Origin of the sequence: Streptomyces sp. HPF1205, from assembly GCF_020400825.1 — a bacterium.
Taxonomy (GTDB): domain Bacteria; phylum Actinomycetota; class Actinomycetes; order Streptomycetales; family Streptomycetaceae; genus Actinacidiphila.
In genome coordinates this window covers 1-51,169 of record NZ_JAINVH010000045.1, presented here as the reverse complement: position 1 = coordinate 51,169, position 51,169 = coordinate 1, and the positions used below count along the sequence as shown (strand labels likewise).

Sequence of the window (51,169 nt, the reverse complement as noted above, 5' to 3'; positions counted from 1 at the left end):
CCGGTGGGAAGTCCGACCCGCTCCGGGGCGAGCTTGGCGCGTCGGCTGATGAGGAAGTCACGGATTTCCGAGCGGTTGCCGGCGGGACCACCGGTGTGGTTTTCGGACGGAGGTTCCATTCCTTCACGGTACTCGTGGTCCGGCCGACAGGGAGGTCGTGTTTGTACCCCCCATAAACGCGGCCTTGTCCGCCTTCGACGGCGCCGGTTTCGTGGGGTCGGCGGATTTGAACGGCACTCCTTCACCGCGGATCGCTGTCCGCCGTCCGCCGTCCCTCGTCCATACGTCAGGAGCATGACCATGACCGGCAAGACCGTACTGATCACCGGCGGGACCAGCGGTATCGGCGCCCACACCGCGCGACTGCTCCTCGACCGCGGTCACCGTGTGGCGGTCACCGGCCGCAACGAGGGCAAACTGAAGACTTTCCTCGACGAGGTCGGCCACCCCGACCGGATGCTGGGTCTTGTCGCGGACGCGGCGGACTGGCAGGCCACCGAGTCGGTCGTGACCCGGACCGTGGAGCGTTTCGGTGCCCTTGACGCGGCGGTGGCCAACGCCGGATTCATGTCCGGTGACTCCATCGGGGCCGGTGACCCGACGTCGTGGGCGCCGATGGTTCTCACCAACGTCCTCGGTCCCGCCTTGCTGGCCCATGCCGCCCTGCCCCACCTGGAGGCCACCGGCGGACGACTGGTGCTCATCGGCAGCGTGGCCGGGCTGAAGAACTCTCCCGCCAATCTCTACTCGGCCACCAAATGGGCCACCACCGGGCTCGCCGAGAACCTGCGTCTGCACGCCACGGCCCGCGGCATCGGTGTCACTCTTGTCAACCCCGGCATGATCGACACACCATTCTGGCAAGGCACCGGCGTTCCCCCCTTCGCTCTGCCTCCCCAGCCCATCGCCGAGGCCGTCTGCTTCGCACTCGACCAGCCGGCGGGCGTCGACCTCAACACCCTGACCATCCGGCCCATGGGCCAGCCCGTCTGACCACGCCCGGTTGCCACACCACACCGCTCACCGAGCTTCTTCGAGTGGCCGCCGATCATGTGACGGTCGGCGAGGCCGCGCCGAGCGAGGCCCCCGGGCTGTTGATCGAGATGTCTGACGTCTCGATCACGCTGCTCGGGGGCCTCGTTGGTGATCCAACGCCGCACTCGACCTGCCGCATGCGCTCGTGGACTCGTGGCGTGGGTCACCTGGCGAAGATCGCTGCCGGGTTCGGGATAAGCGAGTCCACCGCCCACGCCTACGCCACCGCGGTCATCGGTCCGCTCGCCGAACGATCACGGGCCCGCTGAAGGTCCTGGCTGACGACGGGCATCAAGCGCAGGCCCCGGCAGGGTCAGTTCAGCGGAATGTCGAAGTTCTTCGACGGGATGGACGTGCCGTTGGACGTCTTCGCGGCGAGGCGCTTGTGCCGGAGTACAAGCTTCTTCGTGCCCTTGTCCGGAGTGAACACGACCCAGCCGGTCGTGGTCTTGCCTGTTTCGGCATCGGGGAGCGGCGGGTATCCGGCGGCCTTGATCTCGTCGTCGAGGATCGTGGTGCTGGCGTCGTCTATCCCGTTGGCCATGCCCGTGAGAGAGAACGAGTCGGCGCCGAAGACGTCGTAATACTTGCTGCTTGCCGTCACCTTCACCTCGACGAGGACGACCTCCTCATCCGCCAGCGCGGAGAATTTGCTCTTCGCCGCGGCCGAAGGCTGGTACCCGCTCACGTACTTGAGAACGGTCGCCTTTTCGCCCATCACGTTGTCGGTGAACGCCTTGTTCACTGCCACCGGCTTGCCGGACGACCCGCTGTCCGCACCGGCCGGCGACGCCGCTGCCGACGACGTCGACGCCGACGCGCTGGGCGTACTCGCGGCGCCGGTGTCACTCGGCGTGGGTGCCGACGACGCCTGTGATGGCGAGGCAGCGTTGTCGGAAGAGCTGCCCGAGTCGCCATTGCATGCGGTGAGCAGCGCGCTTCCGGCGATCATCGCCGCCACGGCAGGCAGGCAGGTGCGAATTCGAACGTGCATAGTGCAAACTCCTAGGATTCGAATGCGAGCCCCGGAAACAGCTGTCAGCCGTTTCCGCAGTCGCCCGTTCACTTGAATAACTCACAACGGCCCGCAATTGTGCAGGGCCTTCTGAGTCGCGGCAGTGCGTCCAATCGGATTCCTGGATGCTCCGTCGTGATGATTGCCGACCCTTACCGAGTAACCGGTGAGTGATGATCTTCAGTCGCGTGGGAGGACATCCGGTGACGGGTGGTCAGCGGCTCCCGGAGGAGGGGTGGTCGGGCTGGTGCGTCGGCTGCGGGTGGCAGCCGTACGCGTCCGCAGCGCATGTCGCGTAGGGCGCTGATGGCGATGGCGCTGTGGCCGTCATCGGTGCCGGTGAGAGCACGCCGCGGCTGGTGTACGACTCAGGGCCGTGTGTGATGCCGATCAGCCAACGGCGGTATCCGCTCCGCCACCTGTGATCGCGCGGGCGCTCTTTCGAAGCGCTTGGTGCCCAACCGCGGCCACGTCGCCATGGGACATCGACCGGCACCACCGGTGACGTCGGGCTGATCGGGCCAGGACGGCGCCGCCACCGAGCGGGTGTGCCCGCACCGCCTCCGTACCGACCGAGCCCTCAGAGACTGTTCGGCCAGGTCGACGGTCGACCGCGCGAGGCGGTCCATCTGGTGCGCGAACTCCGCTCACCGGATTCCAGGCGCCGGCGGACGTCGCCGACCGTCGCCGGGGAGACTCTTGCGCTTCGGGCCGCCCCGCGGGGCGAAGCGCCGGACGAGAGCGACGAGATCGGCAGCGCCACGATCCCCGGGCGCTCCGGAAGGGCGGGACCGGGCAGGTACGCCGGATCGCTGGAGCACGTTCGGTGGGCCGAAGAATACAGAGAAACGGCCGACAAGTGGTGCAAAATGAAATCCCCGTGTGTAGTGCCGTATTCGAAGGGCTCGAATACTTCAAGCGGGTCGTTTGTGAATTCCGTGGATGTTCAAGGACCTGCCGCCCGGGCTGGGCGCGGCCGCTTGGCACGCTGAGAAGCCGCGGTCCTGTCGACCCATCGGCCGGCGACGGGCCCGGGCCAGGCGGGTCCGGGTGACAGCGGCGCCCATTGTCGTGGCCGCCACTGATGCGTTGCACAAGCGTCTCATCGCTGTTCCTTCGTTGCGCGGGAACGACTGAACACCCGCGCGGTGACGTTATGGACATGGATCCTTCGGCCGTCCTAGATTCGTCCTAATAGCAGGTCAGCCAGGGTCTCGGCGCTGATCGTGAGGTGCCGGGGGGGAACATGCGTGGCGGCGCCGGTGTCGCGGGGCCGGTGGTCCTCCTCCGGCGTTCCCCGCGGCGCCGTTGGCGGTCGCGTGCGGACGCGGTGCTCACATGTCCTGCCGCGTTACCGTGGTCGCGGTCACGACCAGGCCGGCCAGCGGCCATGTGACGATGAGTATCCAGGCCGCGGCCGAGGCGGGAAGTGGGCTCTGCTGGGCGCCGGTGGATCCGGTGTGGGCGAGCGTCATCCATGCTGAGAGCGGCATCGCTTCGGTCGCGGCGCCGAGTCCGATGGTCCCGCTTGCCAGCATCGTCGGCAGCAGCAGCAGGAGCCCCCAGGTCGTGCCGACGGCGCCGAGGGGATGCCGGATCAGTGCGCCGATCGCGATGCCCACCTGGGAGCCGATCACGGGAAGCGCCGCGGACAGGACCGCGGCCCGCAAGGCCGCGTCCTGGCCGAGTGAGAGCCCGGACAACTGGCCGGTGAGGGCGTACCCGGCGACGTACATGGAGGCGATCGAGGCGATCAGGCCGACAACCGCCATGAGCAGGGCCACCACGAGGCTTTTCGCGAGGATCAGCCGCCGCCGGGCAGGCACCGCGGCGAAGGTGGCGCGGATCAGCCCGCTGGCGCTGGTCCGGCTTGTAGGCATGGGCATGCAAGTCGGCGCGTACCTCCTGTACGCCTCCCTTCTGTTCTGGACGGCGCCCACGGTCCAAGGCCCCCAGTACGAAGGGCCCCACCGGTTCCCCTCCCTGGGGCCGCCGGAACTGGCGGCCCTCGTCCTGGTCCTGGCGGTTCCGGTACTCCTGGCACGACGGTGGCCGACGCCGTCCTACGGCGCGCTTGCGGCTGGGGCGCGGGCTACGGGTTGCGCAAACGCCGCGAATACGGCGTCTCCCTGCGCGAGCAGAGTGCCGCGGGCGCCGTCATGGCCGAACGACTGCGCATCGCGCGCGAACTGCACGACATGGTCGCCCACAGCATCGGCACCATCGCCGTGCTCGCGGGAGCCGCGGGCCGGGTGATCCAGGCCCGGCCGAAGCAGGCGGGAGAGGCGCTGGCGAGCATCGAGGCGACCAGGCGGGAGACCCTGATCGGCCTTCAGCGCATGGTCAGCGCCCTGCGTCACGCCGAGCCGGAGGCCGGCGAGGCCGCCCCGCTCGCCCCGGCCCAGGGCCTGGCCGGCGTCGGCCACCTGGTGACCCGGGCGGCCGACGCCGGGCTGAGGGTCGATGTGGCCTGGCGCGGCGACCGGCGGACGCTGCCGCCGGAGATCGACCTGTCCGCCTTCCGGGTCATCCAGGAGGCACTGACGAACGTCGTACGCCATTCGGGAACGCACGCCTGCCGCGTCCTCATCGCGTACGAGGAGGACGGGGTGTCGATCGAGATCCTGGACAACGGCCGCGGCGCCACGCACCCGCATTCCGGCGGCGGGGGTTTCGGACTGCTGGGCATGCGGGAACGGGTTGCCATGCTCGACGGCCCATTCAGCACCGGCCCGAGAGCCGAGGGCGGTTTCCGGGTCGCAGCGAGGCTTCCGGCATGACGATCAGGGTGCTCCTCGTCGACGACCAGCCGTTGATGGTCTTCGGACTGCGCATGATCATCGACGACGCACCGGATCTGGAGTGCGCCGGCTCCGCGGGTAACGGCCGGGAGGCGGTCCGGCTCGCCCGGGAGTCGAGACCCGATGTCGTCGTCATGGACGTCCGCATGCCCGAGCTGGACGGTATCCGCGCGACGCGCCTCATCGCCGCCGAGCCCGCGGCCCCCAGGGTTCTGGTACTGACCACGTTCGACGAGGACGAATACATCTACGGCGCGCTGCGCGCCGGAGCCAGCGGGTTCCTGGTCAAGAGCATGGCGCTGGAAGACATTCTCGGCGCCATCCGCGTCGTCGCCGGACGGGACGCACTCATCGCGCCGAGTGTCACCAAACGGCTCATCGGCACCTTCGTCGAGAAGTCGGTTCCCGCCGCCGCCCGACCGGCCCGGACCCTCGACGGTGTCACCGAGCGCGAGCGGGAGGTGCTGGCCCTTGTCGGGCGCGGGATGTGGATGCGCCGCGGTTCATCGGTGCCATTGGGGATGATACGTCGTCACTACCCCAGGCTGCCCCCGAAGTAGCCGAGTCGAGGGTCCTCGGGGGTACCGATGAGCAGGGCGCGGTCGAGCAGGATGTTGTTGTGCTCGCAACTCGTCTCCGGGAGCATCACGCAGGCGTGACAGGCCGCCAGGTTGATGCCACCGGCGCCGGACGCCTCGGTCTCCATGCAGAGCGGATCCAAGGAACACCATTCGGCACGGCGGATCGCCGAACGGACCGCGCGATCCAGAACCTCCGGTTCACCCTGAGCCACCAGACCACCCAGGCTGCCCGCGGAGTCGCTCGTCGCCGTGTAGACGAGTATCCCGGCCATGTCGTCGGCGGCGTAAAGGCGTTCACGCAGGGCTGCGGCCGGGTAACCCGCCTCCAAGCTCCACTCGTTGATGAGGATGTGGGCCAGCGTGTGCAGCAGCACCATGCGGGGGGTGGCTGGGGAGGGGACGACCCGGGCGGCGTCGTCGGCCCGCTGCTCCAACACCCGCTGGTGGGCGGCACGCATCCGATCGACCCGGGCCGCCACCGCCAAGGTCGTCTCCCACACGCCGAGTCGCTCCTCGTCCAGGCGGAGGAAGACTCCTTCGCCGTGCACCTCCATGGCCGGAAGCCAGGGCAAGGGTCGCTCGGACAGCGGCATTTCCCGGGAATCGGTTGACGACTCGGCGTCGACGAGCCGGGTGAACGCCTTGAGCGCGCGGACCTCGCGAAGCTTCTTGACCAGCATCGGGCCGGTGACGCCGAGTGGATCGAGCACGCTCTGGTCGCCCAGCGGGGTCTCGCAGACGAATTGCTCGTCGTGGGAGTGCTCGCTCTCGTCGTTGCCCGCGCGGAGACGCTCGTACTCCTTGTTGCGCAGGGCACGGTAGCGGTGGTCGAAGGTAGGGGCGGACTCGCTGTGGGGGTCCTCCTCGCGTTCCGCGTCGAGGAGTTTCATCACTTCGTCCAGCGGTACCGGGCACTTCCCCTTGAAAACGCCGTCGAGATAGATCTCGATGTGCTCGCGATTGTCGTACCTGCGGAGCACGTCCCAGTGCTCCGCGAGGGGATCCGCGCGGCCGTCGCTCCAAGGCGGAATGGAAAGCGCCGACTTCAGCACCGGCTGCCACACCGCCGACGAACCACGCTGCAACGTGCGTAGCGGCAGTCCGCACTCCTGGGCAAGGGCGGACGCGCCGAGCCACGGGCGGGTGCCTCGGCACTTGAGACCCAGGTCCTTGAGCGCGCTTCTGCGGAAGGAGCCCTCCATGGAGACCTCGGGAGCCTGCCCACAGGTGCAGGAGACCAGGATGGAGCGGAGCGAGGAAGTGCGCCCGGTCGTACGCATCTTCAGCTTCCCTCCGCACTGTCCCGCCGTCGTGGCACCGCGGTCCGCGGAACGATGCACCCATTGCCAGTACGGGAACTCGCCGAGGTGTCCGGCTTCGCAGCCGACGACGAAACGGGAGGGGACCAGGTCGAGGCCGCACGTACCGCAGATGTTTCGCCCGGCGGGCGGGTTGAAGTCGCGGTGGCGTTGCAGGTCCTTGCACTCGGGGCAGGAGTGCATCAAGGGGAATCGTCGGACGCGGAGACCGTCCCTGCTGGTGTCGTCGGAAGCGGGTGGCAGCCGGAAGTAGTCGACCTCGAGCACGCGGGCCAGGCGCCGTTCGTGGATCCGCGGGGACTCGTCACGGTTCCAGCTCCGCTCGGCCTCGTCGAGGCCCGAGACGATGAAGGATTCGTGGTCGACGGCGATGAGGGAGCCGACGCCATAGGTGGTGATCGCCTGGGCGCGGCGGACCGCACCCCGCCGCGGCAGGTTGTGGGCGGGGGCAGTGCCGCTCGCGCCGGTCCGACGCCGGCGGGCGGGGGGCGGTGTCATCGGGTTCCCTCCATGAACAGGGCGGTCTCGGCGTCGACGTCGCGCAGGCTCCACAAGGTGGACCATGCCTCGGCGTCCTGGGACTCGTCGTCGTACGCCTTCAGGAGCGAAGGCGTACGGCTGCCCCTCTGAGGTTCGAACAGCAGGACGTTGTGGATCTCGGCCTCGGTACACCACCACTGGACGAACTCGTCGAAGGCCCGGGACACGGCGTCGATCTCCTCCCGGGCGACCGCCTCCACACGCTCCAGGAGGATCGACTTGATGCGCCCCCGGAGCACGTCTTCGTACGACTCGACCCGACCGGCCCCGTCGTTGGGGCGGGCGGCGGGGATCATGACGCGGGCGAGGGCGACGATCACCGCGTGCAGGCCCCGGTCGCGGGCGCGGGCGGAGAACGGGGTGACGGACGTGGACTCGACCTCGCGGTACAGGGCCGAGTGGAAATGCTGGAAGGTCTCGTAGTGGGAACGGTCGCGGGACCGGGTGGAGTTGAGCATGACCGCGACGAGGCCGGGGTGCGCGCGCCCGACGCGGCTCGTGGCCTGGATGTACTCGGCTGTCGTCTGCGGCTGGCCCATCACGGCCATGAGACCGAGGCGGTCCACGTCCACGCCGACCGCGATCATGTTGGTGGCCAGGAGGACGTCCACGGTGTCGTCGTCGGGCAGCCGCTTCTCGATGCCCTTGAGTCGAGTGGGGATCTCGCTGGCGTCGATACGGCTCGTCAGCTCGGAGTAGTTGGCGACCGACCGGGTGTCCACCATCTCGCGGTCGGCCAGCACTCCCAGATAGGCCACCACGTCGTCGTGGACTTGGAGTTCGGCCGCCGACAACACCCGAAGGCTGTTGAAGTAGCCGACGAGACTCCAGTACGCGTCGCGGACATCGTCGTTGGTCTTCGCCTGCTTGACCCGGTGCAGCAGGGTGGCGTAGGTGCGGATCAGAAGGGTGGACTGACTGGTGCCGGGAGCCAGGAGGCCGACGTAACGCCGGCTCGCCTTCTCCTCGCGCGGTGTCTCCACGGCGAACCAGGAGTCGCGGGCGTCCAGCCCGGCGGGAGGGAACTGTCGCACGTCGCGGGCGAAAAGATGACGTCCCTGGTCGGCGGCGCGACGGATGGTCGCCGTGGAGGCGATCACCTTGGGCCGGTCGGCGAGTGCGTCGACCGCGGTCTCGTAGAGGCCGGTGAGTGTTCCCAACGGGCCGGAGATCAGGTGGAGTTCGTCCTGGACGATCAGCTCGGGGGGAGGGGTGCCGCCGTCCGGGTCGTCGTCGCGGTTGAAGAGAGCGGAGGTCGCGGGACGCCACGGCATCGACGCGAACTTGTCCACGGTGGCGATCACCAGGGTCGGCCGCGCGTCGTACACCGCCTCGTCGATCAGGTGGACGGGCAGACCGTCGGCGAAGTCGCAGTCCGCGCCGGGGCATCGGACGCGCATCCGCTTGGCGTCCTCGTCGACCTGGTAGTTCCGTGCGTCGAGGCGGGTTCCGCACCAGGGACAGGCGTGCAGTTGGACGGGATTCTCCGTGGCGAGGCGCTTGTCGAGGTTCCTCCGCAACTCTTCGAGCTTCAGAGCTGCTACGGCCAGCGTATTGGGGGTGGCCGACCGCCCCACCCACATGCCGACGGAGAACTCCTCATGGCCCAGATCGGAGGTGGTTCGCCGCATGCGCTCCATGGCGCAGAGCAGGATCGCCGCCCGCTCGAACTGCTGGAGGGTGAGCAACCGCAGCGTGTACCGCATGAGTACGGTGACTCCGCCGCCCTCCGCGCTCTTGCGGATGCGGCGCAGGAACGACGTGAGGGCGATCAGCCCGAGGTAGGCCTCCGTCTTGCCACCACCGGTCGGGAACCACAGAAGGTCGGAGATCTGTCGGTCGCGATGTTCACGGTCGTCGATGCCGGCCAGGCACAGGAGAACGAACGCGATCTGGAAGGGGCGCCAGCGACCGGCGGCCGGGTCGGGGGCACCGGCGCGGCCGGCCTTCACCCAGGCGCTACGGGCGCGTTGGTCGGCCATGGCGTGATTGGCGAGTCGGAACGCCCTCATCAGATCGGGTTTGGTTCGCAGCAGCTCGATGCCCTCACGGATTCGGTCGAGCGCCTCGCGGCAGGCCGCCACCTGCTCCCGCGCGGGCTTCTCGTGAGGGCCACCCGCCAGAGCTCTGGCCTCGACCGACTTGCGGTCGATCCAGTGCTCGTACCCCGTGGCGAGCCCTTTTAGAGCCGCCAGGACCTCGGCGTCGGACCGCTCGGCCAGCCCAAGCATGGACAGCGACGAACTGTCGATCTCCGGGTTCGAGTCGGTGAGCAGCACCTCCACGGAGGGCACGAACTGGGTCCGCACCTCCGAAACGGCCGGGATTTCGGCTTCGGTCATACCGATCGGCTGCGGAGTCCAGTCCCACTCGGCGGCGCAGCCATGGCCGACTGCGAAGGTCGGGGCGTGGCGGTGCAGCAACCGACTCGTGGCGATCTCCGGGTCGTGATCGGCCGCCGGCGCGGGACGCTCGACGAACGCGCTGGAGCCGTCGGCGGCCCGGACCGTCAGACCGCACTGGAACAGGGAGAAGGCGTCCTGGAGATCCCACTGGCCGACCTTCTGCGTGTTGATCAACGTGACCGTGATCGTGACCGTGCCTTCGGCCTGGTCGAGACGCCGGACGTTGACGTGCAGCGCGGCTTCCGGGGCCAGCGTGATTCTCATCCTCGGATCAGGCCGCGTGACGTCGATGCTCTGAGCAGGGAGGACGAGTTCCTTGCGCCGCCACCGCTCCCGCTGGTCGGCGGTGGTACGAGCCTCGGCACGGCGGGCGGGGACACGATTGCCGGCGGCGTCGGTGGGCTCGTAGACGGCCGCACGGGCCGATACCACGATCGAACCGCTTATGGCAGGGCGGACCGCGAAGGTCAGACCCATCGAGGAGGGACGCCTGTCCCCCGACGCGCCGACCTCCTGTGCGGTGCCGGATTCCTCGGCGTCATCGCGGGCGATCAGGGGCGTGGCATCCAGGCCTTGCTGTCCGCCGGCGTCGGCGTCCTGCTGCTCCTTCGCGGCCCTGTCCGCGGCACGCGGATACAGCACACCGGTCAGATATCGGTCGATCGGTGCGTCCTGGGTGAGGATCTCGACCCGGTCCTCCGACTCGATGTCATCGGTGGGGCCCAGGAGTTCACGGCGGAGCCCCGCCAGGAGTTCCTCGTCCCGGACCCGGTAATGCTCGGAGTGCCGGCCTGCCACCTGCGTCATGCGCGCTGCTCCTCGTGGTTGTCGGCTCTCCGGTACCGGCCGATGCCGGTGATGCGTGGGACGATCCACACCCCTCGCTCCCCGAGACCGGCGTTGGCGCCGGCGGCAGTGCTTCCCGTCGCGGTTTCCAGGGTGTCGATCCGCGGGCCGTGGATCTCGTCGGGCCACCAAGGGTCCCAGGTGCGGTTCACCTTCTGCACCTGGAACAGCGCTTCCCGGAACCTCTGCGAGGCCTCGCCGATCTCCCGCCCTTCGTGCACCAGCGCGTACGGCGGGCTCTCCGCATCGCCCACAGGCAGGTTGTGGCGCCTGCGCAGCAGCACCTCGTGACCGGGACGGACCCGTTCCAGGAGATAAGCCTGAGTGGCGACGGCGTCCGTCTCCTGCCCGGGTGGGTCGTCCCGGCTCACGTCGCCGGGCTCGACGACTATTCCGTACCTGTCGTACGACCGCCACGATCCGAGGTAGCGACGACCGTGGTGCCGGCTTCCCGCCCTCCTGAAGATCGGCAGTTCGGGAGCGGCCACGTGGTACAGGTCCTGGCGGGCACGCGTCATCGCCACGTACAGCGCGCGGGCCTCGGCGGGCAGGTCCAGCTCGTCCTGGTACCGCTTGTGGAGTTCGGCGAGGGTCGGTGGCGTCAGGACGATCACGCGGTCGAACTCCAGGCCCTTGGCCCGGTGCACCGTCGAGACGACGACGTTGGCCGTCTCCGGGTCGGCCGCATCGTCGGGGAAGCCGCCTTGGGCGACCGCCCGGCGCAGCCGGTCCAGATCCAGCACACCGCGTCCCGCTCCACGCGCGGCCCGACGCAGCACCGTCCACAAGGTGCCGGCGTCGGGTTCGTAGGGGAGTGGGATGTCGGCGAGGAGCGTACGGAACCGGTCCTCGGTGAGGGTGTTCGCCTCCGTGCGGCGCAGCAACTCGGCCACCCAGTACGGCACGGGCCGCTCCTCCAGCGGGCGTCGCAGTCGGTGGTCGATGCCGTGCGCGTGCAGCAGGTCGGAGATCACGAGGGCCTGCTGGTTGTCGCGGGTGAGGACGGCGCATGTGTCGGACAGGTCCCGCAGGCCGTTCAGGGTGTATTCGTCGTCCAGGCCGACCATGCCGTTCGCCGGATCCAGGAGGAGGTCGCGCAGTTCGTCGTAGAGCGTTCCCGCCTCGTCCGGGCCGCTCAGCCGTTGGAGCCGGGGGCCGAGCGGTAGAGCGATCCGGGCCTCGGCCGTGGTGGCCCGGAAATTCCGGGTGAGCTGCAGCTCCACCAGGTCGTCGGGGTAGGAGCAGCGCAGCCAGTCGAAGAACCGGCCGGTCTCGTCGGCGCGTTCGCCGAGGTCCTCGATCTGGAAGCCGTACACGGACTGGGCGGCATCCCCCACGACGGTGAAACCGCAGCTGTCCTGGTACCGGTCCAGAAGCGTCTCCACCAGCTCGCGGCGCCCACCCAGCAGGTCCTGCACCTCGTCGATCACGACGTGTGCCGGCGGGACCGCGTCGCCGATCTCCAGCGCACCATGCGCGACAGCGCGGGTCGCCTCGGCGATCCGCTCGTCGAAGCCGACCGTTCCCCACTCGCCGTCCGGATGTGCCTGGAGGAGCAGCTCGTAGGCCCACGCGTCGAAGGTACGGGCGCGCACCCGGTGGGCTCGCTCTCCGTGCCGAGAGATCCGCTCGCGCAACTCCCGGGCAGCCGCCCGGGAGAAGGTGAGCACCAGGATCTCAGCCGCCTCCAACGCCTGTTCGGGATCCTCGTGACCGCACAGCGCGTCGAGCCGGCGTACCAGGGTGTGGGTCTTTCCGGCGCCGGCGCCCGCAGTGACCAGGACGCGAGCGTCCCAGGGCTGCTCGACCACGGCCAGTTGCTCGTCGGTGAGCGGGGGGCTGTCCTGGTAGGCGTCGGTCACTTCCGGCTCCAGAGGTGCTCGAACTCATTGAAGGCGAGGTGGGTGTCGAAGTTGGTGATGTTGTCGCTGATGTTGAGGATCAGGCAGCTCTCCTTGCCTCCGTTGAGCGGTCCGCGCAGTCCGCGACCGATCATCTGCTGGTACACATTGGTGCTGTAGACGGGCCGGGCAACGACCACGGCACGAGTGGCCGGAGCGTCGAATCCCTGGGTGAGAACGCCGTAATTGGTGAGAACACGGATATCACCGCTTCGAAAATTCTCGATGCGAGCACGACGGTCCTGCGCACTGGTCGTCGCGTCCACGGCGGCGGAGCGGACTCCCCGGTCGTTGAGCATGGCCGCCAGGTACTTGGCGTGGTCGACCGAGGTGGCGAAGAGCAACGTCGAGCAATCCTCGGGAAGTTCGGCCACCGAGTCGATGATGCGCCGACTGCGCGCATGGTCGTCGGCGAGCCGCTGCTCGGCGGAGCGGGAGAGTACGGCCATGCGCTCGGCGTGTGTCTTCTCGTCCCGGGTGAGTTCGATACTGCCGCCCTCCAGGGTGCGGTGCTCGACCTGCGCGAGCACTCCCCACTGCTGGAGGTCTCGATACGGGTCACCCGACGGGAAGACACCTTCGTCGAGGCGCCGATTGCCGAAGCGGCCGGCCAGACGGCGGGTCTCCTCCTCGTTGCGGTTCCGGAACGGGGTGGCGGTCAGGCCGAGCAGATGCCGGCCGGTCTCGTACTGCGTAAGTCCCAACTGGCCCAGAATCTGGGTGTATCGCTTGGAGACGGCGGTATGCGCCTCGTCCACGATCACCAGCACGGCCTGACGCAGCCAGGCGTACTGATCGGTGCCGAGGCACCGCTCCAGCTTGGCATCGGTGGCGACCACCAGGTGGGGGTGGCCGACGACATCGCCGACCTCATTGGTGCTCCACAGCCGGCTGACGGTCAGCGGACGCTCGGCTCCGACCTTGCTCCAGACGAACTTCCAGCTCTGAACGGCCTGTTCACACAATTCCTCGGTCTGCGCGATCCACAGCAGCGGGCCCTTGAGGTCGCCGACCCGCTTCACCCAGCGGATCACGGCCTCAGCGGTGACGCGGGTCTTGCCCGCGCCGGTCGGCAGCGACAGCATGCCGCGCTGGGGTGCCAGTCGCTCGAGCATGGTGGAGATGTTCCGGACCAGATCCTCCTGGTAGTCGTGGAGGCGCGGGAAGTCCCGGGGGCCTTCGACGGTCTCGAACGGAGGCGGGGACGGGGTCCTCGAACCGGCGAACGCGATCGGCAGCCTCAGCTCCGAGACGAACGCGATGGCCGCCGACGAGCCGCCGTACGAGACCGGCGCGTTGGGGAAGCGCGCCTGGATGTCCCGGGCGTGCTGTTGGAGCACTCCGTCGCCGTGCGCGTTGAACGCCATCTGCGCGATGCGGCGCCCGGACGGCAGGACCCCGTCGGACGCCTGCAGTTCGGCCTCCATCAATCCTTCAGGGAGGCCGGTCCGGAGCGCGTCCGCACCGATCAGCAGCTCGATCTTGGTCACCACGTCCTCGGCTTCACGCACCGCCTTCAGCGCCGCCTTGAGCTCGCTGTCCCGCGCCATGCGATCCTGGTGCTCCAGGACCGCACGACAACCGGCAGTCCCAAGGCGCAGCCCGAGTTCGCGGTCGATCAGGCGCAGCATCGGCTCGGGTTCGAGCGGAACGCGGACCTTGACGGTGTTGTCCTGGCGTACGGCGTCCAGGGGGGAGGCGTGTGTGCCGTTGGGTGTACGGGTGACCTCTTCCAACTCGCTGCACCGTTGCACCATACTGTTGCGGTTCCCGCTGTTCAGATGCTGCCGCAGGGCGGGGAACAACTCGACCAGCGGTACGGGGTCACCTTCCGGCACCTCGCGGGTCTCCCGGCTGATCACGTCGGCGTAGCGGAGCATGCCCCACTTCTCGACCATCAGCTCGGCGTCGCCGGCGGTCGCCACGAGCAACGCCGGAAGCTGCTCGGCGCGCAGTGCGCGGTACTGAGCGGACCCGACGGCGACCGTGATCTCGTCGTCGGGACGGGTCCCCCAGACGTCGCCGATCCGGCATCGGGTCAGGGAATCCTCGGGGAAGTCCGCGCCGAATCGGGTCAGCATCACGTAGGTGGCGCCAACGAAGGAGTCGTCCTCGCTGCGGATCACCTCGTCGAGGAGGGCGTTCCAGCGCTCGGCGGGGACCTCGTCGACGGTGGCCGGGAGCCGCAGCCTGCGTGCCTTCTCGGGGGAGATGTCGGCGACCGGCAGTACGTCTCGGTAACCGGCGAGCTGGGGGCCGACGGCCTCCCTCAGGGGCTTGATGCCCTGGGAGGTGGCGATCGTGCCGAACTTCTGCAGCATCCATCGGATCGGCGAAGCGACCGCCTGTCGGGTACTGGTCTGTGCACCGATCTGGCGCGTCCAGTTGTCCACCACGGCGTCGTCGGGCAGCGCCTTCAGGAAAGCGGCACGGGACTCCGCGGAGAGGGCGCGGAAGAGGTGGAGTGGGCCGCCGATCGGGGCACCCTCGACCTTCATCCGGTTCAGCGCGGGGCGCGGGGCGCTGCTGTCCAGGCGGCGCAGGTAGGCGGCGTGGAGGGCTTCGCGGTACTCCTCGAACCACGCCTCGCCCTCCTGGGGCCTGATGCCGCCGGACGGTCGTTCCCGAAGACCGACCTGGGAGAAGAAGGGGGTGTCGTCGGAGTGGAACGCCATGTCGACAGCGATGCTCGGGTCGCGCTTCGCGTCGACCACGACACCCGGCAGCATGCAGTCCTCGATCGGCCGGAACCGACCGTCGGCTGTCCTGACCCGGAGGGTCGAGCGTGCTGCGGGCACCCGTTCGAGGACCTTGTGCGTCAGGCGACGGACTCCCGCCTGGCGGAACAGCTCCCAGAACCGCTCCCAGTCCGATTGGCTGTAGTGGTCGAAGCCCTGATCGAGAACGCTGTCGAACCGGCCCTCGACGTCGGCCTCCCGAATGCCCAGGACATCGAGGGCGTGCGCGAGCGAGGGGTCCTGGGCGAGTTCGTCGACCACGTACACCAGGGACTCGCGCAGTCCGTCCTGGTCGGTGCGGCGGTAGACCTTGCCGTGCACGGGGGCGGCGAGTCCGTCCTCCTCGGTGAGGACGATGTGAGCTTTGCGGGCCTCCTCGGCGAACGGGGAGCCGACTTCGATCATGTCGGCGAGGATGCGGATGGCGGTCGCCGAGGCCCGCGCGGTTCCGCTCTCGACAAGCGCCTCCAACCAGTCACGAACGTCGGCTCGTTGATGCTTCGCCGCAGCAAGGATGTGCTCGACCTTGCCGGAGCGCAGAGTGTCCACTTCGACGCTCGAATGCAGCCAGTTCGCCGGACGGTCCGGGCACTCGTGCCACCACCGCAGCCAACGCAGGAGAGACTTCGACTCCCTCTTCGGGTCCCTGGGACGAGGGTGCACTCGAAGCTCGGTCGGCACGCGCAGCACGCCGTTCTGGTCGGGAAGCGACGCGTTCACCGCGGTACGCTTCCAGATCTCCTCGGTCAGGAACTCGTCCGCCCAACTGATCGCTTCCTTCGCACGGCCGGGCAGCAGGGGAAGGTAGGCAGCGGGGTCCTCGACGGGCGCCAAGGCCTGCAGCGACTCGACGACCAGTTGCGCCGCCGCTCGAATCATCTCCTGGTTGAAGGGGGAGGAGTCGAGGAGATTCTGACGGTCCTCGTTCGTCTTCCAGGCGCCGTTGAGGATGCCGCTCAGCGACATCTCGTACTTGGTCGGGAAGAAGGACCAGAACTTGCCTCGACCGCGCGCCCGGGGGCTGACGTACAGATCGCTCTCGGGATCCTTCTCCAGGGTGGGCACGGCCCAGGCGAGTTCGAGGGAGAGCCGGTCGTGCAGCTCTCCGGCATCCGCGCGGGCGCTCGGACCTGGCTGGTGGACGGTGGTGAACACACGCCACCGGTCGGTGGACACAGCCCTGCCTGTCCGCTCCTCGACCACGGTATGCAGGTCGCCGGTCTGCCGAGCGGTCAGTGTCCGACGGGCCATGGGCCGTGGCCGGCGGTCCTCCAGCACGACCTTCGCCACGTGCGGCGAGAAGAGCTGGAAGCCGACCGGGAATTCCTCGCGGGGCTCGCCATGGTCCTTGGCACGGCCGCCGTGCATGTCCCGACCCAGCCGGTCGTCGGCCTTCGGGAGGAGGGGCAGACGTACGACGGTGGTGGCCCATCCCAGCAGTTCGTTCAGGACGTGATCGGAGGCGCGCTCGGCCCGTACATCCAGGGGTCGGGCCATCCGCAGCACGGGAGCGTCGAACTCCGGGCCGTATCGCGCTGTCACGCCGGGCACGGCCTTGATCTGCTCGTACGACCAGGCTCGGTCGAATCCGAAACTTCCCGTGCTGCTGAAGAATTCCGGTGCGTCGGTCACCACCAGTACCGATTTGACGCCCACTCCGAAACGCCCGATCTGACCTCCACGTTTCTTCGACATGCTCATTCGAAGAATTGTCTCCGCGCCTTCAGGAGTTACCGGGTTGCCCTCGTTCGCGCAGTACAGGTGGGTCGCGGTGAGGACCACGTAAATTTGCCCGCCGCGTTCTTCGGTCATTTCGTCGGCCGCGTTCTGGACGAGCTCGAAAAGCTGGCGGTCGCCGTACCCACCCTGAGTGATACGGCGCTCTCCATTGGCATGTTCGGCCACGAGGCCGGGGTCCACGGCATACGTCTGCAGAACACGCGAGGACTGTTCGAGAACGGTTTGAATGACCGACGAGGACGAAGACGGCACTGCTTCTGCGCTCCTGGGTGTCAAGGATTCGGACGAACGGGTGAGCGAACGGGCCGGCCGGCACACCGACCCGTGTCTCGTCGTGGCGCTGGGCGTCTGGTTCCACAGTGCCCCTTGTGCGGTTGAGAGTTCGCGATGAAGTCGTCGGTTGTTGCCAGACCGAGACTTCGGGCCCGTGACGTGCTGAATCAGACCGGGGGAGCGGCCTCGTCCGGTGCGTCCGGCAACCCCTGGGCCACCTTCGCCAGGACGGGGAACCTGTTGGTGAAATCTTCCTCGGACAGGAAGTATCCCTTAATGATCCGCAGAACCTCGCCCTTGTCCTCCGCCGTCTTGATTGCCAGCTCTAACGCGCTGGACTCCCGAAAGGAGTCCAGCGATTCACTGTCCTGTTCATTCATCTGATACACCCCTGTTCCTGTGGTCGCACAGGGGTGTATTCGGGCACACGCCCCCCGTGTGAAAAGAAAGTGGACAAGTCGATGCTACGGGTCGGACTACCTTCCTCCGAATCAAGCTAGCGGATGAAGGTCTGGTGCGGCCAGTGCTTTTTGGGCGACCTTTTTCTGCAGGGTGCGGTGGAGGTGTCGGCCAGGCATGGGGTCCAGAATTGGGCACACCTCTCCCCCCGCCGCCCGGCCTTCCCGATTTCGGGTTCGGCGAGCGGGATGGGATCTCCATCACCAATGAGCATACCGCATTTACTTCACCTGGCAACCCGAACTCCGGTGCTGAACAGAGGAGTTGACGGCCTCACTTGTGAAAGCACCGCACAAGGGGTGGAGTTCGATCATTCGGGGCAAGTTGGACACGAGACTGAAGCAGTCCCGTCGATCCAGCTCGATCAACTGTTGGTTGACGTTGCAGTGCTCGTCAAATTAGCCTCGTGGCTCACACCGTGTGATCGGCACGGGACTCCCCGGAGAGAGCAGGCGGCGCGTGGAGACAGGTGAGGAGTTCGGGCCCTGGCTGGCCCGGCAACTCAAGCTCGCAGGGAAGACGCAGGCTGAACTGGCCGACGAGCTCAAGCTGACCCGGGCCGCCGTGTCCGCATGGATCACCGGCAGGTCGACCCCTCGCCCGACCGTCATGGGGGACATCGCCCGGGCGCTCGGCACGGATGTGGGCACGGTGCACACCCGCACCACCGATACCCAGGCCGGCCTCCCGGTCACCTGGTACCACCGCCCCGGCTACCCTGACGGTGGCCGTGACCTGGGCAATGCCGCCGCCTTCGCCTTCGACGCCGACGTGCAGGTCCTTGCGCGAGAGACGTGTCAGAACAGCCTGGACGAGCGGCTGACGGCGAACGGCCGCCCGGTCAAGGTCCGTTACACCCTGCACGAGCTCACCGGTGAAGCCCTGGACGCCTTCCGTGAGGCGATCCTCTGGAACGATCTTTTCCCCCACTACGCCGCCGTCTCCGAGACCGCAGGTCACCAGAAGGTCGGTCGGGTCGTGGACGCCGGGGTGCGCGACATGTACGAGAAGGGCCGCTTGGTCCTGCTCCGCGTCGACGACTACAACGCCTCCGGGCTCATCGGGGACGACTACGCGGACGGCAAGTTCGCCGCTGTGGTCAGACGTCAGTTGGAAAGTCTCAAATCCGGTCCGGGCGCGGGTGGTTCGTACGGTCTGGGCAAGGCGACCCTGTGGGCCACCAGCGCCCTCGGGCTCGTCCTCATCAACTCCACTCTCTCCGTGCCTCATGAGGGACGTACCGAGCGCCGGGTCATCGGCCGTCTCGAACTGCCCTGGCGTGAGGTCGACGGTGAGTCGTACGCGGGCCCCGCCTGGTTCGGGCGCCCTGATCCCGACTCGCCCGGCGCCATGGTCGCCCGTTCCTGGTGGGCGGACGAGGAGACCGTGGAGAGGCTGTACCTGACCCGGGAGAACGACGAACCCGGTACCTCCTTCCTCATTGTCGGTGCGCACGACGTGGCCGGTCTCGCGGGGAACTCCTCCGAGAACTCCTCGGATCCCGACGACGGGTTCATGGGCGACGAAGAGGGCGATGAGGACACGCGTGACATCAGCACGATGCACGCCCGACTGGTCGAGGCGCTGGGGCGTGACTTCTGGGCCGCGATGACCGGCGGCGGCAGCAAGCTACCCCTCCTGGAGGTCTCGGTCCGTGCCCTGCGGAACGGCGAGGTGGTCGTGGCGGAGCAGCAGGTGGACCCGTCTGTCGAACAGCCCGCTCGCACCCGTGCCCTGAGGGCACACTACGAGGGCACCACTGTGGATCGCCTCACCGAGGCCGGGCAGGTGGCGGCGCGGAGCGTCCCGCTGAAGCTGCCGTTGTCCGGAGGCGCCCGCGGAACGCTGGGTACGCACCAAGCGGTTCTGCTCGTCACCGAGGCCGAGGGGGACAGCGACGGGGCGAAGAACCGGCTGCATTCGTTGCGCGGTAATCGCATGACGGTCAAGAGGACCGTGGTCCCGAGGCTGCCGATCGGCACCAATCCCTTCCAGGCGGTTCTTCTGGTCGGGGAGGCGGCCGGAGAGACGGCGCCCTTCGCGAAGGAGGCGGAAGAATTCCTTCGTGCGGCGGAACCTCCCGAGCACGACCGCTGGGGGCAGACGGAAGAGCTGACACTGCGGTGGTCGCCGTCCGCCTACCGGCGGATCAACGCGCTGACGGCCGAGGCGAACAACGCCGTGAGAGAACTCGTCGCACGGCCGAAGCGCAGCAGCGGCGAAGGCGGCGAGGCCCTGCGCAAGGCGCTGACCGTGCGACCGAGGCCCAAGGCCAGGACACCCACCGGCCCGGTGGTTCCGGTCCTGGACGGGCTCGACGCGACGGTCGGCGACGGTGGGGAGTGGCGGATCACCGGCGAAGTGAGCATCCCGCGTGGCGACGAGATCGTCCCGATGGTGCCGGTGGCGCAGCTCGACGTGCGCTCGGGGGGCCGACCCGGGCTGGACTGGGCCGAGCTCGTGGGCGTCGAGGGCTGCGAAGCGGAGGACGGAGTGCTGCGCTTCACACCCGGCGCGCGGCGTGCGAGGTTCCGCGGAACCACGGACGTCACCAGCCACCCGGTCAGGACAACGCTCACCCGCCTTGTTGTCGAACTCCGTGCCGGCAAGGGGGAGTGACACGTGAAAATCTATCCGTACAAGCGGCTCAACCGGCCGGTCACGCTCAGAGTGACCTCGGTCTCCCTCAAACTCCCCGACGGAACCCGCGACCAGTTGGAGACCACCGCTTACTCGACCCAACAGCAGGCCGTCGCGCTCGGAATCGCGGGCCACGCGGACTGGGTGAGCGCCACTGTCGGTCTTTCGGCGACGCTGCCGCCCGGGGCGAACGCGCCGGATGCGCCCTGGTCGGATCTGCGTGTCCTCGCCGTGCTGACGGACGGCGAGACCAATGTCCGTACCTCCGCTGCTCTCACGCTCGACGCCGAGGACGGCCGTGACTGGTCGGGCACGTTGGAGGTGTTCCGCGACGATCACATGGGTCGGCCCTCCCTCGCCGTGTACGCGGTCGGGACGGTGGACGGAGTACGCGGACGGTCGATCGCCGAAACCGACCGGAGCTGGGTCATCGACACGGTTTCCGACGAGCCGGTCCGTGGGCTCCAACTCGAAGTCCAAAAGGCGTCGTTCAGGAGAAGCGCCCGGGAGTGGCTCCAGGCCTACGCCGACGCACCCTGGATCGTGGACACCTCGGCGAGAGTCCCCTCCGTGTTCGTGAACACCGATGTCGAAGGCGTCATCGACCTCTTGGACAGCAACGGTTCGGGTCTGGAGAGCAAGGTGCGTGACCTTCTGGTCGCCCAGATGGCCACCGACGTCTGGACCGCGGTGTTCCACGGTGCCATCGGCGATCTGGAGGTGGAACCCGGAGGCGCGCCGGTCTTCCCCACCGACTGGCAGGGCGAGGTGCTGCGGGAGATGCTCCCGGACGTGATTCCCGGCGTCCATGTCGAGGAGGCACTACGGCAGGTCCATCGCCGGCGCACCGGCGACTCGGGCTGGGTGGAACTGCAGACTCGTATCCATTACGCGGCTGTCCGCCGCGCCGATGCAACCAAGGCGCTTGCCCTTGTGATCCGCAGTCTGGAACAGATGAACCGCGAGAGTGAGACGTGATCACCCAACCGAACCACGTGCCGGACCGCCTGGGGCTGCTCGCCGGTTCCGTCGTCGATACGTTCCTCACCGAGGAACTGCTCAAGGGCGAGCAGGTACACGGCGGCGTCGATCTTGCCAAGGTCGTCGAGCCGCTCCCCGAGGACGACGCCAGGTGGTGGGTCGAACCGATCCGGAGTCTGGTGGAAGACGCCATGTTCGAGTTCCGGGAGGACCGTACCCGGGCCGACGCATGGCTCGCGCCACGGCTCCACGCCACGCTGCGCCTGACGCGACGAGAAGCGGCGGACAAGCGTCTGTGGAATCACCTCGCCCTGGCTGTGGCCCCGGATTACGTGGTCTGGCGGCACCTGTCGGAGCCGACGGCGAACAGGCCGGAGAGGCGCGTTACCGCCGAGCGCTTCCGTGGCCCCGCGGACCGTCAGTGTTTCTCCCGCTTGTGGTGGGCGGCCGAACTCTTCAGGAACGGGTCGGACTACGCGCCGGTCGAGGCCGCCTGCGGAAATCAGGACCTCATCCACACCGTTCTCCGGAGCGAGCTGATCGATCACCGCCCCACCGCTCAAGCCTTGGTTCGTCTTCTGCAGAATGGCCAGGTCACCGGTGGGCGGGAGATCAACGGCCTCAGCGTCGCGATCAACGCGGCCGGAGCCACCCTGATCTACGACATCCTCGCGCCGGACACGCCCCGCGATCCCGCCCCTTTGCGGGACTGGATCGCAGAAGCGGAATCGGCGCCACCGGTCGAGCGCTACGAGCTGCCGCACGGGCCCGATGAGGACCCTGTTCCGGAGGAATCCGTGGTCGCGCTCGCCGGCTATTTCGCGGAGTTGTTCGAGACCGCGCCGGTCAGGGGCAAGAAGAGCGGGGATTGACCTGGGCCGTGCTCCGACTACTTCGGTGTCGCCTTCTTGCCCTTACGAGGGCGCACGGAGGAAGGGGGCGGCACCTGGTCCTCGGGACGCGGGCACCTGTCGGTGCACGTGTCGGCGGCTCCACAGCCGTTGCTGCGCAGCTTGGCTCGCTGTTCCGTCGTGGCCGGCTGCCACGGCTTCCTCAACACCTCCGGGTCCGGCTTGCCGAGCCCCAGAGCGGCGCTCAGCAGGTGTGCACCGAACAGGGGCGGTACGGCGTTGCCCACCTGCTGGGCCTGCGCCCTACCGGACCACGGATAGTCCGGCGGGAAGCTCTGCAGCATGCCTGCCTCGTTCATGCTGAACCGCGGGCCCTCCTGGACGATGTTCTCGTCCTTCTCGTCGACGGGCTCGAAGACCACGAAGCGGGAGATACGACCGGTGACGGTGGTGGCCGGCTGTCGGTCGGTCCGCACTCCACGCCTCCCCGGGTTCCCGGAACTGCCGTAGTTCGAGCGGACCAGGAAGGGAGTGCGCCGCCCCGGATGCGAGCCCACCGGTTCTGCGAGGGCATACTCCATGGACCTCCAGAGCGGCAGGTGCGGGTCGCTCCCGGACTCGGTCGTGCCGTCGTGCAGAGTCGGCTGATGGACCCGGTCGGGTTCGCTCATACCGCTCATCCGGTTCCATTCCTTCGCATCATAGGAACGGTGGGTCGGGCCAGGGAGCGAAGGCTTGCCGAGCCCTTCACGCCGAGCGATCAGTACGGCGCGGGATCGCGTCTGGGGCACCCCGTAGGTCTCGGTGTCGAGGATGCCGACGACGACCTCGTACTTTGTCCCGTCGGGAAGCCCGGTCTCCTTCAACACCTTGGCGTAGTGCTCCCAGAGCGGTGCCACCGCGGGAACCTGTTCCAGGACGATGACGTCGTACGGGCGGTGCTCCCGCCGCGGGCTCCGGGTCGCCTGGATCGCGTATCGAAGAGGTTCGAGGACCAACGCGGTTCGCGGATCGGGGAGGGTCGCCAGTTTCTTGTCGACGTCCTGGTCGGAATCACCCGCCATCAACCTCTCGATGTATTTCTTGACCTTCTCCAAGGCCTGGCGTCCGGCGCCGTGCCCTGCCACCGAGTACGTCTGGCACGGAGGGCCACCGGCGAGCACGTTGATCTCCGGCGGTAGGGACTCGAAGTAATCCCTGCGCACCGCGCTCACGTCGGCGTGAAGGGTGTCCAGCCCGGCCGCGTATCGCGTGAGGCATGCGTTTTTGTCCCACTCGATGCCGAGACTCGGGATGTCGTGCGTGTGCCCGGCGACATCCAGCCCTCCGGGTCCTGCGAAGAGGTCCAGGACAAAGGGCTTGTCGAGAATGGACTGGTGGGGCTCCGAGCTGGTCATGTGGCGGAAGTCTAGCCGGCTGCGGGCGCTCCCGGATCCCCGTTCAACGCTTCGGCGACCGCTCGTCCCAGCGCCTCTCCGACGGGCGGCGGGGTCGCATGCCCGATCTGGCGGTACCGGGCGGTCTTGCGTCCGGAGATTCCCCACGCCTCGGGGAAGCCCTGAAGCAGGGCGGCCTGGTCCACCGTGATCCGTACCAGTCCGTCGTCCCCGAGTGACGGATCCCACGTGAAGTCGGGGCCGGGCAGCTCGTCACCGAACGACTTCGTGTAGACCCCCATGCGTCGCCACTTGGCTTTTGTGCCGCTCGGTCCGAAGTCAGCGCCTCCGTGTGTCTTGGATCCGCCCACCAAGGTCGGCGCCACACTCGTCGCCTGGGCCGCCCAACGGTCGGCGTCCGGCCAGCCGCAGGAACCCATCGACGGTGCCAACGCCTCACCGACCGACACGTGCTCGTGCACGCTGGGCCGGGGCGGCCGGAAGGCACTCGCCCACTGCTGTTTGACGGCCACGAGGATGCCCTCCATGCGGTCCTGGGGCACTCCGAAGTCGGAAGCGTTCAGTGTGAACCAGGTCAGTGCGTAGCCGAGGTGCTCCAGCTCTTCGCGGAGGAAGTCCCGCATCGGCGCCAGCGAGTCCTCGCTGACCAGGGTGGGCACGTTCTCGATGATCAGTGCACGTGGCTGGACGGCGTGCACCAGATAGGCGGTCGCCTCGATGAGGCGTAACTCGGAGTCCGACTGCCGCGTCATGGTCGCGCTCGACCTCACCCTGGGGAGACCGGCTGCCAGTAGATCGACGTCGTACACCTCGGGGTGGTCCACGGGGTCGAAGTCGAGAAGGTCCGCTTTCAGCACGTTCCAATGCGGCCGGTTGGCTTTGAGCGTGTCGCAGGCGGACGACTCGTTGTCCAGGAGGAGTCGAGGGGTGAAGCCCGCTCGTTCCAGCCCCAGAGCGAGTCCACCTGCCCCCGCGCACACGTCGACGAAACTCAGTCCGCTCAATGATTCCTCCCCAGTCCCCATTGGACCCTCCGCCGTTCCTTCGCCCCCCGCGATACGGAGAGCTGCGTCATCGGGTGCTTCAGGCTCCCCGAAGCGCAGTACCTCCCGACCGGCCGCTACGAGGTGCTCCGTGGTCTCCCTGTCACGCGCCATGTTTGCGGTCCGACTTCTGGCGCCACTGTCCGCGTTCGACTTCGGCCGCGCCGTGTGTTCCGGGCAGCCGCGCCGGAAGCATCCGTCGAGCAGGACAGCTGCTCCGACCGAGGTGAATGCCAGGTCGATCCGGTCCCGCCTCCGTGCCCGGCACCGGATACTTCGGACGGTGGCGCGAGCCGGCCGCGTGCAGGAAGCGTCGTACCAGCGGTTCGGCGGCCGTGTCCTGCGCGGCCTGCCTGCTCATGCATGCGGAGACGGAGGACGACGGCTTCATTGTGCTCAAGGCGGCTGTGCCTCACGATCGTGGCTCGGTCCCGACAACAGTCCAGTCCGTGGCGGTTGAGCCGCCGGACCACGACTGTCGTGTCGATTCCATCACGGGCCGAGTGCTGCCGCACCGTATTCGCGAGGAGTCCGAAGCTACGTACCCGATCTCGATCCCGTCATCAGTCCAGCCAAACGACCATGGCGTCCCCGGCTGCAGCTGCTGCTTGGAAGAACGGCACGAGAGCCTCGTAGTGGTGGGTCACGTAGGTGAGCCATTCCAGGCCCTCGTCTGCGATGCGGGGATACAGGTCGGCCCGGGCCAGCTCTTCCTCTGTCACACCGCGGACCAGGGCATCGGCCGGCAGCTCGCCCAGAGCCGCCGCAGCGGCATGGACCCGCTCCGGTAGGAGATACCGGGGCGGTCCGTACCCCCAGTCCTCGGCTCCGGGAATCTCCTCTTCACCGTGCACGATGTCGACCGGGAACTCGATCCGCCGCAGCAGAAAACCCAGGGTGTCCCATGCCTTGTCGATGTCGAGGCAGCGCGGCCGGCCGACCCCAGTGGTCTCGGCAGCACCGGCCTCGATCAGTTCGTCGACGTATTCCAGGGCCCAGGCCGGATCGCGGACCGCGCGTTCGAGTTCGGCGGGCGTCAGGCGTGCGTACTCTCCGATCATGCTCATGGGTCGGATGCTAGAACCCTGGACTGACACCGGTTCAGCGCACGCCATTGCGCGTTCGATCCGAGTAGTGCTTCCGTTGTCTCCGGGCGGTGCCGGCGCGGCGCGGTCGGCGCGGCAGGCTACCGCATTGAGGATCACGGCGGCATGGTGAGCCCCGAGGCCGGGCCGTGCCGGCGCTGTGGGCGTGCCTCTCGCCGTTCCGCGCGTACAGGCCTTCGGTGAGGGCGGGGTGGCCGGTGATCTGCTCTGGTGCGGATCGCCCCGCCGGCACCGGACCCGAAGGCCGGACCGCGGGCGCGCGGCGGTGGTCGCGTCGCTAAAATTCCTTCGCATGGCGCGGTGGGGGTGGCGGCGAGGTGCCGCGGCAGGGGTGGCGGTGGTCGCGGTGTTCTGCGTCTGCGGTTCCGAACGGCCGCAGGGGGTCCGGACGGTGGCGGACCTCGGCCCCCTTCCGGCGGACCGTTACGGCTTCACGTCGCGGGACTACCAGCGGTCCCAGCGGGCAACGGCGCTGCTGGTCCGCCAGTGCATGGCGCGGCGCGGCCACCCGGGATTTCCGCTCGACCCCCGCTACCCCACGGATCCGATCGCCGTCACCGCGGTCGGCACCGATTACGGGGTCGTCGACCCCGCCACCGCCCGCCGCTGGGGCTACGGCTGGGATCCCGCGAAGCACCCGGACCCGCGGCCGGAGGGCCGCCGGATGACCGGGGCCGAGTACGCGGACTGGCCCGGCTGCGAGGCCGAGGCGGACCGGCGGCTGATGCGCGGCATCGACGTGCGGCGGGACTGGCTCTACGCAAGCACGAGAGGGTTCGAGGTCGACAAGGCGGTCAAGAGCGATCCGCGGCTGCGCGCGGCCTGGGCCGTGTGGTCCCGCTGCGTGGCGGACCAGGGATTCACGCGCTATCCCGACCCCGCCAAGGCATACACGGACCCCGCCTGGCACCGGGGCAGCGACGGCAACACCCGCCACACGCAACGGGAGCGGGACACCGCCGTCGCGGACGTCACCTGCAAGCGCCGCCACCGTACGGTCGAGATCTGGCACGCGGCCCGGGCGCGGGCACAGGCCGCGGACATCGCACGCCACCGCGACCGCTACGCCGCCGGGCTGCGGGCGCTGCGCACGTACCGGGCGACCGTGGCCGAGGTGCTGCGCAAACTCGGCTGAGCGTCGGCCTCCCTGCCCGGGGCCCGACGGCTCGGCCCGCGAATTACCCCCCGCTCCCGGCCCCGTCGGCTCCCCTCGGCCACCTCCCCCGTCCCCCCGGCCCCTCCCATTCCGCCTGAACCGCGCGCTTCCGGCGACTTGTCCGTATCCCCTCCTCGGCAAGCTGCCGTTGTGGCATGGTTCTCACGGGCCGTCAGCATCGCGGCGGCGGGGGGAAACGCATGGGGAGGACAGGGGGGACAGCCATGGCGGATCTCAGTCCGGCGCAACTCGCGATCGTGGGCCTGGTCGTGGTCATCGCCGTGGTCGCGATCGTCTTCGGCCTGCGCCGCGGTTCGCTGCGCAGCGCGCAGTTCCGGGGGCTCGGCGTGCGGGCCCGGGTGGACGGGGCGCCGGAGGCCAAGCAGCTGCCCGGGCAGACCGTCCAGACGGACGACTTCACGGCCAAGCGGTCCTACCTGCGGATCGTCAAGGGGGCGAGGACGTCGTTCAGGAGGACCCGGTTCGAGAACAGCGTCCTGGACATCGTTCCGGACAACGGGCCGGCCGCACCGGAGCGCCCGGCGGCGCAGCCCGACGCCTCACCGGATCAGAGCACCCCGTAACGACTCGGCACGACGGCAGCGGACAGGGGGCGTGAGGACCGGGTGCCTCGATCGGCAGCACGACAACACCAGCACATCGACCGTACCGAGCAGTTGGAGAGCGCGGCACGGCTCACGGCGCGGAACACGCGAGGCGACAGCGACGAGGAACGGCAGGCGCTGTTCTTCGAGGGACCGCGGGACATCGGCAAGTCCTCCCTTCTGTTCGAGATCTACGAGCGGCACGCGGCCAGTGACGTGTACTTCGTGGACCTGTCGCGGCTGGTCGTGGAACACGAGGTGCTGGAGGCACTCGCCATCCAGGCCCGCAGGCAGCAGGTCGAGGTGCCCAGTTACCGGGCCGCCCGGGACCGGTTCGCGCGGCAGTCCGGGCCGGTACAGGTCGAGTTCACCGACGTGCGGGTGCGCAACTCCGCCATCCAGCTGATCACCCAGTCCGAGGACCGCGGCCTGCAGACCGCCTCGCTCAGCGACGCGCTGCTGGACAACCTGGTCGCCGACGCCCGCAGGCCGGTGGTCTGCTTCGACGGCTTCGAGGCGTGCGCCCAGCCGATGCGGGACTGGCTCGGCCGCAGCCTCCTGCCGAACCTGCTCAGCAGGAGGGAAGTCAGCGTGTTCGTGGCCGGACGGGAGGTGCCGCGCCTGTCCCGCCCGTACTCCGGCGCCGCGCGCACGCTGGTGCTGCCGCCGTTCGACGTCGCGGCCGTGGAGGACTGGATCGAGGCGCTCGGATTCGCCAGCCTGAGGGAGAAGGCCGTGGCGATCCGGGAGGCGCACGGAGGCGTGCCGGGGCTGCTCGCCGAGTTCTTCGCTTACCACACCGAGCCCACCGAGCCCACCGAACTTGTGGAGCCGCACGAAACCGCCGGGGCGCGTCCGGACGGCCGCGGGACGACGACCCTCGACCAGGGCCGCCGGGAAGGCTGATGGCATGAGTCAGGAACCCGTCACCGAGCAGGCCCTCGCCCGCTTCGAGCAGGTGCCCGCGGACCAGGCCCGGCTGCTCGAAATGCTCGCCGTGCACCACTGGTTCACCGTGGACATCGTGGCCTACACCGCGGCGGACCTGGGGACGGACGTCACGCCAGAGGAGGTGGTGGCCTCCCCGCTGGTCGTCGAGGACCGGGTCCCGTACCCCGAGCCGGAGGACGGCCCCCGGTACGGCATCCGCTCCACCCTGCGCACCGCGCTGACCGACCGCATGCGGACCGAGCGGCCGACGACGTACCACAGGGCGCACAGGATCGCGGCCACGTACTACCACCAGCCGCTGGAGCCGCTGCGCACCGACCGGCTCGCCTGGTACGTGCACGAGGTCCGGCATCTGGCGGCCTTCCGCACCGAGCAGGCGGCGGAACGGCTCGCGGCCTTCGCCCACAGCGCCCTCGCCGCCGGGTACGCGGAGGCGGCGGGGCGTGCCGCGGCCGGCCTGGCAGCCGCCTCCCCGGCACCCGCGGACCAGGCACTCGCCGGGATCATCAAGGCCGTGGCGCAGATCCTCAACGCGCCCGCCCACGTCGAGCACGGCACGGTCGTCCTGCTCGACGACCACCTCGCCCGCTACGGGACGCCGGCCGATCCCACGGTCACCCGGCTCGTGCTGCTCGCCCGCGACCTCGTCGTCCACTACACGGAACGGCCGGCTCCGGTCACCCCCCTCACCGCGATGGTCGTGCCGGAGGCCAGCACGACGATCGACCCGCGCGGCATGCCCGTGCTCGGCGGTGAGCTGCGGCTGCTGGAGGACATGACCCAGCCGTCAAGGACCATCACCACCCGCACCCATCGTGTCGAGCTGCCGTCCAGCACCGTGGCCGCGCACCAGATCACCACGAGACTGGCGACGGAGGACCGCCCCGGCCGGAGCATGGTCCTGGCCGATGTCCTGCCGGGGGACCGCTGGGACCGGCTCGACGTGCTGCAGCTGCACGAGCGCGGGGTCGGGCAGCTCAACGTGCTGCGGGCGAGCGAGACCGTCCGCGCCGTGGCGCGGGGGGTCGGCCGGCTCCTGGACAGCGGTGAGAGCGGTGGGAACGGGGAGAACGGGGGGAACGGTGACGATCGCGAGGAGGCCGCGGGGAGTTCGACGCGCGCCGAGCTGTCCCGGCAGCTGAACTCCGTCGGCTGGCACAGCGGGACCGACGAGCTGACCGCGCTGCTGCGCCGCACCCGGCAGGCGGAGGACGTGGAGGGGTTCCTGCGGGACCGCGTCGCCGGTCTGATGCGGTACACGCCCGTCGTCGCCCTCCTGGACGTCTACCCGGGGCTGCCGTCCGAGGTGACCTACGGCTACGAGGAGGACTACACCACGCACCGCCTCGGCCTGCTCGGCCTCGGCGGTGTCGTCGTCTCCATGACGCTGACGCTGCCCCTGGAGGTACGCAACCGGCTGGAGTTCGCCGTCCCCGACGGCCTCGAATTCACCGGCGTCCGGGCGACGGAGGGCGTCCGGCTCCTACCGGCGCGCACCGGGGGGACCACGTCCCGGGTGGAGCAGTTCGACATCGAGACCGACGGCGGCGACGACGAGCACATGGCACACGTCACCGTCGACGTCTCGTACCGGCTGACGGACCGCGACTTCATGGACGTGATGAAGACGGCCGGTCTGAGCATGCTCATCTCCCTTCTCGCCCTGCTCCTGCTGATCGCCGACACCGCGCTGGTTCCTGTCGTCGGCAGCATCGTCGCCTCGGTCGTGGCCGTCCTCGACCTCACCCGCGACGGGGTGCAGCACGACACGAACGTACCGTTGCACGTCTTCGCCGGCAGACGGCTGCGCGTGCTCCGCCGGAGCAACGCGGTCGTGGCCATCGCGGCGGCCACGGCACCCAACGCCGACTCGCTCGTCGGCAGCTTCTTCGCCTCCGGCGTGGCCTTCATGTACTGCCTTCTCACCTGCGTGGTGGTGCTGGGCGTGAGAGACGACTCCAGGCGCCTGCTGTACGCGACGCGGTCCGCCACGGGGCCGGCCACCCGGTCCGCGCCGCGCGGCACGCTGCCACCCCGATAGCGGACCCGGTCGTTCACAAGAGGTGGTCGGCCTTGCCTGCCTTGATGTCGGTGATGAGGGCGCGCAGGGCGTCGATGGAGTCGGTGAGGAATCGGTCCTCTTGGCCGGCGATGGCTATGTATCCGTTGCCGTCGGCGTCGGTGCCGAGGCGGAAGCAGTTGTTGCCCTCGGCGCAGAAGGGGGCTTCCCAGGTGATGGCGGGCATCGGGTGCTCCTCACAGTGCCGGTGATGGTGTGGATGAGATCAAGTGCGTCGATCAGGTCCAGTTTGGTTGTCGGTGGGGAGAATTGGTGTGCGTTTCCGGCGGTCCGTCCTACAGCAGGTGGTCGGCTTTGCCTGTCTTGATGTCGGTGATGAGGGTGCGCAGGGCGTCGATGGAGTCGGTGAGGAATCGGTCCTCTTGGCCGGCGATGGCTATGTAGCCGTTGCCGTCGGCGTCGGTGCCGAGGCGGAAGCAGTTGTTTCCTTCTCCGCAGAAGGGGGCTTCCCAGGTGATCTCGGGCATCAGGTACTCCTCGCAGTGCCTGTGATGGTGTGGCTGAGACCGTGTGCGTCGGCATTCGCCGACTCCGGGCCGGTGCGCCGGGTCCAGTCTGGTTGCCGGTGGCGGGAATTGGGTGCGTCTCCGGCAGTCCGTCCTACAGCAGGTGGTCGGCCTTGCCTGTCTTGATGTCGGTGATCAGGGTGCGCAGGGCGTCGATGGAGTCGGTGAGGAATCGGTCCTCCTGCCCGGCGATGGCTATGTAGCCGTTGCCGTCGGCGTCGGTGCCGAGGCGGAAGCAGGAGCTTCCCTCGCCGCAGAAGGGTTCGTCCCAGGTGATCTCGGGCATCGGGTACTCCTCACAGTTGGCGGGCGATCTGGCGGATGAAGTCGCGGGACTGCTCCGGCGACAGGGCCAGTCCTTCCAACAGATCGAGCTGCGCACGGTATTTCGCCAGTTGAGCGTCGGAGTGCAGGAAGGTCGGTCCGTGGGAGCTGTCCACCTGCACTGTATCGAGTCGGGGCACAGTTCCCTCGGCGTAGACGACGGTCTGGCCTGCGCCCGGAAAGGCCCCATGGGCGAAAGGCAGCACCTGCAGGGTGACGTTGTCGCGCTCGGACATCTCCAGGAGGTACTCCAGTTGTGCCCGGGCCACAACGGGGCCGCCGAACTGCATGCGCAGCGCGGCCTCGTGAATGACGGCGACGTACGGGACCGCCTCGTCGCCGACGATCACCTGCTGCCGTTCGGAACGGTGGGCCAGGCGAAGCGCGACCTCATGCTCCGGCAGCGCCGGGACCACGGCGCGGAAGATGGCCATCGCCTGTTCGGAGGTCTGCAGAATGCCGGGCACGTGCACGGTGTTGGCCCCGCGAATGCGTGTGGCCCGGGCTTCCGTTTCGGAGATGTCCAGGAAGCCCTGGGGCAGGCTGCCGCGATAACGCTCCCACCATCCGGGACGCGCTTGGGCAAGCTCGACGAGTCCTTCGATGTACTTCGTGTCGGTGACGTCGCAGTTGCAAGCGAGCGTACGCAGGCGATCTTCGCTGATGCCGCGAACACCGGACTCCATGTTGGAGATCTTGCCGCGATCTACGCCCAGTAGGCCTGCTGCGGCCTCTGTGGACATGCCGGCGTCGGTGCGGATCCGGCGCAACTCGCTCCCAAGCCGCATCTGACGTTGCGTCGGGGTCGTCCTCGGGGGCATGTGGCTCCTTCCGTCCGACGAGGCGTCAAAGAGCCTAGCCGCGAGTCCCGATCACTAACGCATGGTTATGCTCCACGAACAGGTGGTAATTCTACCACCACATGCCTTACTGTCGGTTCTGCGAGAGCTACACACCGCGACAGCCGGAAGCGCACCGCGCGAGCATGCCCGCCTGCCCTGGGGCGGGGGTGTTCGCGACCAGGGCGGTAGGCCACCGGCGACCTCAAACCCTCTGCAACGCAACGGAGTTCGCCATGCCCGACGTCCCGCTCGTACCCTCCCTCTGGCGCTTTCCCGCGCACCCCGCGTCCGTGCCGCGCGCCCGGCGGACCGTGGCCGAAGCCCTTCCGCGCGGGCTGCGGGCCCGTCTCGGTGCGGATATGGCGCTGCTGGCGTCAGAACTGGTCACCAACGCCATCCGGTACGGCGCCAGGGACCCGGAGGATGACCTGGTCGAGGTCGTGCTGTGGCCGGCCGACGGGCACTACTGGCTCGCCGTGTCCGATCCCGGAACCGGTGGCGCCGACGGCACGCTCAAGCCGGGGTGTCCCGGGGTGGACGCCGAGAGTGGGCGCGGCCTGCTCCTCGTGGACTCGCTCGCCGCCGCCTGGGCGGTCGTACGGCGGCCGGTCCGCGGCACGTCCGTCGTCGCCGGGATCCCGCTCCGCGCGGGCCGCGGTCCCGCTACGGCCTGACGGCCGACGCGAGAGGCGGGCGCCCTCGACGCGGTCGAGCAGGGGGTCGTGCTGGTCCTCCGCGGCATCACCGTACCGCTCGGTACAAAAATTTGACCAGGGGCGATGGGAGGAGTAGCTTCTCTTTACGTACCGAGTGGTACAAAAATGAGAGGACAGGATCATGGGACAGCTCGACGGCAAGACGGCGCTCGTCACCGGCGGTAACTCGGGTATCGGGCTGGCGGTCGTACGCCGGTTCGTCGCGGAAGGCGCGCACGTCGTGGTGACGGGGCGGAACCCGGGGAAGCTCGACGCGGTCAAGGCCGAACTCGGCGAGGCCGTGACCCCGGTGCGGGGCGACGTGTCCTCGCTCGACGACCTGGACGCGGTCTTCGAGGCCATCGCCCAGCGCGGCTCCGGTCTCGACATCGTCTTCGCCAACGCGGGGGGCGGCGAGTTCGCCGCTCTTGAGGACATCACCTGGAAGCACTTCACCGACACCTTCGAGGCCAACGTCGGAGGCACCGTGTTCACCGTGCAGAAGGCGCTGCCGCTGCTCAACCCCGGTGCCTCGATCGTGCTCACCAGCTCGAACATCGACGTCAAGGGCGCCGCGTCGTTCAGCGTCTACGCCGCGTCCAAGGCCGCGATCCGCAGCTTCACGCGCAGCTGGGCCGCCGAGCTCGTCGGCCGCGGGGTGCGGGTGAACGCCATCGCCCCCGGCCCGATCGCGACGCCGGGCCTGAGCGGCCTGGCCGCCGAGCCGGAGCAGGCCGAGGCGCTGCTGGGGAACCTCGCGGCCGGCGTGCCGATGCGGCGGCTCGGTGCGCCCGAGGAGATCGCGGAGGCGGTGCTCTACCTCGCGAGCCCGGCAAGCTCCTACGTGACGGGCGCCGAGCTCTACGTAGACGGCGGCGCGAGCCAGATCTGACCGGGCCGCGGCGACGGGAGGAGCGAAGGGGAGACGGATGTCCTACGCGATGGTGATCACCCGGTTCGGCGAACCGGACGTGCTCGAATGGAGGGAGGTGCAGGCGCCGGTCGCGGCGGCGGGCGAGGTGCTCGTCCGGGTCAGGGCCGCGGGCGTCGGGCCCACGGACCTCAACATCCGGGCGGGACGGCTGACCGAGGTGTTCCCGCAGGGTCCGGGCTCGGTGCTGGGATTCGAAGCGGCGGGCGTCGTCGAGCAGGTCGGCCAGGGCGTGAGCGGCGTCAGCGCGGGTGACGAAGTCGCCGCTTACCTGCCGTCCCAAGGCGGGTACGGCGAACTGGTCGCGGCACCGGTCTGGTTCCCGAAACCGCCGCAGGTCGGCTGGACCGAGGCGGCGGCGCTGCCGGCATCGGCCGAGGCCGCGCTCGGCACCCTCCGCCAGGTCCGCGCGGCCGCGGGGGAGACGCTCGTCGTCCTGGGCGCCGCGGGGTCCGTCGGCGTGATCGCCCTGCAACTCGCCCGCTCGCGGGGAGTGCGTGTCATCGGAGCGGCCGCCGAGCGCGACGAGGAGCTCGTGCGCGAACTCGGAGGCGAGTTCGTGCCGTACGGAGCCGGGGTCTTCGAGCGCGTGGCCGCGCTTGCCGGCCGGGTCGACGCCGTCATCGACGCGGCGGGCCGTGGCGGACTCGCCGAGGCGGTGGCGGCGACCGGCGATCCGGCTCGGGTGGTCACGCTCGCCGATCCGGCAGGAGCGGCGGCTGTCGGGGCACTGATGTCGCAGCCGGGCCCGGACCGCGCACCCGACGCCCTCGCCGTCACCCTGCCGATGCTCGCGGCCGGCACACTCCGGCTGAAACCGCGCCGCTCGCTGCCCCTCCAGCAGGCGGCCGAAGCGCACCGCTTGCTCGCGTCCGGTGAGGTGCGGGACAAGATCGTACTGACACTGAGCTGAGCTGAGCCGAGTCGAGCAGGTCGGGCCGGGCCCAGCCGAGTCGAGCCGAGGCGCGGTGCGGTGCGGCGAGTCGACGGCCGGTCCGAGCGCCGTCGGAGGACGATCGGACCGGCCGGCTCGCGCCACCACCCGCGGCAGGGGAGATCGGACTCCCCGCGCCGGGGTGGAGGCGAGTCGGCCTTTCTGTTCCCGTTGGTAGTTAAATGGGCTCAGGAGGGAGGACCGGTCATGGTGCAAAGAGGCAGGCCTCGTGAGTTCGACATGGACGACGCGCTCGACAAGGCGATCGACGTGTTCTGGAGGCAGGGCTACACGGGCACCAGCCTGAGCGACCTGACCGAGGCGATGGGCATCAGCCGCCCGAGCCTCTACAACGCCTTCGGCACCAAGGAAGAGACGTTCAAGCTCGCCGTCGAACGGTACGCGCGCATCGACATGGCGTACGTGAACACCGCGCTCGCGGAGCCGACGGCATACGAGACCGCCAGGCGCTACCTGCGGGACAACGCGGACGCCGTCACGACGCCGGGCAAGCCGGCGGGATGCCTGTCCATACAGGGCGGGCTCGCGGCGGCCCCCGAGGACGACCGCGTGGTGCGGTACCTGGCCGACAGGCGCGCCGACGGCGAGGCGCGGTTCGCGGAACGCTTCGCCCGTGCGATCGCGGACGGCGACCTGCCGGCCTCCGAAGACCCCGCCGACCTCGCCAAGTACGTGAGCACCGTATCGGCAGGACTGGCGGTCCAGGCCGCGGCCGGTGTCTCCCGGGAGGCGCTGCATCGCGTCGTCGACCGCGCGCTCCTCGTCTTTCCGGGAGGCGCATCGCCTACGGCCTCCCCTCACGGCGCCGACCGGAACCCGCGGACCGCGGGCGGCGAACGAACGGCTCCAGCCGCGCGGTGAAGCCCCCGCCGCGGCGATCGGCACTCCCAGCACGGGGCCCCACGCCCGGGCCGGCGGCCGCGGTCGGGTGGGGGCGGTCTATCGCGTCGCGTCGCGCGGGGTGGAGAGGAGTTCGCGGGCGCGGGCCGGGGTGATCAGTGCGGCCAGAGCGGGGTGGGCGAGCAGGGATATCGGGGCGATGTGGTCGTCGGACACCGGGCGCCACAGGGGGAGGGCGGCCAGCAGGTCGTGCCAGGCCTCGTCGCTGAGGGCCGCCTGGGCCGCCTGGGCCGCGTGTGCGACGTGGGCCGCGTCGGCCCCGGGCCGCTCCGGATCGTCGAGCGCGTACATGGTGACGACGATCGAACGGGAGGCCGGGCCCCGGCCCGGGGGCTCGTCGGGGACCTGGAAGGCCGGGTGGGCGGCGAGGCGGTCGGCGACGGCGTGCACGGCCGCGTCGAACTCGGGCGGGCCGAAGGACAGGCGGAAGCCCGGCTCGGCCGCCCGGGCCTCGTACCGCTCCACGAGGGCGCGGACGGGCGCGGGCGCGTACTCCTTCAGGCGCGGCAGGGGGCGCAGGGCGTGGGGGTGCGCGAGCCGCTCGTGGCGGACGACGAGCGGCAGGAGTTCCGTGGCGAACAGCGGGCCGAGCAGGAAATCGTCGAGCTCGGGCCGGTACCACGCCAGAGCCGCGACCTCGCCGCGCCAGTCGCCGAGCAGCATCCTCATCTGGGCGGCCAGCACGTCCGCCCGCCGCCGGCCGAACTCGTGCGCCCGGGCGAACACCGCCAGCGGTTCGTCGACCGCACCCGCCAGCGCCTCCCGGCGGGCCCGCTCGACCTCCGCGTCCCAGTGGTCCCGGGTCTCGCCCGGCGGCCGGCGCAACGCGTGGAAGGACCTCCACTGCTGCCGCATGAGGTCGTGGAACGAGTCGTACCGCTCCGGTCCCTCGCCGGACCAGGAGGCGAGCCAGTACGCCGCCCACTCGCCGTCCTCGTCCACGTCGTCCGGGTCGAGCAGCATGACCGCCGCGTCGCCCTCCAGCGACAGGCGCAAGGAGCGCGCGAGCATCCTCGCCTCCTGGACCATGAACGCGTCGTCGTCCAACTCGTCCGGTTCCCCGTCCTCGTCGTCCTCGTCCTCGTCCCCGTCCCCGTCCTCGGCGGCGGCCTCCTCCGCGAACTCCTGCCAGACCTCGATCCAATGGCGGTCGTCGGTGTCCCGCAGCCACTCCAGATCCGCCGTGCCCGCGAGGCGGTAGACGAAGGTGCCCGCGTCGCGCCATCCGTCGGTCACGAGCAGGAACTCCCGCAGCGAAGGCGGCAGCCGGCGCCCCAGCCGGGCCTCGGCCGCCTCGACCTCGGCCTCGCTCGCGGGAGCGAACCCCAGCCAGGTGTCGCGCACCACCTCCGGCTCCAGCGGCGTGTCCTGCTCCGGGTCGTGGCCCGCGATCCATTCCGCGCTCCACTGCTCCAGGAACGGCCGCCACGCCACGCGCCCACCCATCGTCAACTCCCCCTCGCAGTCCGCGTCGTCCGGTGGTCCGACGCCACTTCACCACAGGGGTACGACACTGGGCCCCCGGCCGCCCGCCGAGGACCGGAACCGCGGGTCAGGAGGTGTGCGCGCGACCGGCCCGCGGGTCGCGGGAGAGCCAGAGGTCGCGGTCGCCCGCGATCAGTACGCGGCCGTCGGCGAGGGTGACCGCGGCGGTCGGGGGGTCCTCGGAGCAGCCGAGGGCGCCGCGCTTCCAGCCCGTGCCCGTACCGTCGCCGACCCATACGTACGAGCAGGACACCGGGTTGGTGCCGGGCCGGGACCTGAGCCGGGGGGCGGAGCCGATGAGGACCGGGCTGCCCGCGGAGTCCACGGTCGCCGCGGTGATCTCGCCGGTGCCCATGGCGGAGGTGTCCGCGCGCGTCCAGCGGACGCCGTCGCGGCTGGTGTAGAGCAGCGGGAGGTTGTCGTAGAACTGGCGGGTCTTCCCCCGGCCGCCGACGGCCAGCCACCGGCCCCGCGCGTACAGGACGCCGCGGATCAGGGTGCCCGGCGGTGTCCCGGTGACGGCGCCGGACGTCCAGTGCGCGCCGCCGTCCGCGCTGCGCCAGTACGGGACGGTGCCCGAGGGGGCGAAGTCGTAGGCGTTGGTCGCCGCCGCGCCGAAGGCGACGACCTCCCGGCCGTGGACGGCGAAGTCGCCCACGGGAGTGCCCGGTCGGGTGCCGGCGACCGGGGGCAGCGGTACGCGGCGCACGGTCCTGCCCGCGTCGTCGGAGGCGAAGACGAACGGGGACTCCACCTTGGCGACGTACTGGCCGCCGCCGATGAGCAGCCGCGAGCCGACCTTCACCGCGGTGTTCACGGAGGCGTCGTCCGCGGTCTCCTGCTCCGGGTGGTCGTTGAACGTCAGCGGCAGCGCGGCGAGCCGCGTCAGCGTGCCGTCCGGCGCCCGGCGGGTCAGGGTGGCGCCGACGCCGATCAGCGACCCGTCGCCCCACGGCACCACCACGTCACCCGGCAGTCCGCCGCCGAGCCGGCCGGTGCGCATGGAGTACGGCTTCTCGCTGTCGGCTCCGCTGTCACCGCCGGCCCCCGGCCTCGGGGTGAGCGACAGCTTCGTGCAGTGGTGGGAGCCGGTCCAGTTGACGGGGACGTAGTGGTATCCGTTGGCGTACGTGCCCGCGCCCAGGACGCAGTCGCCCAGCGGGACCAGTCGGCGCAGGCCCTCGCCCGGCGCCACGTACCCTTTGTCGCCCGGTCCTGTCACCGACGGGTAGTCCACGGCGCCCGCGTACTTCGTGAAGCCGAGACGTGCCGCGCTCGTGGTCCCCTTGCCGTCCTGCCGCGCGTCGACCGTGCCGCAGCCGCCCATGACGAGCGCGACGCCGACCGCCAGGCACGCGACCGCCGCGAGCCTGCCCCCACCTGGTCCCATCCCGTCAGGCTACCGGGGGGTCGCCGTAGCAACGGCCGCAAAAACAACAGATATCGCTGACCAGGGGCGATGGGCTCAGCCCCGTCGGCGGGTGGCCGGGTCGGATGCCGCAACGTGGGCCGCAACCGCGTCGACGCCGGGGCGGGCGTACCGCTCCAGGGAGCGGACGGAGGCGTGGCGGGAACGGGCCAGCAGCATCGGGGTGGAGGTGCCCTTCTCGGCGTCGTGCGTCAGCGCGGAGTGTCGTAGCCGGTGCAGCGTGAAGCCCTCCAACTCCTCGATGTCCTCCTCACGGGCGAGCGGGTTGGCCAGCAGTCGTGTGGACTTCTCGAAGATCTCCTCGGCCCGGCGGTAGGACAGGCGGGCCCGGCCGGTCTGCTCGCATACGTCCAGCGTCGGGGTGCCCGCGGGCGCCTTGCGGCTGGTGAGGAACAGCGGGCCGCGGGTGCGTCCGGCGATCAGGCGGGGCAGCAGTTGGGCGGTGCCGGACTGCCAGTGAATCCACTCGGTCGCCCCGCCCTTCGAGGTGACCTTGCCCCGCTTGTCCTGCGGGTACAGGTCTTCGACGTTCAGGCACAGCACCTCGTCGGCTCTGGCCGCCGATTCATAGAGCATCTTCCAGAACGTCTTCTCCCTCAGCCCGGCGTCCAGCCGCCACAGGGCGGCGATCTGGCTCTCGGCGAGGGCCTTGGTGCGGTCCGGCGGTGCCGGGCGCCGCTCGATGCCAATCGTCGGATCGCCTTCGATCCAGCCCTGGCGCTGCCACCAGCCGATCGCCTTGCGCGCGATCGACAGCTCCCGGTTGACGGTGTCGGCGTCCATCTCGTCCGCCCGCGCGGCGGCGAGCTCCGCCAGCACCTCCGGCAGGGCAGGGTCGTCGATGACGGTGACCGGCATGGCGGGCGGCTTCGCGCTGCGGCGGGCCGGACCGGTCGGGGCCGGCTGTCCGGCGACCATCCACCCCCACGTCGTCAGTGAGATCCGGTAGACCCTCGCGGAGGACTTCGAGATCCCGGCGCCGGTGAGATACCGCTCGACCGCCGCGGAGTACAGGCCCGGTGGGGCGGATAGGGGCACTACTCGGGCGCGCGGCACAGCGAACGCGCCCCGAACGTCTGCCCCATCATCCGACGCGCTCGCCAGTTCGACCGACACGGCCCCGCCCTCCCGACTGCTCTGCCGCAGTAAATGCGTACACCTCGCCTGCGGCGGCCGGAGAACCCGCCGCAGGTCGCGAAGATCACGGTAGAGGCTCGGTCGCAGTAAATCCGGCATTTACTGCGGCAGCATGCCCGTCTGCGAGGCGCGGGGGTGTTATCGGCCCTGGCGCCAGGCTGGCGCAAGAAGTTGACATGAGGTCAGCAACCTGCTTTAACTCAATAACTATGAATGTAGATAAAAATGGCTCGCCGTCGCCGATCGAGTTCCGTCTCGATCCGACATCAGGAGTGCCCACCTACTTGCAACTGGTCCAGCAGGTGGAGCAGGCGGTGCGGCTGGGGTATCTGCGGCATGGGGATCAGCTGCCGAGGGTCAAGGACGTCGTCGCCGGGTTGGCGATCAACCCGAACACGGTGTTGAAGGCCTACCGGGAGCTGGAACACCGGGGGTTGGTCGTCGGCCGGCGGGGAGTTGGGACGTTCGTCGAGGGCATCGTGGAGCGTGTGGGGCTGCGGGAACAGGCAGCCCTGCACAAGAGCCTGCTGGCCTGGATGCGCACGGCGAGCGAGGCCGGGGTGGACGAGGAAGGCATGAGTGCCCTGTTCACCGCGGCCCTGCACGATCTGCGGCACAGCCGTGCAGGCCGCGCGGACGAGGAAGGCGGCAGTGGCCGGGCGGGGGTGGTCGCATGAGCAGCGGCCTGGCGATCGAGACGGCCGGACTCGGCAAGCGCTACGGCCGCACGTGGGCCCTGCGGGACTGCTCGTTGGCGGTTCCGGCCGGACACGTGGTCGGCTTGGTCGGCGCGAACGGTGCGGGCAAGACAACTCTGTTGAGCCTGGCGGTTGGCCTGGCCAGGGCGACGACGGGGCAGGTGCGGGTGGCAGGCGGCAGGCCTGCGGGGTCGCCTGCCGCGCTTGACGCAGTCGCCTTCGTGGCCCAGGAGGCGGCGCTCTACCGCAATCTGTCCGTGGCCGACATGCTGCGGATGGGGCGCGCCATGAACCGGCGATGGGATGCCGACCGTGCCCAGGACCGCCTGAAGGAGCTGGGCATTCCCCTGGCGAAGAAGGTTGGTGCTTTGTCCGGCGGTCAGCGCTCCCAGGTGGCGCTCACCCTTGCGCTCGCCAAACGCCCGGAACTTCTCATCCTGGATGAGCCGTTGGCCGCGCTGGATCCGGTTGCGCGCCACGACTTCATGTCGGCGTTGATGACGGCCGTGTCGGAGGACGGCATCTCGGTGGTGTTCTCCTCCCACGTCGTTGCGGAACTGGAGCGGGTGTGCGACTACGTGGTCGTCGTACACGGCGGCCGGATCCAGGTCTGTGGTGAGGTCGAGGAACTGGTGGCCGGGCATCACGTCCTGACCGGTCCGGCCGAGCAGGCCGATTCCGTCACGCAGCGCTTTCCGGTCGTCCGGGACCGACGCACTGCCGCCCAGGCGCACCTGATGGTCCGTACCCCCGACCCGTCGGCCGCACTGCCGGGCTGGCAACGGCACCCGGTCGGTCTGGAGGAACTGGTGCTGGCCTACATGCGCGAACCCTCCGCATCGGCCCTGCCCGGCCCGAAACCCCTACACAGCGAACAGGTGCTCCACTGATGACGATGACCGATGCACCGTCCCTGGCCCGCGACAGCTCGCTGCCCCGGCTCGGTCTTGCCTGGGTGACCTGGCGCCAGCACCGGTTCGCCCTCTACGGCCTGTTGGGAATGCTGGCCTGCTTCGCCGCGCTGATGGTGGCCGGAGGCATGCAGGCACGTTCAACCTACGAACAGCTGGGGCTGGCCCAGTGCGCGTCCTACTCCGGTGGCCGCTGCCAGCAGCTCGCCGACGACCTGTTCACTTCGTATGCGACGAAGTGGCCCTTCCTGTTCCTCCTTCTGCTGCCAGGGGCATTCGGTGCCTTCCTCGGAGGGCCTCTGATCGCACGGGAGATGGAGACGGGCACCTACCGGTTCGCCTGGACCCAGGCGGCTGGGCGCACCCGCTGGCTGCTGACCAAGCTGACCCTGGTCGCGGTGGCACTGGTCGCAGTCACGGAGGCATTCGGCGCCCTGTACACGTGGTACAATGCACCGCTGGACCACGTCCTGCCTGTCGGATTCGGCGACTATCTCAGCTTCGAACTGGAGGGGATCGTCTTCCCGGTCCAGACGCTGCTGGCATTCGCGGCAGGGGTCTTCGCCGGCCTGCTCATCCGCCGCACCATGGTCGCAGTCGGTACCGTCTTCCTCGGTGCGTTCGGCCTGCTCATGGCGACCGTCTTCAAGCTCCGCCAGCACTACATGACGCCGCTGACCACCATTGGCAAGCCCGGCCCACGCGACTGGGTGACCGGCACGGCATACGCAGATCCCACCGGTCACCCGCTCAGCGACTCTCAGAGCCACAGCCTGTACATGAAGTACGTGGCGCAACTTCCGTCCGGCAACGGGCTTCCCTCGGTCACCTACAGGGACTGGCTCCAGGCCCGGCACTACACCATCGTGACGAGCTACCACCCCGCCGGCCGCTTCTGGCCCTTCCAGTTCATCGAGGCCGGCTGGATGGGCCTGCTCACCCTGCTACTGGCCGTCGCCACCATCTGGCTGGTCCGCCGCAAGATCGGCTGACCCGCCGTCCGACCGACGGCAGTCGCTCATCCCGGCACTCGGCGACGCACACCGCCTCCCGCGACCGTTCGGTGGCACCGAATCCCGCCGGTGCCACCGACGACGCAGCCGCTCGTCCTTCTTCGGAAAATACGCCGATCTCGGATGAACCAGACGCTGATATGGCGCGGTCATTGGTCGCGGCCAGCGAGTGCCCGGGGACGTCGCTGCCCGGGCTTCTCAGGACCGGTCTGGCCGACGAGGCCGCAGCGGCCGGTAGCCGGCCGGGTCGAGCTTGGCGAGTTCGGTGTCGACCTCGACATTGATCGTGCCGAAGAAGTTCACGTTCTCGCTGTGGGCCGGGGAGATGTGCGCGAGAAGTTCGTCGTCGACCGCGCGGCCCTCGGCCCGCATCTGGGCGATGGCCTGGCCGTAGTACTCCGTCGTCCAGGTTACGACCGAGTTGGTCAGCAGCGTCAGGCACCACGCCTGCTCGGTCTGGGCGGCCAGGTGGCGGTGGCGGATTGCGCCCTCGTGCGCGTAGAGCAGGCTGCGGCGCAGGGAGTGCAGGGACTCGCCCTTGTTGAGCTGCCGGGCGATCTTCCTGCGATAGGTCTCGTCCGCCAGATAGCGGGCGGCGTAGATGGTGCGTCGAAGCGCCCCGTACTCCTTCAGGGCCGCGGCGAGAGTGTTCTGCCGGGAGGAGGCGGACAGCTTGCCGACCGAGGAGGACAGCGTGCCGCCGCCGAACGCCTGGGTCAGCGGCAGGCGGTGGTGGTAGTTGACGACCGCGGCGTTCGCCGCCGCCAGGGTCTCCTCACGGATGTACCACTCCTGGGTCCAGGCCAGGATGTCGTAGGAGATCCCGCACGCCTCCGCCATCCGTACCAGGCCCAGATTCGTCGCGTTCGCGATCAAAACGGCCAGCAGGTTCCGTTTCAGCTCCGGGGAGCGGGCCTGCTTGCCGCCGGCGTGCGTGAAGCAGTCAAGGAACCCGGTCCTCCGGTCCAGCTCCACCAAGAGCGAGGCGATCGGGGCCAGCGGCAGCAGCTCCGACAGTTCCTCCTTCAGGTCAGCGGCCTCGGCCGGGATGTCCTCGGCCGATAGCGGCGGGATAATCAGCTCGCCGCCCGGCGACAGCCGCACCTGACCAGTGCCGGCCTTGGCATTGCCTAGCGCCTTCTCCAGGTCGCCCATCGCCGCCGCCAGTTCCTCCTTGCACCCCTCCAGCGCCACCCGCGCATCGGTGGGCTTGCCGACCAGCTGGCAGAACTGCTCACGCTGCTCCTCCCACTGCGCGGACGTGAACAGGTAGGAGGCCGGATCGGCGTACCGGCGCGAGGACGGCACATACACATCCCCCGACCGCAGCCCGTCACGCAGGCCCAGCAGCACCGTCAACTCCCAGAAGTGCCGGTACGCCGTGACATCCCGATCCCGAGCCGCCTGCTCCAGATAGCCGGCCCACTTCGCAGGCACGAAATCCGTCGGCGCATGGTCGGGGCCTTCCGGGCCCCGTCCGCGTTCAGCTTCTTCAGGATCGTCACGGCCTCCATCAGTGCCTCGGAGCCCGTGCCGCCGGTGAAGCTGATCGCCTTCAGCACGCCCGGGGTGAACTGCCGCAGGTAGGAATAGGAGTTATCGAGCATCGCCAGATGCCCGTTGTCACGCGGCAGCCTGCCAATGGCCTGGGCGACGGCGGCCCGCAGCCGCTCCATGCCGATGGTGTTCCGCAGCAGCCCGCCGACCATCTCGTCCCCGATCCTGGTGTCCACCAGGACCGGCAGGATCTCGTCCAGCAGGGCCTGCCGCCCCTCCCCGGCTGCGGCACGGGCCGCCAACTCGTCGCGCATCTTGGTGCGCGCCCGGCTCTCCCGCGCGGAGACGGCCTGGTCGAACAGGCTGATGACCTCGTCCAGCACATCGGCGGCGGACTGCGAGAGCACCGTCACCAGGATCGGGTGACGGCGCTGCGGCTCGCGCCGGTCCAACGACTGCGCGGTCAGGCGGCGCCCGACCGCCGCCAGGAACCGGCGCCGCTCCGCCGGCAGCCCCGTCAGGTCCAGGGTGTGGGCGTCCAGTCCGCGCAGGAAGGCCAGCTTGTCCAGCTCGGCCTTCACCGCGTTCGCCGAGTCCCCGGTCGCCCCCTTGGACAGCCAGTTCAGCCGCGTCGTCCCGATCCCGGAGTCCACCGTCAGCAGCCCGTCGAGCTCGCCCGTTGGCTTCGGCGTCAGCAGATGCCGTACCCGCTGGTACGTCTCCCGCCCGGCCTCCGCCCGCGCCGCGGCTACCCGCTCCAGCAGCTTCACCACCCCGGGCCGCACCACCCGCGAGGACGTCAGATGCTCACAGGCCGGACGGAACAGCAGGGACGGCGAGTCGTGTTCCATCGCGCGGGCGAGCAGGAACTCGTCCAGCTCCTTCAGCTCCAGCGCCTTCGCAGGCTTCCAGTTCAGGTACCGCATCACCTCGCGCAGATGCCCGGTGCGGGTCTGCTTCCGCGCCCCGTAGAACCGCAGCTCACCCACGGGAATCTGCAGGTGCTCGGACAACCGGGCCACCGCCGCCACCGGCGCCAAGGCAACGTCGTCCGGAACGAACCCGAGCCACGGCAGCGTGCACAGCTGGACCGCCAGCCCGAGCCGGTCCTTCGAGCTACGGCCGCGACCCGGATCGATGAACCCCACGTCCGCTGGCGTCAGCGTGAAGAACCGGATCAGCTCTTCCTTGTTGATCTCCGGAAAGCCGCGCAGCCGCGCCAGCTCATCATCCGCGAACACATGGGTCGCCATCGAGAACCCCACCACGAGCAGTCACATGCGACAACACCTTCGTATCGACGGCTTACCGCATTGCATGGTGAACGACCCGACCACTCCCCAAGACACTTCGCATGGAGGGGGCTTCACGCCCTCCGACACTCGTGCACCTGTCGGGGTCCTGAAACCGGTGCCACACTCACGCATGTGGACGCGAAGGAGCGGGAGCGGCAATTTGAGGTGGCGCGTTCGGCTTCGCGCCGCAGGATGATCCTCCTTGCCCCCGCCTGGGGCCCGGTGTTCATCGTGGTCGGGGCCAAGGGGGTGCTGCAAGCAATGCGTGACACCGGACGACGAACCCCTGGAGGGGCCGCCCCGCAAAAAGGCGACGTCATTCGATTCCCGCTGGTCATGACTGCCGGACTGACGATGATCTTTGCTGCGGTTTTGCTGACTTGGCTGACACTTGGCCTTCCGCCGCAGGGCTTGGCACGCATCCCGGTGGCGCTGCTGGCCGCCAGCCTGACGAGTTCCCTCTTATTCTTCCCCGTAGTCCTGGTCGCAGCAGTCCTCGACATGGGTGCTGTCCAGAAGAACGCCCGACGGGCGCCCGAGTAGACCTACAGGTCTCCAACTTCCCACAGCCTGATTTTCGTCGAGAAAACCCCACTGACCTCACCGTTAGCGGCTGTGGGGTGCCCGGCGTCCAACGAGTCCTCCAGCGCTGTGTGGCTCCCCGGGCGACACCTCGCACCCAGCAGGATCGTCCCAGGCCAGCGGTATCCGTTGTTTTCGCAGCCGTTACTACGGCTACACCTACCGGGGGCGGCGGGGCGATCTCGCGGGTACGCCCGCCTCCCGCCGCGGCCCCCGACACCCCTTGTACCTGTCGTGTACACGCAGGGGTACTGGCGGACGCGCGTAGACTCCGCCACACTCCCTTCTGCGCCACCTGCACACCCGCACACCCCACGAACCGTCGTCGGCACTTGCAGGAGGAATTCGAATGAGTACACTCGCCGCGCGCCCCGGCCTTCGGCTCCAGCCGCGTGTCCGGGCCGCGCTCAGCGTCTTCGCCCTCGTCGTGACCGTGCTCTTCGCGCCCGGCGTCGGCCTGGCCTCGTCCCACAAGGCCTTCGCCGTCACCAAACTGACGCAGGCCCAGGCGGAGAGCATGTTCCGCAGCGCGGGCATCACCTGGTCCTCGTCCGGCAACTGCACGGACCGCTACAACTCGACCTGCACCTCGTTCGACCAGCTGAACCTCACCACGGCCCAGGGTGCCGTCACCCTGAAGAAGGCCAGCGGCTGCGCGCTGAACATCACCGGCGGCACCGAGACCGGCCACGCCAGCGGTACCTACTCGCACTGGAACGGCTACAAGCTCGACTTCAGCAAGTACACGTGCCTCGGGAACTACATCAAGACGTACTTCAGCTACTCCGGCCTGCGCGGCGACGGCTACCCGATGTGGACCGCCGCCTCCGGCAACGTCTACACCGACGAGGGCTCCCACTGGGACGTCGTCTTCTACACCTGCGGCGGCTGCTGACCGGCCCGCCGACCGGGCTGTTGACCGGGCTGTTGACCGGGTCGCCGACCGGCCGCCGGTCGGCGGCCCGGTCGGCGCGGACCGGCCGCGGCCTGATCAACGGCCCCCGGAGTCCTGCCCGATGACGACCACCCTGGCCCACGACGGCGGCGCGTCGGGAACGTACTCGTCGTCGTACTCGCTCACGTCCGCCGAGCGGGGGAACAGGCCCACCACGGTCCGGCAGGGCGGCCGCCGGTCCGGCCAGGGGGTCTGGCCGTCGGTCAGGGCCACGATGACGTCCGGGCGGGGGCGGGCCCGCAGTGCCCTGGTGAAGCCGGAGCGCAGGTCCGTACCGCCGCCGCCGACGAGGGGGATGCCCTCGGCCCGGCACAGCGGGTGCGCGACGGGGGCCACCGCGTCGCAGGGCAGTACGGTGACCAGGTCGCGGCGGCCGCCCACGGCACGGGAGATGGCGGCGACCTCCAGCAGCGCGCTGCCCAGCTCGGTGTCGCTGACCGAGCCCGAGGTGTCGATGACGACGGTGACGCGGGGCGGCCTGCGCCTCAGGCTCGGCAGGACCGCGCCGGGCACCGAGGCCGAGCGGCGCGACGGCCGCCCGTAGCTGTAATCCTCGCCCACGCCGGGGGCGGTAGCCGCCGAGCGCACGGCGGCCCCCAGCAACTGCCGCCACGGCTGCGGCGGGTGGACCACCCGCTCGGCCCACCGCCGCCAGCCCGCGGGGGCGTCCCCCGGACGGCCGGTGATGCCCCGGGCCACCCTGAACCGGACGGCGTCGCGTTCCTGGGCGGTGAGCCCGTGGGCGCCCTCCGGCCCGAACTCCCATTCCCGCTCCAGCCCGTCGGCGCCGCTGCCGCAGTCCAGCCAGGCGAAGTCCTGCGTGCGCGGCCCGAGCCGGAACCGGGTCAGGTACTCCTCCATCAGCTCGCCGGGGGGCAGCATCAGCAGCCGCGGCTCGACGGCGCCCTCGGGCTTGACCAGCCCCTCCCCGTACACGTCGTCGTTGATCTCGCAGTCCGCGGCGATGTTCATCCGCAGCCGCTCCGCCGGGCCGCTCAGCCCGTGCTCGCGCGCGTACCGGTCGCCGCGCCCGTGGTGGTCGCGCAGCAGGTGCGAGACCTCGTGCACCCACACCCCGGCCAGCTCCTCCACCGGGGTGCGGTCCACGAACGCGGGCGACACGTAGACCCGCCAGTGCCGGTCCACGGCCATCGTCGGTACGCGCCGCGACTCGACGGTGTGCAGGGCGAACAGGGCCGTCGCCAGGTAGGGGCGGACCCGGGCCGCGTGCAGCCGGGCGGCGAACAGCTTGTCCCGGTCCAGGGCGCCGGGTGCGGCGGGTGTGCCGTGAGCGCTGGGAGCGCTGGGAGTGTCGGGAGCGCTGGGGGTGTCGGGCGCGTCGGGCGTACGGGGCGTGTTCCGCGCGCCGGGCGCGTCCGGCGCGTTCACGGGCCCGCGCCCCGGCCCGCATCCCGGCCCGTTCACCTGCCGGCTCACCTGCCCGCCTTCGCCGCGTCAGCGATCTTGGCCGCCGCGCGGCCCGCCGCACGGTCCGCCCGCCGGGACAGCGCCACGACCCCGGCGAACCGCTCGACCGAGGCCGGGACGTCCCAGTCCTCCTGCCGCAGCGACGCCAGCGTGGTCGCGGGCACGACCACCAGGTCCGGGGCGCCGGTCTCCAGCGCCCGTACCAGCAGCGCCCATGCCGCGTCCCAGCGGGATCGCTCCGGGCGGGCGCGGACCGCCTGCACCACGCCGTCGAGCGCGGCCTGGCGCAGATCCCCCCGCTCGGGCAGGACCGCACCGGCCGGATCGGCGAGCAGCGTCTCGGGGTCCGGCAGGTCCATCCGGTCCATGCTCGCCAGCAACTCCAGCCCCGGACCGTCCCCCACGGTGCCCCTGACCAGCAGTGACAGTACGTCCCGTGAGGAGCCGGCCGCGGTCGCGAAGGCGATGAGGCACAACGTCATCTCCCAGCTGCGGGGCGAGGGCCAGGGGCCGCCGCGGCGGGTCTCGCTGCTGGGCAGCCGGTGGACGAGCCCGGGACGCGCGGCCAGCAGCCCGCACACCGCGCGGCGGGCGAAGTCGACGGCGTCCGGCAGCCTTTCCCGGTCGAGCCGGGGCAGGGTGGCCCGCGGCCAGGTCCCGCCGAGGCCGCGCACCACGACCTCGTGCTCGTGGGTCCACCGCAGGTGGACGAAACGGTTGGCCAGCGGCGGGCTCAGCTCCCAGCCGTCGGCCGCCGAGGAGCGCGGGTTGGCCGCGGCCACGATCCGCACCCCGGGCGGCAGCCGCAGGGCGCCCACCCGCCGCTCCAGTACGAGACGCAGCAGGGCGGCCTGCACGGCCGGTGCCGCGGTGGACAGTTCGTCCAGGAACAGCAGCCCCCGGCCGGCCCGCACCAGCCGGACGGCCCAGTCGGGCGGGGCCATCGGGACGCCCTGCTCGGCGGGATCGTCGCCGACGACGGGCAGGCCCGAGAAGTCCGAGGGCTCGTGCACGCTGGCGATCACCGTGGTCAGCGGAAGGTCGAGGGCGGCGGCGAGCTGGGTCAGTGCCGCGGTCTTGCCGATCCCGGGCTCCCCCCACAGCAGCACCGGCAGGTCGGCGGCCACGGCCAGCGTGAGCGCCTCCAGTTGGATGTCGGGGCGCGGTTCCGTGCCGGTCTCGCGCAGCAGGCCGAGCAGCTCCCCGGCGACATCGAGCTGGGAGGCGGCCGGGGGAGCGGAGACGGCGGGAGCGGAATCATGTGCTCCGGTTGTCGCCGTGCGAGGGGTAGCGGGGGCGGCAGGGGCTGAAGAGGCTGAAGGGGCAGAAGGGGTGTACGTGGGCATGGGCATCACCTCGGGGTCGGTTCGGGACGGGCCGGCGTGCGGGGACGCGAAGGCCCGGAAGGGTGGGTGCCGCGGGACGTGCCGGATCGGCGGACGGGTGTGCGGGGGTGCGGTCGGCCGGGAAGCTCAGCGGACAGTGGCGTGGCGCGGACGGGTACGACTGCCGGCGGTACGGGGACGGGGCGGGGGCAGGCGGCGGGAGACGGCACCGGTCAGGCCGGCGCGGAACATGCCGTACGTGATCCGCCGCGCCGCGGCCGCCTCCAGTTCGTCCCGCAGGGCGCCGGCCCGCAGCAGAGCGTCGGGGCCCAGCAGGGCCTCGACGACCGCCAGCGCGCCGGCCGTGTCGCCGTGGTCGAGGCGGGCGCGGACGTCATCGAGGCATTCCGGGTGGCGATGGGCCTCGTCGATCGCCCGCAGGCAGGGCAGCGGTGTGCCGGTCAGTGCGGCCAGGAGCTCCTCGCGGCGCAGTTCGGCCGGGTCGTGGTCGAGCGGGGCGAGGACCCCGTCGACCAACCCGATCCGGTGCCGGGCTCCCCGGCACTCCACCGTGCGTGGCCGCCCCACTTCGTCCGGGACCGCGGGCGGACCGGCCTGTGCCGCGCGGCCGGGTACGAGCGCCGACGCGACCAGGGGGTGCAGCCGTTCGGGCTCGATCAGACCGGCCCGCAGCAGCTCCAGGTCGGGCGGCACCCACGTCGCCGCGTCGGGCAGCACCGGCAGCCCCGGCAGTCCCGAGACGCGGCCCGCAGTGGCGGCCGCCCTGAGCCGCATGACGGGTGGGCCGCCGCCGACCCCGTGCCCATCCGCGTCCCCGTGCTCGTCCGTGCCCCCGTCCCCGTTCACGTCCGTGGTCAGGTCGAGGAGCAGCCGGCGGCCGGCGCCGAGCCGAACGACGACGGTGCCGGTGCCGGTGCCGCCCGGCCGCCCCTCGGCGCGGAGCAGGATCGCCGCCTCGGCCGCCCAGCGGTCCACCGCCAAGCGGCCGTACAGCGGCGGCGTTTCCACCGTTTCCGCCATTGCCGCCGCTTCCGCCGCTTCCGCCGCTGCCGCCGGTTCCGGTGGCACGGTGAGGGGACGGTGGGCGGGCGGGAGGCCGGCCCCGGACCGCGTCCGCAGCTCGGCGGCCCGCCGCGCGTCCCACAAGTGGCGGTGCAGGTCGAGCCGGAAGCGGCGGTGGGGACGGGGATGCGGGTGGCGGCCGGCGGCGGCCCCGTGGCGGGAACCGTCCCAGAGCGCGAGGCCGATCCGCTGCCCGTATTCCGCCCAGGCAGGCGGCGTTCGGACCACGAGGTGCACGGGGCCGGCCCGCCCGGCGACGCCGTAACGCGCCAGCGTGAGGGTCAGGCCGGGGCGGAGCAGCCCGTCGGGGGCGATCCTCGGCATGTGCCAGCGCAGCAGGTCGGGAGCCAGATGGCGCAGGTCGGACCGCAGGCGCGCGGCGAGTTCGCTGCCGTACTCACGCGCCACCGAGCGGAGCGTGAGGTCGACATCGATGCCCGCGACGGCGCACGCCCCCGCCCAGTCGCCGACGGCACGGCGGGCGGTAGCGGCCTCGATCATGGAGGGCGGCACGGCGAACTGTCGCACGCGCGGCCAGAAGGAAAGGCGGGAATCCCCGTTCGCGGCGGGAGCGCTCATCAGCACTCACCGTGAGCCGCGGAGGGAACCCCCAATCTGCAAGGAGATTGAGTAGTCATCGCCGTGAGCATAACTCCGCCGGGCCCGGACTGTCAGGACCGGAACGGGCACAGAAACGGGAACGGGAACGGGAAAG

Annotated in this window: 41 protein-coding genes and 1 pseudogene; 20 read left to right on the top strand and 22 right to left on the bottom strand. The window is 70.0% G+C overall.

The features are described from left to right. Nucleotides 1–300 precede the first annotated feature (300 nt). Both K7G61_RS32750 and K7G61_RS32745 read left to right on the top strand, forming a co-directional pair. On the top strand, nucleotides 301–993 hold the full coding sequence (locus K7G61_RS32750) for an SDR family oxidoreductase (RefSeq protein ID WP_225850773.1): 693 nt from the start codon (nucleotides 301–303) through the stop codon (nucleotides 991–993). Between the two features lie 209 nt (nucleotides 994–1,202). Further along, a pseudogene (locus K7G61_RS32745) lies at nucleotides 1,203–1,292 on the top strand (IS5/IS1182 family transposase); the annotation flags it as partial. A gap of 56 nt (nucleotides 1,293–1,348) precedes the next feature. Here K7G61_RS32745 and K7G61_RS32740 read toward each other — a convergent pair. After that, the gene (locus K7G61_RS32740) at nucleotides 1,349–2,029 is read right to left on the bottom strand and encodes a hypothetical protein (RefSeq protein WP_225850772.1); all 681 of its coding nucleotides are present in this window, start codon (nucleotides 2,027–2,029) and stop codon (nucleotides 1,349–1,351) included. Nucleotides 2,030–3,384: 1,355 nt separating this feature from the next. Then, the gene (locus tag K7G61_RS32735; RefSeq protein ID WP_225850771.1) at nucleotides 3,385–3,936 is read right to left on the bottom strand and encodes a hypothetical protein; all 552 of its coding nucleotides are present in this window, start codon (nucleotides 3,934–3,936) and stop codon (nucleotides 3,385–3,387) included. A gap of 162 nt (nucleotides 3,937–4,098) precedes the next feature. Between K7G61_RS32735 and K7G61_RS32730 the strand changes: the two genes are divergently transcribed. Then, on the top strand, nucleotides 4,099–4,830 hold the full coding sequence (locus tag K7G61_RS32730) for a histidine kinase (protein ID WP_225850770.1): 732 nt from the start codon (nucleotides 4,099–4,101) through the stop codon (nucleotides 4,828–4,830). Then, nucleotides 4,827–5,411: a response regulator transcription factor gene (locus K7G61_RS32725; protein ID WP_225850769.1), complete on the top strand. Its 585-nt coding sequence runs from the start codon at nucleotides 4,827–4,829 to the stop codon at nucleotides 5,409–5,411. Before K7G61_RS32730 ends, K7G61_RS32725 begins: the two co-directional genes overlap by 4 nt. On the opposite strand, the gene drmB is transcribed toward K7G61_RS32725, so the two are convergent. The 5 genes from drmB to K7G61_RS32700 all read right to left on the bottom strand — a co-directional run bounded on the left by drmB (nucleotide 5,387) and on the right by K7G61_RS32700 (nucleotide 17,574). Then, nucleotides 5,387–7,249, bottom strand: a complete 1,863-nt coding sequence (drmB, locus tag K7G61_RS32720) for a DUF1998 domain-containing protein (RefSeq protein ID WP_225850768.1) — start codon at nucleotides 7,247–7,249, stop codon at nucleotides 5,387–5,389. The genes K7G61_RS32725 and drmB overlap by 25 nt on opposite strands. Beyond that, nucleotides 7,246–10,503, bottom strand: a complete 3,258-nt coding sequence (locus tag K7G61_RS32715) for a helicase-related protein (RefSeq protein ID WP_225850767.1) — start codon at nucleotides 10,501–10,503, stop codon at nucleotides 7,246–7,248. Before K7G61_RS32715 ends, drmB begins: the two co-directional genes overlap by 4 nt. Further along, nucleotides 10,500–12,404, bottom strand: a complete 1,905-nt coding sequence (locus tag K7G61_RS32710; protein WP_225850766.1) for a UvrD-helicase domain-containing protein — start codon at nucleotides 12,402–12,404, stop codon at nucleotides 10,500–10,502. The genes K7G61_RS32715 and K7G61_RS32710 overlap by 4 nt, the downstream gene beginning before the upstream one ends. Beyond that, nucleotides 12,401–17,173, bottom strand: coding sequence for a DEAD/DEAH box helicase (locus tag K7G61_RS32705; RefSeq protein ID WP_374204319.1), 4,773 nt, complete (start codon nucleotides 17,171–17,173; stop codon nucleotides 12,401–12,403). The genes K7G61_RS32710 and K7G61_RS32705 overlap by 4 nt, the downstream gene beginning before the upstream one ends. 188 nt (nucleotides 17,174–17,361) lie before the next feature. Continuing rightward, a complete protein-coding gene (locus K7G61_RS32700; protein WP_225850765.1) occupies nucleotides 17,362–17,574 on the bottom strand; it encodes a hypothetical protein in 213 nt (70 codons plus the stop codon). Between the two features lie 538 nt (nucleotides 17,575–18,112). Here K7G61_RS32700 and K7G61_RS32695 point away from each other — a divergent pair. Genes K7G61_RS32695 through K7G61_RS32685 form a run of 3 tightly spaced genes read left to right on the top strand, consistent with a single transcriptional unit; the run spans nucleotide 18,113 to nucleotide 22,146 of the window. Further along, nucleotides 18,113–20,272: a helix-turn-helix transcriptional regulator gene (locus K7G61_RS32695; RefSeq protein ID WP_225850764.1), complete on the top strand. Its 2,160-nt coding sequence runs from the start codon at nucleotides 18,113–18,115 to the stop codon at nucleotides 20,270–20,272. Between the two features lie 3 nt (nucleotides 20,273–20,275). Further along, on the top strand, nucleotides 20,276–21,271 hold the full coding sequence (locus K7G61_RS32690) for a hypothetical protein (RefSeq protein ID WP_225850763.1): 996 nt from the start codon (nucleotides 20,276–20,278) through the stop codon (nucleotides 21,269–21,271). Continuing rightward, nucleotides 21,268–22,146, top strand: coding sequence for a DUF6339 family protein (locus K7G61_RS32685; protein WP_225850762.1), 879 nt, complete (start codon nucleotides 21,268–21,270; stop codon nucleotides 22,144–22,146). Before K7G61_RS32690 ends, K7G61_RS32685 begins: the two co-directional genes overlap by 4 nt. A 17-nt stretch (nucleotides 22,147–22,163) precedes the next feature. Here K7G61_RS32685 and K7G61_RS32680 read toward each other — a convergent pair whose 3' ends face one another. The 3 genes from K7G61_RS32680 to K7G61_RS32665 all read right to left on the bottom strand — a co-directional run bounded on the left by K7G61_RS32680 (nucleotide 22,164) and on the right by K7G61_RS32665 (nucleotide 25,632). Further along, nucleotides 22,164–23,522, bottom strand: coding sequence for a DNA cytosine methyltransferase (locus tag K7G61_RS32680; protein WP_225850761.1), 1,359 nt, complete (start codon nucleotides 23,520–23,522; stop codon nucleotides 22,164–22,166). 11 nt (nucleotides 23,523–23,533) lie between these two features. Then, nucleotides 23,534–24,526 carry a DNA cytosine methyltransferase gene (locus K7G61_RS32675; protein WP_225850775.1) on the bottom strand — a complete coding sequence of 331 codons (993 nt, stop codon included), beginning with the start codon at nucleotides 24,524–24,526 and terminating at the stop codon, nucleotides 23,534–23,536. A 602-nt stretch (nucleotides 24,527–25,128) separates the two neighbouring features. Further along, entirely contained in the window at nucleotides 25,129–25,632 is a 504-nt protein-coding gene (locus K7G61_RS32665; RefSeq protein ID WP_225850760.1) for a YfbM family protein, read from the bottom strand. Between the two features lie 331 nt (nucleotides 25,633–25,963). On the opposite strand from K7G61_RS32665, the gene K7G61_RS32660 reads away from it, so the two are divergent. The 4 genes from K7G61_RS32660 to K7G61_RS32645 all read left to right on the top strand — a co-directional run bounded on the left by K7G61_RS32660 (nucleotide 25,964) and on the right by K7G61_RS32645 (nucleotide 30,424). Next, nucleotides 25,964–26,806 carry a hypothetical protein gene (locus K7G61_RS32660; RefSeq protein WP_225850759.1) on the top strand — a complete coding sequence of 281 codons (843 nt, stop codon included), beginning with the start codon at nucleotides 25,964–25,966 and terminating at the stop codon, nucleotides 26,804–26,806. 245 nt (nucleotides 26,807–27,051) lie between these two features. Then, complete coding sequence (locus tag K7G61_RS32655; RefSeq protein WP_225850758.1) at nucleotides 27,052–27,411, top strand: hypothetical protein; 360 nt, start codon at nucleotides 27,052–27,054, stop codon at nucleotides 27,409–27,411. A 42-nt stretch (nucleotides 27,412–27,453) separates the two neighbouring features. Next, nucleotides 27,454–28,338, top strand: a complete 885-nt coding sequence (locus K7G61_RS32650) for a hypothetical protein (protein WP_225850757.1) — start codon at nucleotides 27,454–27,456, stop codon at nucleotides 28,336–28,338. 4 nt (nucleotides 28,339–28,342) lie between these two features. Continuing rightward, nucleotides 28,343–30,424 (top strand): hypothetical protein, encoded by a 2,082-nt coding sequence (locus tag K7G61_RS32645; protein WP_225850756.1) that lies wholly within the window; start codon nucleotides 28,343–28,345, stop codon nucleotides 30,422–30,424. 13 nt (nucleotides 30,425–30,437) lie between these two features. Here K7G61_RS32645 and K7G61_RS32640 read toward each other — a convergent pair whose 3' ends face one another. The 4 genes from K7G61_RS32640 to K7G61_RS32625 form a co-directional block, all read right to left on the bottom strand. Beyond that, nucleotides 30,438–30,629 carry a hypothetical protein gene (locus K7G61_RS32640; RefSeq protein WP_225850755.1) on the bottom strand — a complete coding sequence of 64 codons (192 nt, stop codon included), beginning with the start codon at nucleotides 30,627–30,629 and terminating at the stop codon, nucleotides 30,438–30,440. A gap of 109 nt (nucleotides 30,630–30,738) precedes the next feature. Next, entirely contained in the window at nucleotides 30,739–30,930 is a 192-nt protein-coding gene (locus K7G61_RS32635) for a hypothetical protein (protein ID WP_225850754.1), read from the bottom strand. A gap of 133 nt (nucleotides 30,931–31,063) precedes the next feature. Next, nucleotides 31,064–31,255, bottom strand: a complete 192-nt coding sequence (locus K7G61_RS32630) for a hypothetical protein (RefSeq protein WP_225850753.1) — start codon at nucleotides 31,253–31,255, stop codon at nucleotides 31,064–31,066. A gap of 10 nt (nucleotides 31,256–31,265) precedes the next feature. Continuing rightward, on the bottom strand, nucleotides 31,266–32,114 hold the full coding sequence (locus K7G61_RS32625; protein WP_225850752.1) for a helix-turn-helix transcriptional regulator: 849 nt from the start codon (nucleotides 32,112–32,114) through the stop codon (nucleotides 31,266–31,268). A 254-nt stretch (nucleotides 32,115–32,368) separates the two neighbouring features. Between K7G61_RS32625 and K7G61_RS32620 the strand changes: the two genes are divergently transcribed. The 4 genes from K7G61_RS32620 (at nucleotide 32,369) to K7G61_RS32605 (ending at nucleotide 35,577) form a co-directional block, all read left to right on the top strand. Next, nucleotides 32,369–32,809, top strand: a complete 441-nt coding sequence (locus K7G61_RS32620; RefSeq protein WP_225850751.1) for an ATP-binding protein — start codon at nucleotides 32,369–32,371, stop codon at nucleotides 32,807–32,809. Between the two features lie 163 nt (nucleotides 32,810–32,972). Next, entirely contained in the window at nucleotides 32,973–33,722 is a 750-nt protein-coding gene (locus K7G61_RS32615) for an SDR family NAD(P)-dependent oxidoreductase (protein WP_225850750.1), read from the top strand. Nucleotides 33,723–33,759: 37 nt separating this feature from the next. Further along, nucleotides 33,760–34,674 (top strand): NADP-dependent oxidoreductase, encoded by a 915-nt coding sequence (locus K7G61_RS32610; RefSeq protein WP_225850749.1) that lies wholly within the window; start codon nucleotides 33,760–33,762, stop codon nucleotides 34,672–34,674. A gap of 228 nt (nucleotides 34,675–34,902) precedes the next feature. Then, a complete protein-coding gene (locus K7G61_RS32605; RefSeq protein WP_225850748.1) occupies nucleotides 34,903–35,577 on the top strand; it encodes a TetR/AcrR family transcriptional regulator in 675 nt (224 codons plus the stop codon). Nucleotides 35,578–35,655: 78 nt separating this feature from the next. On the opposite strand, the gene K7G61_RS32600 is transcribed toward K7G61_RS32605, so the two are convergent. The 3 genes from K7G61_RS32600 to K7G61_RS32590 form a co-directional block, all read right to left on the bottom strand. Beyond that, nucleotides 35,656–37,062, bottom strand: a complete 1,407-nt coding sequence (locus tag K7G61_RS32600) for an SMI1/KNR4 family protein (RefSeq protein ID WP_225850747.1) — start codon at nucleotides 37,060–37,062, stop codon at nucleotides 35,656–35,658. Between the two features lie 106 nt (nucleotides 37,063–37,168). After that, nucleotides 37,169–38,491 carry an exo-alpha-sialidase gene (locus tag K7G61_RS32595; RefSeq protein WP_225850746.1) on the bottom strand — a complete coding sequence of 441 codons (1,323 nt, stop codon included), beginning with the start codon at nucleotides 38,489–38,491 and terminating at the stop codon, nucleotides 37,169–37,171. Nucleotides 38,492–38,566: 75 nt separating this feature from the next. Beyond that, nucleotides 38,567–39,568 carry a tyrosine-type recombinase/integrase gene (locus K7G61_RS32590; RefSeq protein ID WP_225850745.1) on the bottom strand — a complete coding sequence of 334 codons (1,002 nt, stop codon included), beginning with the start codon at nucleotides 39,566–39,568 and terminating at the stop codon, nucleotides 38,567–38,569. Nucleotides 39,569–39,876: 308 nt separating this feature from the next. Here K7G61_RS32590 and K7G61_RS32585 point away from each other — a divergent pair, with 308 nt between their 5' ends. The 3 genes from K7G61_RS32585 to K7G61_RS32575 are packed head-to-tail and all read left to right on the top strand — an operon-like array spanning nucleotide 39,877 to nucleotide 42,268. Continuing rightward, the gene (locus K7G61_RS32585) at nucleotides 39,877–40,344 is read left to right on the top strand and encodes a GntR family transcriptional regulator (RefSeq protein ID WP_225850744.1); all 468 of its coding nucleotides are present in this window, start codon (nucleotides 39,877–39,879) and stop codon (nucleotides 40,342–40,344) included. Then, nucleotides 40,341–41,255, top strand: a complete 915-nt coding sequence (locus K7G61_RS32580) for an ABC transporter ATP-binding protein (protein ID WP_225850743.1) — start codon at nucleotides 40,341–40,343, stop codon at nucleotides 41,253–41,255. Before K7G61_RS32585 ends, K7G61_RS32580 begins: the two co-directional genes overlap by 4 nt. Further along, nucleotides 41,255–42,268 carry a hypothetical protein gene (locus K7G61_RS32575; RefSeq protein ID WP_225850742.1) on the top strand — a complete coding sequence of 338 codons (1,014 nt, stop codon included), beginning with the start codon at nucleotides 41,255–41,257 and terminating at the stop codon, nucleotides 42,266–42,268. The genes K7G61_RS32580 and K7G61_RS32575 overlap by 1 nt, the downstream gene beginning before the upstream one ends. A gap of 219 nt (nucleotides 42,269–42,487) precedes the next feature. On the opposite strand, the gene K7G61_RS32570 is transcribed toward K7G61_RS32575, so the two are convergent. Further along, the gene (locus K7G61_RS32570; RefSeq protein ID WP_225850741.1) at nucleotides 42,488–43,726 is read right to left on the bottom strand and encodes a Tn3 family transposase; all 1,239 of its coding nucleotides are present in this window, start codon (nucleotides 43,724–43,726) and stop codon (nucleotides 42,488–42,490) included. Continuing rightward, nucleotides 43,645–45,039, bottom strand: a complete 1,395-nt coding sequence (locus K7G61_RS32565; protein ID WP_225850740.1) for a DUF4158 domain-containing protein — start codon at nucleotides 45,037–45,039, stop codon at nucleotides 43,645–43,647. The genes K7G61_RS32570 and K7G61_RS32565 overlap by 82 nt, the downstream gene beginning before the upstream one ends. Before the next feature lie 174 nt (nucleotides 45,040–45,213). On the opposite strand from K7G61_RS32565, the gene K7G61_RS32560 reads away from it, so the two are divergent. Together K7G61_RS32560 and K7G61_RS32555 are read left to right on the top strand one after the other, a co-directional pair. Further along, on the top strand, nucleotides 45,214–45,624 hold the full coding sequence (locus tag K7G61_RS32560) for a hypothetical protein (protein WP_225850739.1): 411 nt from the start codon (nucleotides 45,214–45,216) through the stop codon (nucleotides 45,622–45,624). Between the two features lie 388 nt (nucleotides 45,625–46,012). Next, a complete protein-coding gene (locus tag K7G61_RS32555; protein ID WP_225850738.1) occupies nucleotides 46,013–46,558 on the top strand; it encodes a hypothetical protein in 546 nt (181 codons plus the stop codon). 96 nt (nucleotides 46,559–46,654) lie between these two features. Here the strand turns inward: K7G61_RS32555 and K7G61_RS32550 are convergent, their stop codons facing one another. The 3 genes from K7G61_RS32550 to K7G61_RS32540 all read right to left on the bottom strand — a co-directional run bounded on the left by K7G61_RS32550 (nucleotide 46,655) and on the right by K7G61_RS32540 (nucleotide 51,033). Further along, complete coding sequence (locus K7G61_RS32550; protein WP_225850774.1) at nucleotides 46,655–47,881, bottom strand: VWA-like domain-containing protein; 1,227 nt, start codon at nucleotides 47,879–47,881, stop codon at nucleotides 46,655–46,657. A 170-nt stretch (nucleotides 47,882–48,051) separates the two neighbouring features. Next, complete coding sequence (locus K7G61_RS32545) at nucleotides 48,052–49,392, bottom strand: AAA family ATPase (protein ID WP_225850737.1); 1,341 nt, start codon at nucleotides 49,390–49,392, stop codon at nucleotides 48,052–48,054. Nucleotides 49,393–49,518: 126 nt separating this feature from the next. Further along, the gene (locus K7G61_RS32540) at nucleotides 49,519–51,033 is read right to left on the bottom strand and encodes a hypothetical protein (protein ID WP_225850736.1); all 1,515 of its coding nucleotides are present in this window, start codon (nucleotides 51,031–51,033) and stop codon (nucleotides 49,519–49,521) included. Between the last annotated feature and the right edge of the window lie 136 nt (nucleotides 51,034–51,169).

What these genes read in the sequence shown, in the direction of transcription:
- K7G61_RS32605 (WP_225850748.1), top strand. Translation starts at nt 34,903, where the DNA reads ATGGTGCAAAGAGGCAGGCCTCGTGAGTTCGACATGGACGACGCGCTC.
- K7G61_RS32635 (WP_225850754.1), bottom strand. Translation starts at nt 30,930, where the DNA reads ATGCCCGAGATCACCTGGGAAGCCCCCTTCTGCGGAGAAGGAAACAAC.
- K7G61_RS32615 (WP_225850750.1), top strand. Translation starts at nt 32,973, where the DNA reads ATGGGACAGCTCGACGGCAAGACGGCGCTCGTCACCGGCGGTAACTCG.
- K7G61_RS32700 (WP_225850765.1), bottom strand. Translation starts at nt 17,574, where the DNA reads ATGAATGAACAGGACAGTGAATCGCTGGACTCCTTTCGGGAGTCCAGC.
- K7G61_RS32630 (WP_225850753.1), bottom strand. Translation starts at nt 31,255, where the DNA reads ATGCCCGAGATCACCTGGGACGAACCCTTCTGCGGCGAGGGAAGCTCC.
- K7G61_RS32610 (WP_225850749.1), top strand. Translation starts at nt 33,760, where the DNA reads ATGTCCTACGCGATGGTGATCACCCGGTTCGGCGAACCGGACGTGCTC.
- K7G61_RS32750 (WP_225850773.1), top strand. Translation starts at nt 301, where the DNA reads ATGACCGGCAAGACCGTACTGATCACCGGCGGGACCAGCGGTATCGGC.
- K7G61_RS32740 (WP_225850772.1), bottom strand. Translation starts at nt 2,029, where the DNA reads ATGCACGTTCGAATTCGCACCTGCCTGCCTGCCGTGGCGGCGATGATC.
- K7G61_RS32540 (WP_225850736.1), bottom strand. Translation starts at nt 51,033, where the DNA reads ATGAGCGCTCCCGCCGCGAACGGGGATTCCCGCCTTTCCTTCTGGCCG.
- K7G61_RS32645 (WP_225850756.1), top strand. Translation starts at nt 28,343, where the DNA reads ATGAGTCAGGAACCCGTCACCGAGCAGGCCCTCGCCCGCTTCGAGCAG.
- K7G61_RS32555 (WP_225850738.1), top strand. Translation starts at nt 46,013, where the DNA reads ATGAGTACACTCGCCGCGCGCCCCGGCCTTCGGCTCCAGCCGCGTGTC.
- K7G61_RS32620 (WP_225850751.1), top strand. Translation starts at nt 32,369, where the DNA reads ATGCCCGACGTCCCGCTCGTACCCTCCCTCTGGCGCTTTCCCGCGCAC.
- K7G61_RS32580 (WP_225850743.1), top strand. Translation starts at nt 40,341, where the DNA reads ATGAGCAGCGGCCTGGCGATCGAGACGGCCGGACTCGGCAAGCGCTAC.
- K7G61_RS32545 (WP_225850737.1), bottom strand. Translation starts at nt 49,392, where the DNA reads ATGCCCACGTACACCCCTTCTGCCCCTTCAGCCTCTTCAGCCCCTGCC.
- K7G61_RS32735 (WP_225850771.1), bottom strand. Translation starts at nt 3,936, where the DNA reads ATGCCCATGCCTACAAGCCGGACCAGCGCCAGCGGGCTGATCCGCGCC.
- K7G61_RS32565 (WP_225850740.1), bottom strand. Translation starts at nt 45,039, where the DNA reads ATGGCGACCCATGTGTTCGCGGATGATGAGCTGGCGCGGCTGCGCGGC.
- K7G61_RS32680 (WP_225850761.1), bottom strand. Translation starts at nt 23,522, where the DNA reads ATGACCAGCTCGGAGCCCCACCAGTCCATTCTCGACAAGCCCTTTGTC.
- K7G61_RS32665 (WP_225850760.1), bottom strand. Translation starts at nt 25,632, where the DNA reads ATGAGCATGATCGGAGAGTACGCACGCCTGACGCCCGCCGAACTCGAA.
- K7G61_RS32575 (WP_225850742.1), top strand. Translation starts at nt 41,255, where the DNA reads ATGACGATGACCGATGCACCGTCCCTGGCCCGCGACAGCTCGCTGCCC.
- K7G61_RS32600 (WP_225850747.1), bottom strand. Translation starts at nt 37,062, where the DNA reads ATGGGTGGGCGCGTGGCGTGGCGGCCGTTCCTGGAGCAGTGGAGCGCG.
- K7G61_RS32595 (WP_225850746.1), bottom strand. Translation starts at nt 38,491, where the DNA reads ATGGGACCAGGTGGGGGCAGGCTCGCGGCGGTCGCGTGCCTGGCGGTC.
- K7G61_RS32715 (WP_225850767.1), bottom strand. Translation starts at nt 10,503, where the DNA reads ATGACGCAGGTGGCAGGCCGGCACTCCGAGCATTACCGGGTCCGGGAC.
- K7G61_RS32625 (WP_225850752.1), bottom strand. Translation starts at nt 32,114, where the DNA reads ATGCCCCCGAGGACGACCCCGACGCAACGTCAGATGCGGCTTGGGAGC.
- drmB (WP_225850768.1), bottom strand. Translation starts at nt 7,249, where the DNA reads ATGACACCGCCCCCCGCCCGCCGGCGTCGGACCGGCGCGAGCGGCACT.
- K7G61_RS32725 (WP_225850769.1), top strand. Translation starts at nt 4,827, where the DNA reads ATGACGATCAGGGTGCTCCTCGTCGACGACCAGCCGTTGATGGTCTTC.
- K7G61_RS32585 (WP_225850744.1), top strand. Translation starts at nt 39,877, where the DNA reads ATGAATGTAGATAAAAATGGCTCGCCGTCGCCGATCGAGTTCCGTCTC.
- K7G61_RS32655 (WP_225850758.1), top strand. Translation starts at nt 27,052, where the DNA reads ATGGCGGATCTCAGTCCGGCGCAACTCGCGATCGTGGGCCTGGTCGTG.
- K7G61_RS32660 (WP_225850759.1), top strand. Translation starts at nt 25,964, where the DNA reads ATGGCGCGGTGGGGGTGGCGGCGAGGTGCCGCGGCAGGGGTGGCGGTG.
- K7G61_RS32640 (WP_225850755.1), bottom strand. Translation starts at nt 30,629, where the DNA reads ATGCCCGCCATCACCTGGGAAGCCCCCTTCTGCGCCGAGGGCAACAAC.